Below are 55,476 nucleotides of genomic sequence, written 5' to 3' on the forward strand. Positions count from 1 at the left end.
AGGCGCGGCGGAGGATCTGACCGGAGCGTGCTCCGCCGCGTGGGCACGACAAGCGACAAGCGACAGGCGACAAGCGACAAGCGACAAGCGACTAGCGACAACGAAGCAGTACGTCTGTACGAGCCTCCAAACGCACACACGCGTGTGCCGGGTGATAGCGCTATTTCCCGTGGTCTCAGGAGTGCGGCACGATGGACGCATGGCACCCACTGACGACCACCCCGGTGAGCAGGCCGCCGACGAGCCCATCAAGCTCATCGGCATTCGTGAGACCCCGCTCTCCCTCGACGAGGTCTTCCGTGCGGTCGGAGACGACGCCGCCGGCGGGACCGCCCTGTTCGTGGGGACCGTGCGCAATCACGACGGCGGAGCCGACGTCGACAAGCTCGGCTACTCGTGCCACCCCAGTGCCGAGGCCGAGATGCGAAGGGTCGCCGAGAAGGTCGTCGCCGAGTACCCGGTGCGGGCCCTCGCCGCTGTGCACCGGGTCGGGGATCTCGCCGTCGGGGACCTCGCCGTCGTCGTCGCCGTTTCCTGTCCGCACCGGGGCGAGGCCTTCGAGGCCTGCCGGAAACTGATCGACGATCTAAAACACGAGGTGCCGATCTGGAAGCACCAGACGTTTTCTGACGGTACGGAGGAATGGGTCGGCGCCTGCTGAACCCTTCCTTCACCTCTCCGGTTGCGTAACCGCACCCCTGGCGTGAGCGTTGTCAGTGCGGATGGGTAATCTGCTGATCCGTCACTTTTCTGCGGTTGCTCAGTGCGGGATCGGGAGGTCGGCATGGGGGCGCTCGTCTGGTTGTTGATTCCGTTGTTGGCCGGCGTTGTCGCCGGGCTGTGGGGCAGTTGGGCCAACCGGACCCGCAAGGCGCGCAGCGACGGCCCCGAGCTCGACGGGTACGCCCGTTTCCGCGCCGCGATGGAGAAGTCGCACTCCGGCACCTGACGTCCACCTGACGGCGGCGCCCTGACGAAGGTCCGACAGGAGCGTCCCGTACTGTCGTGCCATGCCACGCCGCACCGCGACGATGCTCGCCTCCACCCTGATGCTGATCGCGCTCCTCTGCGCGGGAGTCTTCATCAATGTGCCCTACGCCGAGATGTCACCGGGCCCCACGGTGAACACCCTCGGGGACCACGGCGGCGAGCCGGTGCTGCAGATCTCGGGACGCAAGACGTATCCGACGAGCGGTCACCTGAACATGACCACTGTCCGGGTCACCAGCGCCGACTACAAGATGAACCTCGTCGAGGCCGTGTACGGCTGGCTCGCGCACGACAACAAGGTCGTACCGCACGACACCCTCTACCCGGACGGCAAGACCGAGGAGCAGTCGACCCAGGAGAACGCCGAGGAGTTCAGCCAGTCCCAGGAGAGCGCCAAGGTTGCCGCCCTGAAGGAACTGGACGTCCCGGTGAAGTCCTGGGTGATCGTCTCGACCGTCGTCAAGGACTCCCCGTCGGAGGGCCGGCTCCACGCCGGTGACGTGATCAAGGCCGTCGACGGTACGGCGGTGAAGGCGCCGGAGGACGTCGCCAAGCTGGTCACCAAGCACAAGCCCGGCGAGAAGGTCGTCTTCACGATCGTGCCCGTCAAGGAGCAGACCACCGCCGAGAGGGCCCACAGGACGGCGACGAAGACCGAGAAGGTCACCATCACGACCAGGGCCTCCGACGACGAGGGCGAGAAGCGCGCCATCGTCGGGATCGCCGCCGGGACCGACCACACCTTCCCGTTCACCATCGACATCAAGCTCGCCGACGTCGGCGGTCCGAGCGCCGGTCTGATGTTCGCGCTCGGCATCTACGACAAGCTCACCCCGGGCAGCCTGACCGGCGGCACGTTCGTCGCCGGCACCGGCACGATCGACGACAACGGCAAGGTCGGACCGATCGGCGGCATCGAGATGAAGACGGTCGGCGCGCGCGACAAGGGCGCCCGGTACTTCCTGACGCCCGCCGACAACTGCGCGGCCGCCGCCAAGGACACCCCGAGCGGACTCACCCTGGTCAAGGTGAACACCATCGAGGACGCCCTCGGCGCGCTCAAGGACATCCGCGAGAAGAAGACGTCCGACCTGCCGAAGTGCACCAAGGGATAGCCGCGAGGGCTACTCCTCGAAGGTCGCCGACAGCGCCTCCGCCAGGCCCGGCACCAGGTCGCCGCCCGTGAGGACCTCCGTGGGGGAGTCCTTCTCGCGCAGGCGCAGGGCGGAGTCGCGGGTTCCGTCGCGCAGGACCGCGACCGTCATGCGGACCTCCTGACGGTCCGGGTGCTCGGCGACCCACTTCGTCAGCCGGGCCTCGCTCAGCCCCTGCGGGACCGACGCCTCGGCGGACGGCGGCAGCATCAGGCGCTCCACGGTGAGCGCGCAGCCGACGACCGCGTCGGGCCAGGCGATGGTGCCGAGGAACTCGTCGAGCGGCTTGCCCGCGGGAATCTCGTCCTGCTCGATGGGGGTGAAGCCCGAGGGCGCCTGCGCCTCCGCCAGACCGAGCTGGCTCGCGAGAGCGGGTTCCTGGGCGCGCAGCCGGGCGGTGTCGACGAGGGCGAAGAGGCGGGCGGGCTGGTCCCAGCCGAGGCCGGAGGCGTACTCGTCGATCTCGAGTACGGCCCGGGTGAGCGGGCTCGCCGCCATGGGGGTGTTGGACATGGTCACAATCCTGCCTCGTTCGTCACCTGAATCGGGAACCGAGTAAACGGTGAGTAAGTTGCATAGGTGTGGGCCCGCGATCACGGGGGGCCACCCAGGGCCCGCGAACACGAGGGTCTGACGGATCGACAGCGAACTTCGAGGTGCGCACCTTGGCTTTCCAGATGCCGGACCGCGGCGGAGGCCCGACAGGGCCGCGGATGAGAGTGGGCCGCCCGTCCCGGCGTGCCAGGACCCTGCTCATGACGCTGGGCGTCCTTGCTGTCCTCGGCATGGCGTTCACCATGTTCGCGGGCTTCTGGACGGACTGGCTCTGGTACCGCTCGGTGAACTACTCGTCCGTGTTCACCACCACGCTGTGGACCAAGATCGGGCTGTTCTTCTTCTTCGGTCTGCTGATGGCCCTCGCCGTCGGTGTCAACATCTGGCTGGCCCACCGACTGCGCCCGCCGCTGAGCGCCATGTCGATGGAGCAGCAGAACCTCGACCGCTACCGGATGGGCATCGCGCCGTACAAGAGGTGGCTGCTGCTCGGGATCGTCTCCCTGGTGGGCCTGATCGCCGGGGCCTCCGCCTCCAGCCAGTGGCGGACCTGGCTGATGTGGGTCAACGGCGTCTCCTTCGGCCAGAAGGACCCGCAGTTCCACCTCGACATCTCCTTCTACACCTTCGACCTGCCCTGGTACCGGTTCCTGCTCGGCTTCGGCTTCGCCGCCGCGATCCTCTCGGTGATCGCCGCGGCGCTCACCCATTACCTGTACGGCGGTCTGCGGATCACCTCCCCGGGCGCGCGGGCCACGGCCGCCGCGACCGGGCACCTGTCGGTGCTGCTCGGCATCTTCGTCGCCCTGAAGGCGGTCGCGTACTGGCTCGACCGGTACGGCCTCGCGGTCAAGTCCAGCGACTTCAAGGCGACCGACAGCTGGACCGGCCTCAGGTACGTCGACGCGAACGCCTATCTGCCGGCCAAGACGATCCTGTTCTGCATCGCCGTGATCTGCGCGCTGCTGTTCTTCGCCACCCTGTGGCGGCGCACCTGGCAGCTGCCCGTGATCGGCTTCGGCCTGATGGTGCTCTCGGCGATCCTCATCGGCGGGCTCTACCCCGCGATCGTCCAGAAGTTCCAGGTCCAGCCGAACGAACAGGCCAAGGAAGCGCCGTACGTCGAGAAGAACCTCAAGGCGACGCGTGAGGCGTACGGCATCGACGACGCCTCGGTGAAGGAGTACGACGGCAAGTCCACCACCACGGACAAGACCGAGCTGCGCCGGGGCGTCGACGCCACGGCGAGCATCCGGGTCGTGGACCCCAACGTGGTCTCGCCGACGTTCCAGCAGCTCCAGCAGATGCGTAACTACTACGCGTTCCCGACCAACCTGGACGTCGACCGGTACAGCAAGGACGGCAAGGACCAGGACACGGTCATCGGGCTGCGCGAGCTGAACCTCGCCGGTATCCCGAAGAACAACTGGATCAACGACCACTTCCGCTACACCCACGGTTACGGTGTGGTCGCCGCGAAGGGCACCGAGGCCGACGCCGAGGGGCGCCCGGTCTTCACCGAGTCCAACCTGCCGTCCAAGGGCGACCTCGGGACGTACCAGCAGCGCGTCTACTACGGCGAGAAGACCACCGAGTACTCGATCGTCGGCGGTCCCCAGAAGGAGATCGACTACTCCGACGACAACGGTGAGAAGACCTACAGCTACAAGGCCAAGAGCGGGGTCAACCTCTCCAGCCCGGTCAACCGGGCCGCGTACGCGGTGGCGTTCAGCGAGCCGCAGATCCTCTACTCCGGAGCGATCGGCGAGGGCTCGCGGATCCTGTACAACCGCACACCCAAGCAGCGTGTCGAGGCGGTCGCCCCGTGGCTGACCATCGACGGCGACGCCTATCCGGCAGTGGTGAAGGGCAAGATCCAGTGGATCGTCGACGCGTACACGACGACCAACGGCTACCCGTACTCCTCCCGTACGACCCTCGGTGACACGACGGCCGACTCGCTGACCGCGACGAACAACCAGCGCGCGGTGGTCGCCCAGCAGAACCAGGTCAACTACATCCGCAACTCGGTGAAGGCGACCGTCGACGCGTACACCGGCGAGGTCAAGCTCTACCAGTGGGACACCAAGGACCCGGTCCTCAAGACCTGGATGAAGGCGTTCCCGGGCACGGTGGAGCCGAGGAAGGACATCTCCACCGACCTCATGGACCATCTGCGGTACCCGCAGGACCTGTTCAAGGTCCAGCGTGAGCTGCTGGCGCGCTACCACGTCGAGGACGCGGACACCTTCCTCAGCGGCAGCGAGGTGTGGCAGGTGCCGGACGACCCGACCAACAAGTCGGGCGACGCTGTGCCGCCGTACTACCTGAGCATGAAGATGCCCGACCAGTCGGCACAGGCGTTCTCGCTGACGACGACGTTCACGCCCAACGGCCGGGACAACCTCAGTGCGTTCATGTCGGTCGACGCCGAGGCGGGCACCACCGACTACGGCAAGATCAGAATCCTGAAACTGCCGACGAACACCACGGTCAACGGGCCCAAACAGGTGCAGAGCCAGTTCAACTCCGAACAGAACATCGCGGAGACGATCAGCCTCCTCAACAGAGGTGACTCCAATGTGGAGTACGGCAATCTCCTGACGGTGCCGCTCGACGGAGGACTGCTCTATGTGGAGCCGGTCTACGTACGCGGTGGTGGACTCAAGTACCCGCTGCTGCGGAAGGTGTTGGTGACCTACGGAGGCAACACCGCCTTCGAGGACACCCTCGACGCAGCGCTGAACAAGGTGTTCGGAGCGGACGGTTCGACCACTCAGCCACCGGGTGACGGCGGTGACACCACCAAGCCGCCGCCGACCTCCACCAACCCGACGGTTCAACAGGCGCTGAACGACGCCCAGAAGGCCTTCGACGCCGGCCAGGAAGCCCTGAAGAAGGGCGACTGGGAGGCGTACGGCCGGGCCCAGAAGGATCTGCAGGACGCGCTCAAGCGGGCCGAGGACGCGCAGGCCACTGCGGACAAGGGCAGCGGCAGCAGCGCGAAGCCCAGCGACAGCCCGAGCCCGAGCGGCAGCCCGAGCCCGAGTGGTAGTCCGAGCCCGAGAAGCAGTCCGAGCAGTAGTCCGAGCAGCTGATCAACCGCTGGTCAGATGCCCACCCCGCGCCGTGGTACGGTTGCAACACAACGGCGCGGGGTGGAGCAGCTCGGTAGCTCGCTGGGCTCATAACCCAGAGGTCGCAGGTTCAAATCCTGTCCCCGCTACTGGAATCGAAGGCCCGGATCCTTTCAGGATCCGGGCCTTCGTGATGTGCGAACGCATGTGCCGAGGAACCGACGGCCGCGCCGCCGGGGGCAGTTGGGGGGAACTGTGTTTCACTTGTCGTTCTGTGGGCATGTCGACAAAACGCTGAAGTGACCTCACTGGCTGCGGTATACCAGGTGTACCCAGTTTGCAGGTGGTGCGACGATGGACGTTATGGGGGACAAGGCAACTCTGTTCGAGACAGGGCGTTTTGTGCAATCTTCCGGGCGGGACGGGGTCGGGGAGGCGGCTGATGATGCCGCTGCCGAGGAGGTCCAGCAGCGGCTGGCCGCCGAAGCCGGCGACGTCGAGGCGATGAGCGTCCTCGGCGCCCTTCTGCTGCGCCGCGGTGATCTCGACGGAGCCGAGCCCCACCTGCGTGCCGCCACCGCCGCGGGTGACCGGGCCGCCGCCAACAATCTCGGAGTCCTGCTGCACCAGCGCGGATACGCCGACGACGCCGCCGGCTGGTGGCGGATCGCCGCCGTCGCCGGATCCGCCGCGGCCGCGCACGCCCTGGGCCGCCACCACCGTGAGCGGGGCGACGAGCCCGCCGCCGAGTACTGGCTGCGCCAGTCCGCCGAGCAGGGACACGCGCTGGGCGCCTACGCGCTCGCCGATCTGCTGGAGCACCGCGGGGACACGGGCGCCGAGCAGTGGATGCGGATCGCCGCCGAGCGGGGACACCGGGAGGCGGCCTACCGGCTGGCCCGCTCGCTCGACCGCCGCCTGGGCCCGGACGGGGACATAGGGGACGACCACGGTGCCGGGGCCGAGGCCGAGCAGTGGTACCGGCAGGCCGCCGCGCGTGGACACCGGCGGGCGGCGCTGCATCTCGGGGCGATCCTGGAGCGGCGCGGTGCCCTCAAGGAGGCCGGGCGCTGGTATCTGACCTCCGCCAAGGACGGCGAGGCGCGGGCCGCCTGCGCCCTGGGGTTCCTGCTGCGGGACGCGGGCGACACCGAGAGCGCCGCCGTGTGGTGGCTGCGCGCAGCCCAGGACGGGGACGGCAACGCGGCCAACGCGCTGGGCGCCCTGCACGCCGAGCGCGGCGAGCCGCAGACCGCCGAGCGGTGGTACCGGGCGGCGATGGACGCGGGCGACGACAACGGCGCGTACAACCTCGGGCTGCTCTGCGCCGAGCAGGGGCGGACCGCGCAGGCCGAGCAGTGGTACCGGCGGGCCGCGTACGCGGGGCACCGGGAGGCGGCCAACGCGCTCGCCATCCTGCTGCTCCAGGGCGGCGACACGGCCGGGGCCGAGCCGTGGTTCTCCAAGGCCGCGGAGGCCGGGAGCGTGGACGCCGCGTTCAACCTCGGGATCCTGTTCGCCGGGCGCGGCGAGGAGGCCGTCGCCCTGCGGTGGTACGAGCGCGCCGCCGCCGCCGGGCACACCGAGGCCGCGCTCCAGGTCGGCATCGCCCGGCTGCGGGAAGGGGACGAGGCCGGCGCCGAGCGGCACCTGCGGTGTGCGGCGGGGGGCGGCAGCGCGGAGGCCGCGTACCGGCTGGCGACCGTGCTGGACGCCCGGCGGCCGCCGGTGCCCGCGCACTCGCTCGGAGAGCCGGTGCACGAGGAGAAGAGCGAGTGCGAGGAGTGGTACGAGCGGGCGGCCTCCCAGGGACATCGCCGGGCTCAGGTGCGGGTGGGCATGCTCGCCGCCGCCCGGGGTGACGTCGTGGAGGCGGCTCGCTGGTACCGGGAGGCCGCGGAGGCGGGATCCCGAAACGGGGCGTTCAACCTGGGACTGCTGCTCGCCCGGGAGGGGAGTGAGCCGGAGGCCGCCGTGTGGTGGGCCCGGGCCGCCGACGCGGGGCACGGGCGGGCGGCGCTGCGGCTCGCCCTGGTCTACGCGCGTCGGGGCGAGCTGGCCGAGGGACAGCGGTGGGCCGACCGGGCGGTGGCCCTGGGGCCCGCGGAGGTCTCCGAGCGGGCGGCCCGGCTGCGGGACGCGCTGCGCGAGGAACTGTCGGCGTAGCGCCCCGCGCGCTGCCCCAGCCAAACGATTTGCCTCTGGCCTCCTCCTTCACGTAACGTTGCATTCATCGCCGCGGGGTGGAGCAGCTCGGTAGCTCGCTGGGCTCATAACCCAGAGGTCGCAGGTTCAAATCCTGTCCCCGCTACTGAAGGCCGAGGGCCGGAATCCGAAAGGGTTCCGGCCCTTGGTGTTTTCAGGGGCGGTGGCCCACCGCCTCCTCGTACAGGGTCCTGTTCACCGAGTCGACGCGGTCGTCCAGCCAGGCATGGGTGGCGGCCAGTTGCCACAGCAGGGCCAGCAGCAGGGGGACGGCCACCGCCAGGGACAGTTCCAGGGCGCGTCTGCGGCGATGGGTGCGTGGCGGGTGCAGCTCCTGCGGGCCCGGGCGGCGTACGAGTACGGAGACCTTCTCGGGGGCCACGGTCGTCATGCCGGTCTCGCCTCCTTGCGCAGCAGGTCCCACAACTCGCTCTTCAGGGACGTGAATGCGGGCGCCGAGCGGATGTCACCGGTGCGCGGCGGGCGGGGGAAGGGCGGGCGGTGTCCGGCGATCAGGCGGCCCGGGCGGGCGGACATCACCAGGACGCGGTCACCGAGGACGATTGCCTCCTCCAGGCTGTGGGTGATGAACAGGGTGGTGGTGCGCAGGGCCTGGGTGATCTCCAGCAGTTCGTCCTGGAGGATCATGCGGAGCTGGGCGTCCAGCGCGGGTGGGGGTACCTCCCACGCCCGTTCAGGGCAGTGGGGGAGGCTCGTCCATCAGCAGGAGTTCGGGTTCCACGGCGAGGGCGCGCGCTATCGCCGCGCGCTGGCGCATCCCGCCGGTCGCCGGGTACGCGTCGGCGAAGTCCGTGAGGCCCGTGCGGGCCGGCCACTCGTCGGCGCGGGCGTTCGCCTCGCGGCGCGGGACGCGCTGGATGTCCAGGCCGAAGCGGACGTTGGCGCGGACGGACTTCCAGTCGTAGATGCCGTAGTCCTGGAAGATCATGGCCGCCGGGCGGGCCGAGGTCGTGCGGATCTCCAGGGTGCCCGTGCTCGGCCGGAGCAGGCCCGCGGCGATGCGCAGCAGCGTCGACTTGCCGCAGCCCGAGGGGCCGACCAGGCAGACGAACTCTCCGGGGGCGACGCTGATGTCGAGGGGGCCGAGGGCGTCGACCGAGTGGGGCGGACGGCCGAAGGTGCGGGTCAGGCCGGTGGCGTGGAGTTTGGGGCGCGGAGGGTCCGGGGCGGGGTGAGGTGAGCGTTCTTCTGTGGTGGGTTCGGGGTGCGGATCTCCCACGGTTGCTCCTTGCGGAGTTCGGTACGGAGAGGGGTGGCCGCACGACGATATGACGGCCCGTCAGATTCAGGAACCCTGTGGGCAGCACAAAGCCCCGGTCGCCGCGAAGGGCGCCGGGGCTTCGGTGCAGGCTGTTACGCGGCCGCGCAGTTCGGGCACACGCCCCGGTACGTCACCTCGACGTCCGAGACGGTGAAGCCGAAGCGCTCCGAGTCGGGCAGCTCGGCCAACGGGTTGCCCGTGGGGTGCACGTCCCGGATGGCGCCGCACTGGGCGCAGACCAGGTGGTGGTGCGGCTGGTGGGCGTTCGGGTCGTACCTCTTGGCGCGCTTGTCGGTGGCGACTTCGAGCACCTCGCCGAGGGAGACCAGCTCGCCCAGTGTGTTGTAGACGGTCGCCCGGGAGATCTCGGGCAGCTTGGCCACGGCGCGCGCGTGGACCTCGTCGGCCGTCAGGTGGACGTGTTCGCCGTCGAGGACCTCGGCCACGACGCGCCGCTGCGCGGTCATCCGCCATCCGCGGCCGCGCAGTCGTTCCAGAAGGTCGCTCATGTGCACCAGCCTAACAGCTGGAGACCAGAACCCGAATGGGTGTGAGTTTGGAAGGCTGCTTGATTTGGATTGAGTCTAATGCGAGGAGCCGGTGGCGGCTGGTATGCGCTCCCGTGCCGGCGCCCAGCAGCGGATGATGTCGCGGACCGAGACGATGCCCGTGGGCTCGCCGCGGTCCAGCACGATGAGGTGCCGGAAGCCGCCGTGGGCCATCGCCTGTGCGGCCTCCTCCAGGGTCCAGGTCGGAGTGGCGAAGACGACGTCGGTGGTGGTGTGGGCGTGGGCGTACTCCGTGTCCGGGCTCTGGCCGAGGCCCACGGAGTTCAGGATGTCGCGCTCGGTCAGAATGCCGGTGCCGGTGCCGTCGGGATCGAGGACCACGGCCGCGCCCACCCGGCGGGCGGACATCAGGGCGGCGGCCTGGCGGAGAGTGTGGGCGGGGCCGATGGTGAGGACCACCGTGCTCATGGCGTCGCGGACGAGCATGGGTTCGCAGTCACCTCCTGGGAACCAATGAGTTCGTTCATTGGTTCACAAGTTCACAAATGAGGGTCCTCTCAGAGTCGCAGGTAAAGCGAGGGTCAACAAGAGGGCGCGCGTCGCCGATTGAGGGCGTGCGCGCTCAGATGTGATTCCCGCAAGCGCTCAACGAGCCCTAGTAGCGCTCGTTGAGATAACCCAGGAACTCGTCGTGGAGCAGGCCGTTGGAGGCGGCGGCGTTGCCGCTGTGCGGGCCCGGGCGGCCGTCGAGGCCGGTGAAGGTGCCGCCGGCCTCCGTGACGACGATCGCGTTCGCGGCCATGTCCCACAGGGACAGCTCCGGTTCCGCGCAGATGTCGATCGAGCCCTCGGCGACCATCATGTACGGCCAGAAGTCGCCGTACGCGCGCGTGCGCCACACCTCGCGGGTCAGGTCCAGGAAGCCGCCCAGGCGGCCCTGGTCCTCCCAGCCGGTGAGGGAGGAGTACGCGAAGGAGGCGTCGCTGAGCCTGCCGACCTTGGAGACGTGGAGACGAGTGGCGGAGGTGAGGCTGCGGCCGCTGAAGGCGCCGTTGCCCTTCGCGGCCCACCAGCGACGGCCGAGGGCCGGGGCGGAGACCACGCCGACGACGGGCTGGTAGCCGCCCTCCGCCGCCTCCATCAGGGAGATCAGGGTCGCCCAGACCGGCACGCCCCGGACGTAGTTCTTGGTGCCGTCGATGGGGTCGATGACCCAGCGGCGCGGGCCGGTGCCCTCGATGCCGTACTCCTCGCCGAGGATGGCGTCGCGGGGGCGGGCGCGCTTGAGGTGGCCGCGGATGAGTTCTTCCGCCGCCTTGTCCGCCTCGCTGACCGGGGTCATGTCCGGCTTTGTCTCGACCTTGAGGTCCAGTGCCTTGAAGCGGGCCATGGTGGTCGCGTCGGCCGCGTCCGCGAGGACATGGGCGAGGCTGAGGTCGTCGAGGTAGTCGGGCATGTGGCGAACGGTATCTGCCGGTGCAGGGATGCGGCCAGCGGGCCCGGGGTGTGGACAGTGCGGTCGGTTCGCGCCGCAGTGCCGGGTTTGGCTCGCCCGCGTCGGCGAGCCGCAGCCGCGTACGCCCCTTCGTGCCGTCGCGAACCCTTGACAGTGCCCCCGTGCGCGTCAAATCTGGGCGCAGAGCTGCTTGCTCCCTGGGAGGCGATGATGCCTGCTGCGCGGGAATCGCTGCTGGACGCCGCTTATGCGGCGTTGGCGCGTCGGCCGTGGTCCGCCGTGAGGATGGTGGATGTCGCGGCGACGGCCGGAGTGTCCCGGCAGACGCTGTACAACGAGTTCGGGAGCAAGGAAGGGTTGGCCCGCGCGCTGGTGAGACGAGAGGCCGACGGGTATCTCGTCGGCGTCGACCGGGCGCTCACCACGCACGGCGAGGCCCGGGAACGGCTGACCGCGACCGCCGAGTGGACCACCGCCTCCGCCCGGGAGAACGCGCTGGTGCGGGCCATGCTCACCGGCTGCTGGAGCGAGCGGCTGCCCTCGCCGACACTCTCGGGCGTGCCGTCCTCCTCCGCCGTACCGGCACAGCGCCGGGCCGACGGACCGCTGCCGTCACCCGGCGAGTTCGTGGCACTGGTGCGCGACCGCGCCGTCTCCGTCCTCGCCGGACCCGGCGTCCACAAGTCGGACGTCCCCGAACTCGCCCGCTCCTGCGAACTCGCCGTCCGGCTCGCCCTGTCCTGCGTGGCGGCCCCGCCGGGCGAGGGCGGGGTCGCGGACCTGGTGCGCAGCGCGCTGCACCGGCAGCCCGTGTGAAGCGGTGTATGAACCGGGCCCAGGGCCCTTCGAGTGGACCCTAGTGCGACGAGCCCGACAGCTGGAGGCCGATCACCCCTATGATCACCAGGCTGATCGAGACGATCTTCAGCGTCGACACCAGGTCGTCGAGGAAGATCATCCCGTAGATCGCGGTGCCCGCCGCGCCGATGCCGGTCCACACCGCGTACGCGGGGCCGACGTCCAGCTTCCTCAGGGACAGGGTCAGCAGGCCGAAGCTGCCGAGCGCGAAGATGCAGAACGCGACCGTCGGCCACAGTCGGGTGAATCCGTGGGAGAGCTTCAGACACACGGCGAAACCGGTCTCCAGCAACCCGGCCACCACCACCAGCAGCCACGCCATGTGCTGTCCTCCCGTATGTCCGGCTCGGTGCGAGTATGCACTTACCGAACTCGCGTACACCCAAACAACGCGGAGGTCAGTCCCCCGGCCCTCTCCCTCAGTCCCCCTCCGTCCGCTCCCGTGTCGAGAGCAGCCGCCGCAGGGAGTACAGCCGGGCCGGATCCGCGTGGCCCTCGGCCACCCACGCGTCCAGCGCGCAGTCCGGCTCATCATGACTGCACGCGCGCGGACAGCCCTCGGTTCCCGGTACCAGGTCGGGAAACGCCAGGATCACCCGGGAGGGGTCCACGTGGTGGAGGCCGAACGACCGTACGCCCGGGGTGTCGATCACCCAGCCGGCGTCGCCCGCCAGGGGAAGCGCCAGCGCCGAGGTTGTGGTGTGGCGGCCGCGGCCGGTCACCGCGTTCACATGGCCCGTCACACGGCGCTGCTCCACCGGGACCAGCGTGTTGACCAGTGTCGTCTTGCCCACGCCCGAGTGACCGACGAAGGCCGTGATCTTGCCGTCGAGGTGGTCGCGCACCACGTCCGCCGCGCTGCCGCTCTCCAACTCCTCGCGGCTGGTGACGACGTACGGGATGTCCAGATGGCCGTACAGCTCCAGCAGCTTGTCGGGCTGGGCCAGGTCCGACTTCGTCAGGACCAGCAGGGGGGTCAGGCCGCCGTCGAAGGCGGCCACCAGGCAGCGGTCGATCAGGCGCGGGCGGGGCTCGGGGTCGGCGAGAGCCGTGACGATGGCGAGCTGGTCGGCGTTGGCGACGACCACGCGCTCGTACGGATCGTCGTCGTCGGCCGTGCGGCGCAGGACCGAGGTGCGTGGCGAGATGCGGACGATGCGGGCCAGGGTGTCCTTCTCGCCGGAGAGGTCGCCGACGATGTCCACCCGGTCCCCGACGACCGCGGCCTTGCGGCCCAGTTCGCGGGCCTTCATCGCCATGATGACCCGGCCGTCGACGAGACAGGTCAGGCGACCGCGGTCGACGGTGAGGACCATGCCCTCGACCGCTTCCTCGTGCTTGGGGCGGATGTTCGTACGCGGCCGGTTGCCCTTGCGGTTGGGGCGGCTGCGGATGTCGTCCTCGTCGGTGTGCTTGCCGTAGCGGCGCATGGCGTGAGTCCCCTACGCCTTCTCGCTCCCGAGCATCCCGCTCCACATGTCCGGGAAGTCCGGCAGCGTCTTGGCCGTCGTCGCGACGTTCTCGATCTGTACGCCCTCGACCGCGAGGCCGATGATCGCGCCGGCCGTGGCCATGCGGTGGTCCTCGTAGGTGTGGAAGATCCCGCCGTGCAGCCGGCGCGGGCGGATGCGCAGGCCGTCGGCGGTCTCGGTGACGTCACCGCCGAGTTCGTTGATCTCCTTGGTGAGCGCGGCCAGCCGGTCCGTCTCGTGCAGGCGCAGGTGCGACACCCCGCGCAGGGTGGAGGGGGAGTCCGCGAGGGCTGCCACGGCCGCGATGCCGGGGGTCAGCTCACCGACCTCGCCCAGGTCGACATCGATGCCGTGGATCGCACCCGAACCGGTGAACACCAGGCCGTACTCGGTGAGTTCGCAGGAACCGCCCATTTCGGTGAAGATCTCGCGCAGCCGGTCACCGGGCTGGGTGGTGCGGGCCGGCCAGTCCGGGATCACGACCTTGCCGCCGGTCACCAGGGCCGCCGCGAGGAACGGCTGGGCGTTGGAGAGGTCGGGCTCGACGGTGAGGTCCCGGCCGAGCAGGGCGCCCGGCGTGACCCGCCAGACGTTCGGCTCGCCGCCCGACTCCGGGGTGTCCACCTGGGCGCCGACCGCGCGCAGCATGTCCACGGTCATCCGGATGTGCGGCATCGAGGGCAGGGTCGAACCCGCGTGCCGGACCTCGACGCCCTGGTTGAAGCGCGGGCCGGAGAGCAGGAGCGCCGACACGAACTGGGACGACGAGGACGCGTCGATCTCAACCGGGCCGCCGTCCAGGGCGCCCCCGCCGTGCACCGTGAGCGGCAGCGCCCCGCGGCCGTCGTCGTCGATCCGCGCTCCGAGGACGCGCAGGGCGTCGATCACGCCGGTCAGCGGGCGTTCGTACGACCTCGGGTCGCCGTCGAAGCGGATGGGGCCGTCGGCGAGCGCGGCGACCGGCGGCAGGAAGCGCATCACCGTGCCGGCGTTGCCGACGTCCACCGTGGCCGGGCCGCGGAGGCCTGCCGGCAGGACCCGCCAGGTCTCGCCGGTGCCGTCGGGGCCCACGCCCTCCTCGATGCCCACGCCCATCTCACGCAGGGCCGCGGCCATGAGGAGCGTGTCCCGGGAGCGGAGGGGGCGGCGCAGCCAGCCCGGCTCGGAGGCCAGGGCCGCCAGTACCAGTGCGCGGTTGGTGACCGACTTCGACCCCGGGACGTGGACCGTGGCGTCGACGGCTCCACTCGCGTGGGGGGCGGGCCAGAGGGCGGTGTCTGAGGGGTTCAGGGCCATAGGGTCACTTTAGTAGGGGGCCGCCTGTCGGGTGCGCCGCCGTCGTGGCCGGCCGCACCCCCGGTGACGTCGCTCCTTCGGGCCTGTCACACCTCCAGCAACCACCGGCCGCCGCCTATCAGCGAACACAGGCTCACCGCGTGGAACAGGAACAGCCACAGCCCCGCCGGCACGTGCGTCAGGCGGGACAACTGGTCCGCGTCCGAATCACCCGCGCCGCCCCTCGACCGCTTCGACTGTAGCTCGAAAGCGGGACGCACCCCGCCCAGCAGCAGGAACCACACCACCGCGTAGGCGAACGCCGCCTGCACCTGGGGTCCGGCGAGCCAGGACACCACCACGAAGGTGCCGCCGGTGAGCACCACCGTCAACGCCCCGTACGCGTTACGGATCATCACCAGCATCGCGACCAGCAGGGCCGTCGCCGCCCACAGCAGCAGGGTGATGCGGCCGGCGGCCAGCAGGGCGGCACCGCCGAGGCCGAGCAGCGGGGGAGCGGTGTAACCGGCCGCCGCGGTGAGGATCATGCCGATGCCGTGCGGCTTGCCCCGGCTGACCGTGAGCCCGCTGGTGTCGGAGTGCAGCCGTATGCCGGTGAGCTGACGCCCGGTGAGCAGGGCGACCAGGCCGTGGCCGCCCTCGTGGGCGATGGTGATGGCGTTGCGCGAGAGCCGCCACAGCGTATGGGGGACCACTATGGCGAGCGCCGCCGCCATGGTGCCGAGCACCACCCACAGGTCGGGGTCGGGCTGCAGGCCGACGAGGCGGTCCCAGAGGTCGGGCAGCGCGGTCGATGCGGTGCTGTCCATGTTTCCCGGTGGCTCCCTCTCCTCGTACGGAGTCTGGCAGTGTGGCACGTATGTGCGGACGGTATGCAGCCAGTCGTGGGCCCGAGGATCTCGCAGGAATCTTTGAGATCGAGATGGGGGTCCCCCCAGGGCGAGCGGAGTCGAGCCACTGGGGGAGGGAACCGGAGGAGACCCTGGAGCCCGACTACAACGTGGCCCCGACCAAGGAGGTCTACGCCGTCCTCGACCGTCCCCTGAAGGACGCCGAGGACCCGCGGCCGGTTCGGCAGCTGCGGAAGCTGAAGTGGGGGCTGGTCCCGAGCTGGTCGAAGACCCCGGAGGGCGCGGCCCGGATGATCAACGCGCGCGCGGAGACCGTGCACGAGAAGCCGTCGTACAAGAGGGCCTTCGCCACCCGCCGCTGCATCATCCCGGCCGACGGCTACTACGAGTGGGTCACCGGCTCCGGCGAGCGGGAGCTGGAGGTCGAGGGGAAGAAGAAGCGGCCGCGCAAGCAGCCCTACTTCGTGCTGCCCGCCGACGGTTCGGTGTTCGCGATGGCCGGGCTGTACGAGTTCTGGCGGGACAAGACCCTGCCCGACGACCATCCGCTGGCCTGGTGGGCGACCTGCTCCGTGATCACCACCGAGGCGGAGACGGGGCCGCTGGCCGTCTCCCCGGCCGACGGCCCGCGCTCCCTCGTCGACATCCACCCCCGGATGCCGCTGATGCTGACCCCGGACCGCTGGGACACCTGGCTCGACCCGTCCCGCACGGACCTGGCGGACCTGCGCTCGCTGCTCGCGCCGCCGCCCGAGGGGCTCATGCGGGCCTACCCGGTCTCCACCGCCGTCAGCAACGTCCGCAACAACGGGCCGGAGCTGCTGAAGGAGCTGGAGGGGCCGGAAGAGGGCACACTCTTCTGACGTGACCACCACGGAGATCATCAGCACCGAGGCCGGGGACGCCCGCGTCACCTGGCACCCGGCGCGCACGGCACGGCTCGTGCTCGCCGTCAGTCATGGCGCCGGCGGCGGCATCGAGGCGCGGGACCTCCAGGCGCTCGCCGACACGCTGCCGCGGCACCGAGTGACCGTCGCCCTCGTCGAGCAGCCCTGGCGGGTGGCCGGCAAGAAGGTCGCGCCCGCGCCGAAGACGCTGGACGTGGGATGGCGGGGCGTCTGGCCCGCTCTCGTGGCGCCCGGCCTGCCGGTGATCTCCGGCGGGCGCAGCGCCGGGGCCCGTGTCGCCTGCCGTACGGCCGTGGAGCTGGGCGCCGCCGCGGTCCTCGCCCTGAGCTTCCCGCTGCACCCGCCGGGCAGGCCCGAGAAGTCCCGCGCCGCGGAACTGCTCGGATCCGGGGTGCCCACCCTGGTCGTCCAGGGCGGCAACGACCCGTTCGGGAAGCCGGAGGAGTTCCCGGACGGGTCCTTCGAGCTGGTCGAGGTGCCCTGCGGCGATCACGGCTTCGCGGTGCCGAAGCGGGCGGAGATCACGCAGGAGGAAGCCGTGACGGTTGTCACCGACGCGGTCTTGAAGTGGGCCGGGTCACTGGGATAAAGGCCCGGGAATGTTGGGCCGCGGACCTCTGTTGAGGCGGACAGAAGCGCTGAAGACACAGCGCGGACCGTCGTAGAGAGGAAGTCCGCCGCATGGGTTCGACCTTCTGCCCGAGCCGCAGCAGCCGCGCTGACCTGGACTGGACAGTGCTGCATGCGGCCAAGACCACCTCTATTCGAGGGGCGGCAGGGACGGGTAGTCGTCTATCCTCCAATTCCGGTGGCATCGGTTTCGGTGCTGCCCGGAATCTTGAGGAGGTGGGTCCGGTCACTGGGATCGACGCAGGGACCGACAACGGCCAGGCGGAGCAGCCCGAGGGCCAGGGCGCGAGCACGGAGTCGACTGCGGAGCGCACCGCGCGCTTCGAGCGGGACGCGCTCGAATTCCTCGACCAGATGTACTCGGCCGCGCTGCGCATGACGCGCAACCCGGCCGACGCCGAAGACCTGGTGCAGGAGACGTACGCCAAGGCGTACGCGTCCTTCCACCAGTTCCGTGAGGGGACCAACCTCAAGGCGTGGCTGTACCGGATCCTCACGAACACGTTCATCAACTCGTACCGCAAGAAGCAGCGCGAACCCCAGCGCTCCGCGGCCGAGGAGATCGAGGACTGGCAGCTCGCCCGTGCCGAGTCGCACATGTCGACCGGTCTGCGCTCCGCCGAGTCGCAGGCGCTCGACCACCTGCCCGACTCGGACGTGAAGGAAGCGCTCCAGGCGATCCCCGAGGAATTCCGCATCGCCGTCTACCTCGCTGACGTAGAGGGCTTTGCGTACAAGGAGATCGCGGACATCATGGGGACACCCATCGGAACGGTGATGTCCCGACTGCACCGTGGCCGCCGTCAACTGCGCGGCATGCTCGAGGACTACGCCCGCGAGCGCGGGCTCGTCCCGGCCGGTGCCGGAGAGTCGAACGAAGCGAAAGGCTCGGGCTCATGAGCTGCGGAGAGCCGCACGAGACGGACTGCAGTGAGGTACTCGATCATCTCTACGAGTTCCTCGACAGTGAGATGCCGGACGTCGATCGCGTCAAGTTCAAGCAGCACTTCAACGAGTGCTCTCCGTGCCTGGAGAAGTACGGTCTCGAAGAGGCCGTGAAGAAGCTCGTCAAGCGGTGCTGCGGCCGGGACGACGTGCCGACCGACCTGCGCGCCAAGGTCCTGGGGCGGCTCGACCTGATCCGCTCCGGACAGACCGTGCCGGAGCACGACGTGACGGCCTCTTCCCAGGAATCCTGAACCCCCCTTCAGGACACGAGCTCTCGTCACCCGAACGTGCTAATCGGCAGGTGATCGGCCCACGCCGCCTCCCTTCGTCGTCCTAGGCTCCTCGCAGCTGTGCGGACTGGAGCTGGAGGGGCGACATGGAGGCGGTGCCGGCACGCGCGCGTGCGTACGTCGCCTGTGTCGCCGCGGCCGCACTGCTCTGTCTGCTGCCGCTGCCGTCCGTCCGCACTCCCTGGTGGGCGCTCGCCCTGCTCGCCGCGCTGTACGCCGGCGGCGAGCAGGCCGCCGCCCGCCGGCGGTTCACCGGCACCTTCTGTCCGGTCCTGCTCGCCGGCGCCTTTCTGCTGCCGCCCCCGGCCGCCGCCCTCGTGGTGCTGCCGGGGGCGCTGCTGTCCCCGGTCGAGCGGCGCCCCCGAGCGCTGCGCCGCATCTGGCGGGCCGCGCAGCTCGCGGTGAGCGTCTGGGCCGCCGCGCGGGTGCACGGGGCGACGGGCGGCCGGGACGCGGTCGCGGCCGCCGACTTCCCGTACGCGCTGTTCCCCGCCGGGGCCGCGGTGCTCGTCTTCTGCCTGGTGCTGAGCGTGCTGGACGGGGGGATCCTGGCGCTGGCCGAGCGGATTCCCGTACGGCGGGCCTGGCGCGGCCTGTTCCTCCGCTCCCTCGCCCCCGTCGCCGTCCACGGGCTGGCCGGGCTCATGATGGCCGTGCTGTGGCGCAGCCCCTACGGTCCCGTCGCCGCGTTGCTCGTCCTGCTGCCGATGTGCGTGTCGTGGTGGGTGTTCGCGCAGTACCACCGCGAGCGCGCCGCCCACCAGGCCACCATCCGGGCTCTGGTGCAGGCCGTCGACATCAAGGACGAGTACACCCGCGGGCACAGCGAGCGGGTCGGGCAGGCGTCGATGATGATCGCGCGGGAGCTCGGCATGGACGACGCCCGCACCGAGGTGCTGCGGTTCGCCGGGATCCTGCACGACGTGGGCAAGCTCGGCGTGCCGACGCGGCTGCTGAGGAAGGACGGACCGCTGACCCCCGAGGAGCGGCGGGTCATCGAGCTGCACCCCGAGTACGGGCACGAGATGGTGCGGGGCATCTCCTTCCTCGGGGAGGCCCGGGCCGCCGTGCTGCACCACCATGAGCGGCTGGACGGGAGCGGGTACCCCTACGGGCTGGTGGGCGCTCAGATCCCGGAGTCGGCACGGGTGGTGGCCGTGGCCGACGCCTTCGACGCGATGACCTCCACCCGCTCCTACCGGCGGGCCCGGCCCGTCGGCGCCGCGCTGGAGGAGCTGGAGCGGTGCGCGGGCAGTCAGTTCGACCCCCGGATGGTGACGGCCCTCGTCCGCGCCCTGTCCCGGCACGGCTGGCATCCGGCGGTCACGGCGGACGAGGCCGACGGAACCGGTGTGCCACGCCCCCGCCCGACGACCACAGGGCGGCCCGGGGTACGCCGGTGAACGCCCGGAAGGCGTCCCGCCGGCTGCCGCCGCTCCTCACCCTCGTCCACACCTGCGCCGCCCTGCTCGCCCTCGGCTCACTCGCCCTCGTCCTGTGGACCGGACTCGAGGAGCGCGGCACCGCCCTCGCCTTCGGGGTGCTGATCACCGTCGGTGAGCTCAACCGGCGCAGCGGCCCCCACGTCAGGGAGGCCGCGCCGCTGGGTGCCGCCGGGGCGTTGTCGTACGCCCTGCTCGGCGAGGACGCCGGCACGCCCACGCATCACGGCGTCACCCAGGCCGTCACCGTCGTCCTCGCCGCCTCGCTGGTCGGCAGCGTGCCGCACGTCGGACGCGGACAGGGCCCCACCGCCGACCAGCTCGCCCGCCGGGTGCTCAGCGTCGGGTTCGCCGCCGTGTGCTTCCAACCCCTCTACAACCAGGGGACCTTCACCCAGTGGGGCGGCCCCGCCTACGCCCTGCTCCTGCTCGCCCTGCTCTCGCTGACCGCACTGTGCGACGCCGTGCTCGCCGCCGCCCTCGCGCACTCCCGCACCCGCTGGCCCTTCGGCCCGCTGCTCAGGGACGAGCTGCGGGCCCTGCTGGGCATCGGCTCCGCCGTCGTGGCCACCGGGGCCGTGATGGCGCTCGCGGTCGCCGTCGCGGGACTGTGGGCGCTGCCCGTCTTCTCGGTGCCGCTGCTCCTCACCCAGCTCTCCGTCCGCCGGTACGCCGCCGTCCGCTGCACCTACCGGCAGACCATCGCCTCCCTCGCCCGCGCCACCGAGATCGCCGGGTACACGCCCGCCGGGCACGCCCGCAGGGTCGCCGCGCTCTGCCGGGAGGTCGGGCGCGACCTCGGGATGTCCCGGCCCGAACTCACCGTCCTGGAGTACGCCGCCCTCATGCACGACATCGGCCAGCTCAGCCTCGTCGACCCGGTGCCCGCGGGTGCCACCGCCGCCCTGCCCCTCGCCGAACAGCGCCGCATCGCGCTGCTCGGCGGGGCGGTCGTACGGCAGACGGGCGTCGACGCGGCCGTCGCCGTGGTCGTGGAGCGGCAGGCCGACCCCTGCCGGGAGCAGCCGCTGGCCGCCCGGATCGTGCGGGCGGTGAACGCCTACGAGGAGAAGGCGCGGGACGCCGGACCCGGTGGGCCGCTGACCGCGCTGGAGGAGCTGCGCCTGGGCACCGCGGGGGACTACGCTCCGGAGGTCGTGGAAGCGTTGGCCCGGGTGCTGTCGAGAGACTGTCTGACCTCGCCCGTGACGGGGTAACCCATGGGTAATGAGCGCCCTTCCAAGCACACGTGGTTGGATGCGGGAGAGAGGGTGTCCGGGGGCACAGCCAGCCCACTCGACGGAACCGGCAGGCGGGAATCGTGAGGATCTTCGGCAAGGGACGGCACCGGCCCTCCGCCTCCTGGCGGCAGGCCACCGACCGCGCGTTCACGCTGATCGGCGACGGTCGGTACGAGGACGCGGGCGCGCTGCTGACACGTGCCGCGGACCTGGAGCCCTGGCTGTCCGAGTCCTGGTTCAACCTCGCCCTCCTGCACAAGTTCCGGCACGACTGGGAGCAGGCGCGGGCCGCGGGCCTCAGGGCCGTCGCGCTGCTCGACCGGGAGACCGGGGCGCCCGACTGGTGGAACGTCGGCATCGCGGCGACCGCGCTCCAGGACTGGCCGCTGGCCCGGCGGGCCTGGCAGGCGTACGGGCTGCGGGTGCCTGGTGGGGCGACCGCGTCCGGCGAGCCCCTCGGCATGGACCTCGGCAGTGCGGCCGTACGGCTGTCTCCCGAGGGCGAGGCCGAAGTGGTGTGGGGGCGGCGGCTGGACCCGGCCCGCGTCGAGGTGCTGTCCATCCCGTTGCCGTCCTCCGGGCGCCGCTGGGGCGAGGTCGTGCTCCACGACGGGGTGCCGCACGGCGAGCGGACCACGGCGTCCGGGCACGCCTATCCCGTCTTCGACGAGATCGAGCTGTGGGCGCCCTCGCCCGTGCCGACCTGGGTGGTCCTGCTGGAGGCGGCGACCGAGGCGGACCGGGACGCGCTGGAGCAGCTCGCGGCGGACGCCGGGTTCGCGGCGGAGGACTGGTCGTCGTCGGTACGGCTGCTGTGCCGGATGTGCTCCGAGTCGCGGATGCCGTCCGACGAGGGCGACGGGGAGCACCTGGACCCGCACGACCACAGCGAGCCGGGACACCCCGGGCCGCTGGGGCACCGCACGGACGGGCAGCTGTGGGTGCCGGAGCGGGAGTGCGGGGTGGCTGCGCCGGCCTCGCTGGTACGGGGGCTGTTGGACGGTTGGGTGGCGGACAGTCCGGATTCTCGTGACTGGCGGGATTTGGAAGAGGTCTGCTAGGTCGTTGTTCGGCTGCGGGTCCGGTGGGGGCTTGTCGCGCCCACGCGGCGGAGCCGCACATCGACACAGCCCCGCGCCCCCATGGGGCACGGCCCCCGTACCCTGTATCCGCAGTCACTCCCTGTTCTGGTTTAAGGAAGGCACCGTCGGTCATGGCCCAGCAGGACACCGATCAGCAGCACGCGGGCGTGCTCCCCGTCGACGACGAGGGGTTCGTCATCGACACCGAGGACGCCGAGGAGCGGGAGAACGCCTGGCGTGAGCGCGGCACCTCGCGGCCCATCACCGTCGTCGGGAACCCCGTGCTGCACAAGGAGTGCAAGGACGTCACCGAGTTCGGTGAGGAGCTCGACCAGCTGGTCGCGGACATGTTCGCCAGCCAGCGCACCGCCGAGGGGGTCGGCCTCGCCGCCAACCAGATCGGCGTCGACCTGAAGGTCTTCGTGTACGACTGCCAGGACGACGAGGGCCGGCGGCACGTCGGTGTCGTCTGCAACCCGAAGCTCGTGGACCTGCCCGCCGACAAGCGCCGCCTCGACGACAGCAACGAGGGCTGTCTGTCGGTGCCCACCGCGTACGCGCCGCTCGCCCGCCCCGACTACGCCGAGGTCACCGGGCAGGACGAGAAGGGCAACCCGGTCAAGGTCCGCGGCACCGGCTACTTCGCCCGGTGTCTGCAGCACGAGACCGACCACCTGTACGGCTACCTCTACATCGACCGCCTCTCCAAGCGCGAACGCAAGGACGCGCTGCGGCAGATGGCCGAGAACGAGCCCCGCTACCCCGTGGTCGCCAACGACTGACGTCCCACTACCCCCGCGCACCCGGCGCCTGTTCAGGGATCACTCCCCGAACGGGCGCCGTTCGTCTGTGCGTCGCACGTTCGATCGGATGTGCTCACAAAGTGATCAACTTCAGGTCACATGAGGGGAGAATCCCGACACCGTGGGGTAGTGAATGAAGCAAATCCATTCCCAGAATGGTCAGTTGTGGTGCTGAATGGGAAGTGCGGGGATACGCAACGGCGCACGCCCGGTTCAGCGCAGGGGTGTGTGCCAACTGGCGGCTGGAAGGGGTTTGTTCGTGTCTGCTTTCCCACACAGCACCACATCGACGCCGACGGCGATCGCGGTTCCACCGTCGCTCTCTCTCCCGGTGATCGAGGCAGCGTTTCCCAGGCAACTGCATCCGTATTGGCCCAGCCTCCAGGAGAACACCCGTACCTGGCTTCTGGAAAAACGGCTCATGCCGGCGGACAAGGTGGCCGAATATGCCGACGGACTGTGCTACACGGACCTCATGGCGGGGTACTACCTCGGCGCCCCCGACGAGGTCCTCCAGGCGATAGCGGACTACAGCGCGTGGTTCTTCGTCTGGGACGACCGGCACGACCGCGACATCGTCCACCGCCGTTCGCGCGCGTGGCGGCGGCTGAGGTTCCGCTTGCACGCGGCGCTTGACTCGCCACGGGACCATCTGCACCACGAGGATCCGCTGGTCGCCGCCTTCGCCGACTGCATGGTGCGGCTGTACTCGTTCCTGCCCCGGACGTGGAACACCCGGTTCGCCGGTCACTTCCACGACGTGATCGAGGCCTACGACCGGGAATTCCGCAATCGCACCCGGGGGACCATTCCCACGGTCAAGGAATACCTGGCACTGCGCCGCCTCACCTTCGCGCACTGGATCTGGACGGATCTGCTGGAGCCGAGCGCGGGATGCGAACTCCCGGACGGGGTGCGGAAACATACGGCATACCGGCGGGCGGCCCTGCTCAGCCAGGAATTCGCCGCCTGGTACAACGACCTCTGTTCACTCCCCAAGGAAATCGCGGGAGACGAGGTACACAATCTCGGCATCAGTCTCATCAAACACCAGGGGCTGACCCTCGAAGAGGCGATCGGAGAAATGCGGCGGCTGATCGAGAAATGCGTGGACGCATTCCTCGTGGCCGAGGCCGACGCCCTCCTTCTCGCCGGCAGTCTCGACGACGGCACCGTGCGCGGAAAGGAACTGAGCGCCGCCGTCCGAGCCTGCGTCCGCAATATGCGCAACTGGTTCAGCACCGTCTACTGGTTTCACCACGAGTCCGGCCGTTACATGGTCGACAGCTGGGACGACCGGTCCACGCCCCCGTACGTCAACAACGAAGCGGCAGGTGAGAAATGACCGTCGAATCCGTGAAACCCGAAGCCACGGTGGCTCCCGAGTCGGGTGAGCCGCCGTTCGCGGGCGGGGGTGTCCCCGTCCTCGGCCACGGCTGGCGCCTGCTCCGTGATCCGCTGAGCTTCCTGTCCGGGCTGCGGCGGCACGGCGAGGTCGTACGCCTCCGGCTCGGCCCGAAGAAGGTGTACGCGCCCACCACCCCGGAGCTGACCGGAGCCGTGGCCCTCAACCCCGACTTCATCATCGCCGGGCCGCTGTGGGAGTCCCTGGAGGGGCTGGTCGGCAAGGAGGGTGTGGCCACCGCCAACGGCCCGCAGCACCGGCGGCAGCGGCGCATCATCCAGCCCGCGTTCCGGCTCGACGCCCTCCCGGCGTACGGGCCGATCATGGAGGAGGAGGCGCACGCGCTCGCCGAGCGCTGGCAGCCAGGAGAGACGGTCGACGCCACCCTGGAGTCCTTCCGGGTCGCCGTGCGCATCGCGGCCCGCTGTCTGCTGCGCGGCGACTACATGGACGAGCGCGCCGAGCGGCTGTGCGTCGCGCTCACGACCGTCTTCCGGGGCATGTACCGGCGGATGGTGATACCCGCCGGGCCGCTGTACAAGCTGCCCCTGCCGGCCAACCTCGCATTCAACCGCGCGTTGGCCGATCTGCATCTCGTGGTCGACGAGATCATCGCCGAACGCCGGGCATCCGGTCAAAAGCCGGACGATTTGCTGACGGCATTGCTGGCGGCGAAGGACGCGAATGGCGACCCCATCGGGGAACAGGAGATCCACGACCAGGTCGTCGCGATACTCACCCCCGGCGGCGAAACCGTCGCGTCCACGATCATGTGGCTGCTTCAGGTCCTCGCCGAACATCCCGAACACGCGGACAAGGTGTGCGCGGAAGTCGAATCGGTCACCGGTGGCCGTCCTGTGGCATTCGAGGACGTACGGTCGCTCAGGTACACGACCTATGTGGTGGTCGAGACCATGCGATTGTGGCCCGCGGTATGGATATTGACGCGGCGGGCGGTGCGCGACACCGAACTCGGTGGCTATCGCATTCCGGCCGGGTCCGACATCGTCTACAGCCCGTACGCGATCCAGCGCGACGCGAAGTCCTTCGACGACAGCGCGGAGTTCGACCCTCTGCGCTGGAGTCCCGAGCGCGCCAAGTCGGTTCCGAAACACGCCATGAGCCCGTTCAGCACCGGGAACCGGAAGTGCCCGAGCGACCACTTCTCGATGGCCCAGCTGACGCTGCTCACGGCGGCGCTGGCCCGGAAGTACCGCTTCGAGCAGGTGACCGGCTCCGACGACACCCCCCGGCCGGGCATCACCCTGCGGCCGAACCGGCTCCTGGTGCGGCCCGTGGCCAGGTGACGGGTCAGGCGGCCGCCTCCGGGCCCTGGAAGGTGCGCCGGTAGGCGTTCGGCGTGGTGCCCACCGTGCGCAGGAACTGGTGACGCAGCGCGGCCGCGGTGCCGAACCCGGCGCGGCCCGCGATCGCGTCCACCGTCTCGTCCGTCGCCTCCAGCAACCGCTGGGCCAGCAGCACTCGCTGGCGCAGGATCCAGCGGTAGGGAGTCGTACCCGTCTCCTGCTGGAAGCGGCGGGCGAAGGTGCGCGGGGACATGTGCGCGCGCTCGGCGAGCTGCTCGACGGTGACCTCCTCGTCGAGGTGCTGCTCCATCCACACGAGCACCTCGCCGACGGTGTCGCACTTCGACCGGGGCAGCGGCCGCTCGATGTACTGCGCCTGTCCGCCTTCCCGGTGCGGCGGCACGACCATCCGGCGGGCGATCTTGTTGGCGACCTCGGGGCCCTGCTCCTTGCGCACGATGTGCAGACAGGCGTCGATACCGGCGGCGGTGCCGGCGGAGGTGATCACCGGGTCCTCGTCGACGTACAGGACGTCCGGCTCGACCGTCAGCCGCGGGTACGCGAGCGCCAGCTCCTCCGCGTGGTGCCAGTGCACGGTGCAGCGCCGGCCGTCGAGCAGTCCGGCGGCGGCGAGCAGGAAGACGCCGGAGCACACGCTGAGCACCCGCGCCCCGCGGTCGACCCCGTCGCGCAGGGCCTGGAGCAGCTCGGGCGGAAACTCCCGCGTCTCGTAGCCGGCGCAGGCCGGCACGGCGATCAGATCGGCCGACTCCAGCCGCTCCAGGCCGTGCTCGACCTGCAGGGTGAAGCCCGAGCGCGAGGTCAGCCGGGTCCCCTCGCCCGAGGCGACCGCGAAGTCGTACACGGGCAGTCCGTCGTCGCTGCGGTCGGTCCCGAAGACCTCGCAGACCACACCGAGCTCGAAGGGATTCACGCCGTCCAGGACGACGGCCGCCACGTTCTTCAGCATGCTGCCAGTGTGCCTCAAGGGTGGCAGTAAATCGAGGGTGTGCGGCAGTCCTGCCACTGTTTGTCAGGAGTCTGCGGCGCGACAGTAGTGACATGACTACCGCAGAGACACAAGGACTGATCGGAATGCTGACCGTTCTCGGAATCCTCGTCCTCCTGGTCCTCCCGTCGGTGATCGGGATCATGCACGACCGCCGGATGGACCGTCAGATCAAGCGGGCCTACGAGTACCGGGCCGCACGCCGGACGACGCGCACCGTCTAATCTCTCCTGAACCAACAGGGGAGGAACATGAGACACAGACTGTGGGCCGTGGCAGGCGGGGCGGCAGCCCTGACCCTGCTCACGGCCACCGGCGCCCATGCCGAGGGCGAGGGTGACATCAGGGTCACCAAGACCGTCGTGAACAAGGGCGGCAACGTCATCGTCGGCACGGCGAAGACCATCACGTTCCCGATCGCGGTCACCGTCAAGGACGACTCGGGCGCGAAGAAGATCTCGCATCTCAGCACGTTCGACAAGACCACCCCCTACGGCTTCTTCAGCTGGAACCGCGACTCGTCCTGTGTGAGGAAGAGCTCGACGACGTCGGTGTGCACGGGCACGATGACGGTCGACCCAGCCTGGATCGCCGACAGCGACGACATCGACAGCAACAAGCTCGCCGGTGTCTGGGTGGTCGCCGCCACCGTCAACGCCAACGACGGTGACTACTGGATCTACGACGACATCGCCGAGTACAAGGTCAAGCGGGCCGCACAGCTCACCACCGACGCGACCCCCGAACCCGTCGCCAAGGGCGCCCAGCTCACCGTCAAGGGCAAGCTCTCCCGGGCCAACTGGGAGGACCTGAAGTATCACGGCTACCCCGGCCAGTCGGTCAGGCTCCAGTTCCGCGCGGCCGGCGCCGCCCACTACCGCACGGTCAAGACCGTGAAGACGGACAACGTGGGCCGGCTCAGCACCAAGGTGACCGCCACGTCGGCGGGCAGCTGGCGCTGGTACTTCCCCGGCACCACGACGACCTCGCTGAAGGTGTCGGCCGGGGACGCGGTCACGCTCAGGTGATCAGCACGGTGACCCGCCACTCCTGAATGCCCTTGCAGGAGATGCCGCCGGTCCCGGTGGCGCACAGGGGACGCTGTGAACTCAGCTGGACCCGGCCCGCCGAGACCGCCTTGTACGCGGAGCTCGCGTCACCGGGCAGCAGGACGATGCCGCTGTTGGTGGCCTCCAGACCGCTGCCGTCGACGGCGACCGGCTTCCAGGGCCGGTTCCTGGTCCCGTCCAGGCTGATCCGGATCGTGTCGCCCACCGTCAGGCACACGGTGTCGCCGCTGTCGGTGGCGCCGAGTTCCGCCCGGGTCGTGCACCCGGTGGCGGTGGGCGTGGGCGTGGGCGTGGGGGAGGACGGCGACACACTGTCGCCGCCTCCCCCCTTCCCGTTCCCGGCGTCGGTGCCGCAGCCCGCGAGGAGCAGCGTCAGTGTCGCGAGGGCGAGGGTCGTCTTGCGGATCGGGCGCATGAATGGCCTCCTTCCCTCTTGGACGTACTACCCACGTGCCCGGATCCACCGATTTTGAAGATGTCCTGTCAGAAGTCCTCGTCCAGGTCGACCGTGCCCTCCACGGCCACCTGGTACGCGGACGGGCGCCTCTCGAAGAAGTTGGTCAGCTCCTGGACACCCTGGAGCTCCATGAAGGAGAACGGGTTCTGCGAGCCGTACACCGGCGCGAAGCCGAGGCGCGTCAGGCGCTGGTCGGCGACGCACTCCAGGTACTGCCGCATCGACTCGGTGTTCATACCGGGCAGTCCCTCGCCGCACAGGTCGCGCGCGAACTGCAGCTCCGCCTCCACGGCCTCCGCCAGCATGGCGGTGACCTGCTGCTGGAGCCGGTCGTCGAACAGCTCCGGCTCCTCCTTTCGGACGGTGTCGACCACGTCGAAGGCGAAGGACATGTGCATGGTCTCGTCGCGGAACACCCAGTTGGTGCCGGTGGCGAGACCGTGCAGCAGGCCCCGGCTGCGGAACCAGTAGACGTAGGCGAAGGCGCCGTAGAAGAAGAGGCCCTCGATGCACGCGGCGAAGCAGATCAGGTTGAGCAGGAAGCGGCGGCGGTCGGCCTGGGACTCCAGCCGGTCCAGCTTCTCCACCTCGTTGATCCACCGGAAGCAGAACTCCGCCTTCTCGCGGATCGAGGGGATGCTCTCGACGGCGTCGAAGGCCGCCGCCCGGTCCTCCGGATCGGGGAGGTAGGTGTCCAGCAGCGTCAGGTAGAACTGGACGTGGACGGCCTCCTCGAAGAGCTGCCTGCTCAAGTACAGGCGTGCCTCGGGGGAGTTGATGTGCTTGTACAGCGTCAGCACCAGGTTGTTCGCGACGATCGAGTCACCGGTCGCGAAGAAGGCCACCAGGCGGCCGATGAGGTGCTGCTCGGCGGGGCTGAGCTTCGCCAGGTCGGAGACGTCCGAGTGGAGGTCGACCTCCTCGACGGTCCAGGTGTTCTTGATGGCGTCCCGGTAGCGCTCGTAGAAGTCCGGGTAGCGCATGGGGCGCAGGGTCAGCTCGAAGCCCGGGTCGAGCAGGTTTTTGGAGGGCACAGTCTTGGCTTCGCTGGTCATTACTGGCAGGCCTCGCAGGACTCGGGGTTCTCAAGGGAGCAGGCGACCGCGTCTTCCGGGGCCGGCTGCTGGACGGGGACCGTCGCCTGTGCGGCGCGGGCGATCCGGGTCGCCGGGCGCGAGCGCAGGTAGTACGTCGTCTTCAGCCCGGACTTCCAGGCGTACGCGTACATCGAGGAGAGCTTGCCGATGGTCGGCGTCTCCAGGAAGAGGTTCAGGGACTGCGACTGGTCGAGGAACGGGGTCCGCGCCGCCGCCATGTCGATCAGAGCGCGCTGCGGGATCTCCCACGCCGTCCGGTACAACGCCCGTACGTCCTCGGGGATCCACGCGAAGTCCTGCACCGAGCCGTTCGCGTCGCGCAGCGCCTCACGGGTGCGGGCGTCCCACACGCCGAGCTCCTTGAGTTCCTTCACCAGATACGAGTTGACCTGGAGGAACTCACCGGACAGCGTCTCGCGCTTGAACAGGTTGGAGACCTGCGGCTCGATGCACTCGTACACCCCGGCGATCGAGGCGATGGTGGCGGTGGGCGCGATGGCGAGCAGGAGGCTGTTGCGCAGACCCGTGGTGGCCATGCGCTCGCGCAGTGCCGCCCAGCGCTCGGGCCAGGTGAGGTCCGTCGCGTAGTGGTCGGGGTGCAGAACCCCTTGTGCCGTACGGGTCTTCTCCCAGGCCGGCAGCGGGCCGTTCCTCTCGGCGAGGTCGGCGGAGGCCTCGTAGGCGGCGAGCATGACGCGCTCGGCGATCCGGGTGGAGAGCCGCTTGGCCTCGGGGGAGTCGAAGGGCAGGCGCAGCTTGAAGAAGACGTCCTGCAGGCCCATCGCGCCGAGGCCGACGGGACGCCACTTGGCGTTGGAACGGCCCGCCTGCTCGGTCGGGTAGAAGTTGATGTCGACGACCCGGTCGAGGAAGGTCACGGCGGTGCGGACGGTGGCGTCCAGCCGCTCCCAGTCCATGTCGCCGGTCGTCGTGTCGGCGAACGCGCCGAGGTTCACCGACCCCAGGTTGCAGACCGCCGTCTCCCCGTCGTCGGTGACCTCCAGGATCTCCGTGCAGAGATTGGAGGAGTGGACGGTGTGGCCCGGCAGCGCCGTCTGGTTGGCCGTGCGGTTGGCGGCGTCCTTGAAGGTCATCCAGCCGTTGCCGGTCTGCGCGAGGGTGCGCATCATGCGGCCGTAGAGGTCACGCGCGGGAATCGTCTTCTTCGCGAGCCCCGCGGCCTCGGCCGTGCGGTACGCGGCGTCGAACTCCTCGCCCCACAGGTCGACCAGTTCGGGCACGTCGGCCGGCGAGAAGAGCGACCACTCGGCGTCCGCGTTCACCCGGCGCATGAACTCGTCCGGCACCCAGTGGGCGAGGTTCAGGTTGTGCGTACGACGGGCGTCCTCACCGGTGTTGTCCCTGAGCTCCAGGAACTCCTCGATGTCGGAGTGCCAGGTCTCCAGGTAGACCGCGGCCGCGCCCTTGCGCCGGCCGCCCTGGTTCACGGCGGCCACCGAGGCGTCGAGGGTCTTCAGGAACGGGACGATGCCGTTGGAGTGCCCGTTGGTGCCGCGGATCAGCGAACCGCGGGAGCGGATGCGGGAGTAGGCGATGCCGATGCCGCCGGCGTGCTTGGAGAGCCGGGCGACCTGGTGGTAGCGGTCGTAGATGGAGTCCAGCTCGTCCTTGGGGGAGTCGAGGAGGTAGCAGGACGACATCTGGGGGTGCCGGGTGCCGGAGTTGAAGAGGGTGGGGGAGGAGGGGAGGTAGTCGAGACGGCTCATGAGCCGGTAGAGGGCGGCGACTTCGTCCAGGGCGCGCAGGGTGTCGTCCTCGGCGAGCCCGGACGCCACCCGGAGCATGAAGTGCTGGGGGGTCTCGATGACCTTGCGGGTGATCGGGTGCCGCAGCAGGTAGCGGCTGTACAGGGTGCGCAGGCCGAAGTAGCCGAAGCGGTCGTCGGCCTCGGTGTCGACCAGCGCGTCGAGCCGCTCGGCGTGGATGCGCACGAACTCGGCGGTCCGGTCGGCGATGAGGCCCTCGCGGTGGCCGACGGCGACCGAGCCGGTGAACGAGGTCACGCCCTGCGAGGCGGCCTCGGCGGCGATGGAGACGGTCAGCAGCCGGGCCGCCAGCCTGCTGTACGCGGGGTCCTCGGAGATGAGGCCGGCCGCCGCCTCGGTGGCCAGCTCGCGCAACTCCACGAGCATTTCGGGGGAAGCCGTACGCGAGGAGCGGCCCCGCAGCGCGGCGGCGGCGACCCGGCCGGGGTCGGCGTCGGGGAGGTCGGCGGTCAGCGTGGTCAGGGTCCGCAGCAGGGCGGCACCGGGGCCGTCGTGGTCCTGCTGTGCGGTCCGCTCGGTCGCTGAGGCCGGATCGGCCGGCGCGATGGTCACGTGGGGCACTCCCTCGCTGGGCACGGGGGCCTTGCGGAGGGCAGGGGGCAGCACACGAGCGCGCACGGCGTCGCGTCCACCGGCCCATTCCACGAGGCCCGGACGTCATGACACCCGGGCCGGTGCGGCACGGGCGGCTGTCGGCAGGTCCTCGGACTGACGCTCATGTGCGCTTATGCACGCATGAGTACACCGTTGCGGGACAGTTCCGGATTCGCACCGGATTCCCCTGCGGCGACAGCGAGCATGAGCATACATCTTGTGCCGGGTGAGGAAAGCAGGCCCATATGTTGTGTCGCGGCGACTTCAGAGCGTCAACGTGTAGGCGAGAAGCGTGAACTCGTCGCCGGGGATCGGCTTCCAGTCGCGCTCGGGGGCGCGGGTGAAGCCGAGGCGTTCGTAGATGCGGTGGGCGGTGTGCATCGTGGGCTGGGTGCACAGGACGATGCCGGTGGCCGTGGCGCTCGCGCGCTCGACGCAGGCCTGGACGAGGGCTTGTCCCACGCCTCTGCCGCGGGCCGTGTGAGCCACCGCGAGCATGCGGATCTCCGCCTCGCCGGGGCGGGCGAGGTCGGCCAACGGCCCGCCGGAGGGGACGAAGGTGACGGTGCCGAGGACGGTGTCGTCCGCCACGGCCGTCAACACGTCCGCGGCGGCGGCCCGCTTGGGCACGTCCCTGAGCTCTTCGAGGTACCAGTCGCTCTCGCCGAACAGCAGCAGGCCGTCCTGGAGATAGGCCTGGGCGGTGATCTCACCGAGGGTCTCGTACTCGGCGGGTTCCGCGGCCCGGATCACGATGTCCATGCCGGTGAGTGTGCCCGACGGGTACGACAACGGGCCGCCGGACGACTTCTCCGACGGCCCGCCCGACTCCGTGACTAGTGGACCGAACCCGCTGTCGCCGGCGGGAGTTCCGTCTGGACCCCCGGGTCGCCCGCGTCCGCCGTGTAGTCCTCCGGGCTGGTCTCGTCCACGCCGTCGGGAGCCTTCAGCGCCTTCAGTACGAAGGTCAGGATCACCGTGACGACCAGGTTGAGCACGAACGCGGTCAGACCGATGTAGCCGATCTCGCCGATGCCCGGGATCTCCTTGGCCGAGCCGCCGAAGTGCTTCTGGGTCGGGGAGGCGACGCCGTACGCGGCGACCGTGCCGTAGACCATGCCGAGCGCCCAGCCGGCGAGCAGGGCCCAGCGGTGGAACCAGCGGGTGAACAGGCCGCCGACCAGGGCCGGGAAGGTCTGCAGGATCCAGATGCCGCCCAGCAGCTGGAAGTTGATGGCCACCGTCTTGTCCATGGTGAGGACGAAGACCAGCGCGCCGACCTTCACCAGGAGCGAGACCAGCTTGGAGATCTTGGTCTCCTGTGCGGGCGTGGCGTCCGGCTTGATGAAGTCCTTGTAGATGTTGCGGGTGAACAGGTTCGCGGCCGCGATGGACATGATGGCCGCCGGGACCAGCGCGCCGATGCCGATCGCCGCGAAGGCCACGCCCGCGAACCAGTCCGGGAACATGTCCTCGAACAGCTGCGGGATCGCCAGCTGCGGGTTGGTGACCTTGACCCCGGCCGCGATGGCCATGAAGCCGAGCAGCGCGAGCAGGCCCAGCATCAGGGAGTACAGCGGCAGGATCGTGGTGTTGCGGCGGATCACCTCACGGCTGCGCGAGGAGAGCGTCGCGGTGATCGAGTGCGGGTACATGAACAGCGCGAGCGCGGAGCCCAACGCCAGCGTGGCGTACGTCCATTGGCCCGCCTCCAGCGGGACGAGGCCGCCCGCCTTGGCCGCCGTGTACTTCTCGCTCGCCGCGCCGAAGACGTCGTCGAAGCCGCCCAGCTTGATCGGGATGTAGATGATCGCCACCGCGATGACGATGTAGATCAGCGTGTCCTTCACGAACGCGATCATCGCGGGGGCCCGGAGTCCGGAGGAGTACGTGTAGGCCGCGAGGACACCGAAGGCGATCAGCAGCGGCAGGTCCTTGACGAACCAGTTCGTGTTCTCGCCACCGCCGATGCCCATGACGTCCAGGACCGCCTGGATGCCGACCAGTTGGAGCGCGATGTACGGCATGGTCGCGAGGATGCCGGTGACCGCCACCGCCAGCGACAGCCCCTTCGAGCCGAAGCGACCGCGCACGAAGTCCGAGGTCGTCACGTATCCGTGCTTGTGGGAGACCGACCACAGGCGGGGCAGGAAGGTGAAGATCAGCGGGTACACCAGGATGGTGTACGGCACCGCGAAGAAGCCGGCCGCGCCCGCCGCGTATATCGCCGCGGGGACCGCGACGAAGGTGTACGCCGTGTAGAGGTCGCCGCCGAGCAGGAACCAGGTTATCCAGGTGCCGAACGAGCGGCCGCCCAGGCCCCATTCGTCGAGGCTGTGCTCGTTCTCGGCCTTGCGCCAGCGCGAGGCCAGGAAGCCCATGACCGTGACGGCCAGGAAGAAGAGGATGAAGACGGTGAGAGCCACACCGTTGACGCCGTCGTTCACTTGGTACCTCCACGGCGGGCACGCTGGTCACGCTGCCACAGCTGGTACGCGATCATCGTCAGCGCGGTGGAGATCAGCACCCACAGCATCTGGTACCAGTAGAAGAACGGGATGCCGATGAACGTGGGGTCGACCTTGGCGTACGAGCCGACCCACAGCATCGCCACGAACGGGGCCAACAGGCAGAGGGCGATGACCACCCGTACCGGCGTCACCACCGGTGGTCCGACTTCAGGTGCATCCGACATGTCGCGACTCCTGCCCCTCACTGATCAGCGCTGATCACCTGCAATGCGCAGGCAATCTAGGCGCTGGTGTCGTGAGAGCGGAAGACCTCGTCCGCATATCGGTATGTCGATTCTGTGAAGCACGCCTGTTGGGTACTCCTAGGGCACTAGTCGACCGGCCTCTTGAGGCGGGCCACGAACTTGTACCGGTCCCCGCGGTACACCGACCGCACCCACTCCACCGGTTCGCCCGTCTTGTCGATCGAGTGGCGGGACAGCATCAGCATCGGCAGGCCCACGTCGGTGCCGAGCAGGCCGGCCTCGCGCGGGGTGGCCAGGGAGGTCTCGATGGTCTCCTCGGCCTCGGCGAGGTGGACGTCGTAGACCTCGGCGAGCGCCGTGTAGAGCGAGGTGTACTTGACGAGCGACCTTCGCAGGGCCGGGAAGCGCTTGGCGGAGAGGTGGGTCGTCTCGATGGCCATCGGCTCGGCGTTGGCCATGCGCAGGCGCTCGATGCGCAGCACCCGGCCGCCGGCGGTGATGTCGAGGAGCTCGGCGAGCCGGTCGTCGGCGGTGATGTAGCCGATGTCCAGGAGCTGCGAGGTGGGTTCGAGACCCTGGGCGCGCATGTCCTCGGTGTAGGAGGTCAGTTGCAGCGCCTGGGAGACCTTGGGCTTGGCGACGAAGGTGCCCTTGCCCTGGATCCGCTCCAGGCGCCCCTCGACCACGAGTTCCTGCAGCGCCTGGCGCACCGTCGTGCGTGAGGTGTCAAACTCGGCGGCGAGCGTGCGCTCGGGCGGCACCGGCGTGCCGGGCGACTGCGTCTCCGTCATGTCGAGCAGGTGCTTCTTCAGGCGGTAGTACTTGGGCACGCGCGCGGTACGGACGCCTGCCCCGCCCTCGGTCTCCGCACTGCTGACGTCGCTGCTCATGGTCTGCCTTCCCGGCTCCGGATGCGGGTCACATCGTGATCCCTTCTGTATACCGTCGCCACCTCTTTTGGTCTAGTCCACAGAGGTAAGTGGTCTAGCGGACGACAGTACTCCGCCGCCGGTGTTTTCGCTGGCTTCTTTACTAATGGTTCCTGCATATGTAGCTCGCATAACGGCTGGTCAGGGCCTTTTCGGCACCTCTTGACAGGCCTTGTGGTCTGGTCCAAGCTCCCCCTACTGGTCTACACCATTGGTCCAGGTCCCGGCTTGTGAGCGGGAGGTGTGGGCATCCCTGAGGAGGGTGGCGTGAAGCGCAAGCTGGCAGCCGCGATCGGCATCGCGGGCATGATGGTCTCCGTCGCGGCATGTGGGAACAGCGACAGCGGAAGTTCGGACAACAGCGGCGCGGACGCCAAGGCGTTGACCGTGTGGCTCACCGTCGACGCCCAGAACAACTGGCCCGGGCTTGTGAAGGCCGCGGACGCCGCGGTCCAGAAGAAGCACCCCGGCATCAAGATCGACCACGAGTACTACGGCTGGCCGGACAAGAACACCAAGCTCGACGCGGTCCTCGCCACCGACAAGGCCCCCGACGTCGTCGAGATGGGCAACACCGAGATGCTCGGCTACATGGTCAAGGGCGCCTTCGCGCCCCTGGACACGTCGGCGTTCACCAACTCGTCGGCCTGGCTCGACGGCCTCAAGGCCTCGGTGACCTACGACGGCAAGACCTACGGCGTCCCGTACTACGCGGGCGGCCGGGTCGGCAACTGGCGCAAGGACGTCTTCGCCTCGGTCGGCGTCAAGTCCACCCCGAAGACCTACGCGGAGCTCACCGCCGCCCTGGACAAGGTCCAGAAGAAGGAGGGCGACAAGTTCTCCGCCTGGTACCAGCCCACCCGTGACTGGTACGCGGCCATGTCCTTCGTCTACGACGCCGGCGGCTCCATCGCGGTCGAGTCGGGCGGCCAGTGGAAGGCCAACCTCTCCTCGCCCGAGTCGGTCAAGGGCCTCACCGAGTTCAAGAACGTCGTCGACAAGTACATGCACGCCGACAAGACCAAGGACGAGTCCGACCGCTACATCGTCTACGGCCAGGGCAAGTCCGCCATGATCTTCGGCGCGGCCTGGGAGGGCGCGACCTCCGCCGACCCGAAGAACGACAAGACCGGCAAGCTCAAGGACAACCTCGAGAACTTCGTGATGCCCGGTCCGTCCGGCAAGAACATGCCCGTCTTCCTCGGCGGGTCCGACCTCGCCGTGCCGGTGAAGTCGAAGGCGCAGGCCGTCGCCGCCGAGTGGATCAACGCCTTCACCGGTGCCTCCGGCCAGAAGGGCCTGATGGCCAAGGGCAACCTGCCCAACAACAAGACCGACCTCGCCACCCTGAAGAAGGACCCGGCGACCGCGGTCCCGGCCACCGCGGCCGAGTCCAACTGGTTCGTGCCGATGGCACCCGGCTGGGGCCAGGTCGAGAAGGCGCAGATCCTGCAGACCATGCTCCAGAACATCGGCACCGGCAAGAAGTCGGTCGAGGTCGCCGCGAAGGACGCGGACACCGCGATCGACAAGGTCATCAACAGCAAGTGACCGGCAGCAGGGCCCCGTTGACACCGGCGGGGCCCTGCCTCCCGTACGACCGTGCGGGCTTCGCTTTCGTACGACCAGAGGGACCGCTGAGGAGCGCGCCATGAGTGCCGCAGACACGACCACCCCCACCGAGGTGCCGCCGCCGATGTCGGTACCCCCGCCGTCCAGGCCGGCCCCACCGGGCAGAAAGCGGACCTTCAGCGCGACGCCCTGGCTGCTGCTCGCCCCCTGCCTGCTGATCCTGGTGCTGGTCCTCGGTTATCCGATGGTCCGTCTGGTCGGTCTGTCCTTCCAGAAGTTCGGGCAGTCCCAGCTGTGGGGCTTCCAGCCGGCCGAGTGGGTCGGCTTCGACAACTTCACGGGCGTGCTGGGCGACAGCGAGTTCTGGGCGGTCGTCGTGCGGACCATCGTCTTCGCGGCCGGCTGCGTCGTCCTCACCATGGTCGCCGGCATGCTGATCGCGCTGCTGCTCCAGCGGGTCTCCGGCTGGGTGAAGACCCTGATCAACATCGCCCTGGTGGCCAGCTGGGGCATGCCGATCATCGTCGCCACCACCGTCTTCAAGTGGCTGTTCGACGCGGACTACGGCATCCTCAACGCGCTGCTCAGCAAGCTGCCCGGCGTGGAGATGATCGGCCACAACTGGTTCGCTAGCGGCCCCCAGGGCCTGGCCGTGATCATGCTGCTCGTGGTGTGGGGAGCGGTGCCCTTCGTCGTCATCACGCTCAGCGCCGGACTCACCCAGGTGCCGGCGGAGCTGGAGGAGGCGGCCCGGCTGGACGGCGCGAGCGCCTGGGGCGTGTTCCGGTACGTCACCGTGCCCGTCCTCAAGCCGATCATCGTGATGCTGACGACCCTGTCGGTGATCTGGGACATGGGCGTCTTCCCCCAGGTGTTCGTGATGCGCAACGGCCACCCGGAGGAGGAGTTCCAGATCCTGACCACCTACTCCTACGACCGTGCCTTCGTGGTCAACGACTACGCGCAGGGCTCGGCGATCGCCCTCATCACCGTGCTGCTGCTGCTCGGGGTCGTCGCCGTCTACATGCGTCAGATGCTGAAGATCGGAGAGGTCGAATGAGCGCACTCGCCACGGCCGGCGGCCGTCGCCGCGGGAAGTCCAGGCTCGGCTGGAACCTCGTCGGCCTCCTCGTCTTCGTGACGGCCGGCTTCCCGGTCTACTGGATGCTCAATACGGCGTTCAAGCCGGCGAAGGACGCGATCGACCCGGACCCGAGCCTGCTGCCGACCGGCATCACCTTCTCCAACTTCAGCCGCGCACTGGACATCGCCGACTTCTGGGGCCCGGTCGGCCGCAGCCTGATCGTCTCCCTGTCGGTCGTGGTGATCGGCATCGTCGTCGGCACACTGGCCGCGCTCGCCATCTCCCGGTTCGCCTTCCGCGGCCGGAAGGTCGTGATCGTGGGCATCCTGGCGGTGCAGATGGTCCCGCTGGTCGCGATGATCATCCCGGTCTTCCTGCTCCTGAACGACCTCGACCAGTACGACAAGCTGTCCGGCCTGATCATCACGTATCTGACCTTCATCCTCCCCTTCACGGTGTGGACCCTGCGCGGCTTCATCGTCAACATCCCGAAGGAGCTGGAGGAGGCGGCGATGGTCGACGGCTGTTCCCCCACCGGCGCCTTCCTGCGCGTGGTCTTCCCGCTGCTGGCCCCCGGCATGGTCGCCACCTCGGTCTACGCCTTCATCCAGGCCTGGAACGAATACCTGTACGCCCTCATGCTGCTCAGCCAGAAGAACCAGACCGCGACCGTCTGGCTCGGCAACTTCAGCACCAAGAACGGCACCGAATACGCCCCGATGATGGCCGGTTCGACCATGATGGCCGTGCCGATCGTGGTCCTCTTCCTCCTTGTCCAGCGCAAGATGGCCGCGGGTCTCACCGCGGGCGCCGTGAAGGGATAACGCCCCCCGATGACGACATTCGCCAGCGGCACAGACACCTTGACGCGGGACGCCCTCACCGTCCTCCAGCCCGGCTTCACCGGCACCACCGCCCCCGACTGGCTGCTGCGCCGCCTCGGCGAGGGCCTCGCCTCGGTCGGCCTGTTCGGCCGCAACATCGCCACGCCGGAACAACTGGCCTCCCTGACGGCCCAGTTGCGCGCCGAACGCGACGACGTCCTGGTCGCCATCGACGAGGAGGGCGGTGACGTGACCCGCCTGGAGGTGCGCACCGGCTCCTCCTTCCCCGGCAACCACGCCCTGGGCGCGGTGGACGATGTGGACCTGACGCGCGCGGTGGCCGCGGAGCTCGGCCGCCGCCTCGCGGCCTGCGGGGTCAACCTCAACTGGGCCCCGTCCGCCGACGTGAACTCCAACCCGTCCAACCCGGTGATCGGCGTCCGCTCCTTCGGCGCCGCCTCCGACCTGGCCGCCCGGCACACGGCGGCCTATGTCACGGGGCTGCAGTCGGCGGGCGTCGCCGCCTGCACGAAGCACTTCCCGGGCCACGGCGACACCGCGATCGACTCCCACCACGCCCTGCCGCGCATCGACGTGGACGAGGCCGTACTCCTGGAGCGGGAACTGCGGCCCTTCCGCGCCGCCATCGCCGCCGGCACCAGGGCGGTGATGACCGCCCACATCCTGGTCCCCGCCCTGGACCCAAACCGTCCGGCGACGCTGTCCCCCAAGGTGCTGACCGACCTGCTGCGCGGTGAACTCGGCTACACCGGCCTCATCGTCACCGACGGCATGGAGATGCAGGCCATCGCCGGCACCTACGGCATCGAGCGCGGCAGCGTCCTGGCCGTCGCCGCCGGCGCCGACGCGATCTGCGTGGGCGGCGGCCTCGCCGACGACGAGACGGTACGACGCCTGCGCGACGCCCTGGTCTCGGCCGTACGCTCGGCCGAACTCCCCGAACAGCGGCTCGCTGAAGCGGCGGAACGCGTGCGCACGCTGGCCCACTGGACGGCGGCGGGCGCGGCCGAGTCACAGCTGCCGGCCGACGAGGAGGTGGGGCTGCGCGCGGCCCGCAGGGCGCTGCGCATCACCGGCGCGGACGGCTTCACCCCACTCACCTCGGCGCCCTATGTAGCCGCCTTCACCCCGGTGGCCAACGTGGCCGTCGGCGACGAGACGCCCTGGGGCATCGCCGCCGAACTCGCCCGTCTGCTCCCGGGCACGGAGACGGGCAGCTTCGCCGGCGAGGACGCGGGCCTCGCCACCCTGGCCGCCGCCGGCCCCCGCCGCATCGTGGCCGTGGTCCGCGACGAACACCGCCACCCGTGGATGGGGGCGGCCCTGGACACCGTCCTCAGAACCCGCCCCGACACGATCGTGATCGAAATGGGCCTCCCCCAGGCCCCTCCCCGAGGAGCCCTGCACATCGCGACCCACGGCGCGGCAAGGGTGTGCGGAAGGGCGGCGGCGGAGATCATCGCGGGGGAGTAGGGGGTACGACAGACAGGTGCCGGTTCTTTCTGACGGAACCGGCACCTTGGCTTTCAGGGCCTTAAATTCCCTGCCAGTCAGGCTTGTTCGCAAACGTGTGCCGGAAGTAGTCCGCCAGCTTCAACTTGGAGGCGGCCCCCTCGTCGACCACGACCGTCGCATGCGGGTGCAGCTGCAGCGCCGACGCAGGACACACCGCGGCCACCGGTCCCTCCACCGTCGCCGCCACCGCGTCGGCCTTGCCCTCACCCGTGGCGAGCAGCACCAGATGCCGGGCCTCGAGGATCGTCCCGATCCCCTGGGTGATCACGTGGTGCGGCACCTGCGAGATGTCCCCCTCGAAGAACCGCGCGTTGTCCACGCGCGTCTGCTCGGTCAAGGTCTTGATCCGGGTCCGCGAGGCCAGCGAGGAACACGGCTCGTTGAACCCGATGTGCCCGTCCGTCCCGATCCCGAGCAGCTGGAGATCCACGCCCCCGGCACCGGTCAGCGCCGCGTCGTAGGCCGCACACGCAGCGGTGATGTCCTGAGCCGTCCCGTCCGGCCCCATGAAGGAGGCCATCGGTATGCCCAGCGGCTCCAGCACCTCGCGCCGCAGCACCGAACGGTACGACTCCGGATGCTCGGCCGGCAGGCCCACGTACTCGTCGAGCTGGGCTATCCGCGCCCGCGAGACGTCCACGGCACCGGACCGCACCTTCGCCGCCAGGGCCTCGTAGACGGGCAGCGGGGTGGAGCCGGTCGCCACACCGAGCAGGGCGTCGGGCTTGCGCCGAAGCAGCTGGGCCATGGCCTCGGCGATGAGCTCGCCACCCGCCTTGGCATCCGGAACGATGACAACTTCCACGCTGGGCCTGCCGATCTGAGGAAACGGTCTGATCTGTCGAAACGGTCTGAACGGAGAGGGCTCGACCGGACCCCGGTACGGCCCATGTGGTGTAGACCAATCTAACAGAATCGGCTTCCCCGGCCCAGGTCCCGGAAGGCCGTCCCCGCGTCACGCCAAGGACAGGCGGCGTTCCGTGCGGGGGAGCGGACGGGGAGTGGTATAGGGCCATGACGGCCATCACGACACCCGCCCTCGCATCCCCACCCCCCGCCTACTCCGGCGCCGACCTGCCGCTCGGCCCCCTCGCCATGGTCGACAACGTCTCGCCCGCCATCGCGGTCGTCACCGACGGCAAGGGCGGTGAGGTCCCCAGCTCGTCCTCGACCGACCGCCCGGGCGGGGTGCGGACCTGGTCGTTGTCGGCCCCCGGAGTCAGGTCGAGCATGCCTCGGTCGGCTTCGTCGTGCCGACCGTCGATGTGGCCGAGGACGTCCAGCCCGTCCCGGAAGTCCCCCCTGGCCCCCTCCACCTCCTGGCCCACGAGGTGACCGTCGCCCGCGGTCAGGACTCGGACGCGCCGCGCCCTGGCGAGGGTGACGGAGACGCAGCCGCACCCTGGCGAAGGCGACCGACCCGCACTGAGCCCCGCCGGGCGGTTCACGGCATCGAACCTCCCGTCGCGTCCACCCAGCTCCCGGTCACCCACCGCCCGTCGTCCGAGGCCAGGAACGCGACCACGTCCGCGACATCGGCCGGTGTTCCCACCCGTCCGAGTGCCGAATAGGCCTCCGCCTGTGCCCAGCCGCCCTCGGTGCCATGCAGGAACTCGGCGGTGTTGTCCGTGTCGACCAGGCCCGGCGCCACCGAGTTGACCCGGATGCCCCGGGCGCCCAGCACCTTGGACAGGTCCCGGGAGAACACGTCCAGTGCGCCCTTCGTCATGGCGTAGGCCATGTTGTGCGGCATGGCCGCGGTGCGGGCGAGTCCCGACGAGACGTTGATGACCCGGCCGCCGTCGCGCAGGCGTATCGCGCCCTGCTTGACCAGGAAGAACGGTGCCTTCACATTCACCGTGAAGAGACGGTCGTACTCCTCCTCGTCGATCTCCTCGATGGGACGCGAGCTGCCGATGCCCGCGTTGTTCACCAGGATGTCCAGCCCGTCCGCGTGCCGGTCGAACTGCTCCCAGAGGGCCTCGACCGCTCCCGATGTCTCCAGCTCGGCCCCGATCGTGAAGGCGGAGCCGCCGGCCGCCTCGATCGCGGCGACCGTCTCCTTCGCCGCCGCCTCGCTCCTGCCGTAGTGCACCGCGACCCGCGCGCCGTCCCGGCCCAGCCGCTCGGCGATCCCCCGCCCGATGCCCCTGCTCGCACCCGTGACCAGAGCTGTCCTGCCCGCCAGCACGCCCATGTCGGCGCCCCCTCACATTGTCTAATGGTCGCTACAGAAAAACCGTACAACAGGCGCCGGAAGTTTCTCTAGTACCCGCTATACAATTCACTCCATGGTGAGCAGCGAGGGCACCGAAGTGCAGGTCGGGCCCGCCCCCAAGGCGTCCAGGGCATCCAGGCCGCGTGGCCGTCCCCGCTCCTTCGACCGCGAAACCGCGCTGGAGAAGGCGATCCTGGCCTTCTGGGAGCACGGGTACGAAGCGACCTCCGTCTCCGACCTCACCCGCGTCATGGACATCGGGGCCCCCAGCCTCTATGCGGCCTTCGGTGACAAGCGGTCCCTGTTCGACGAAGTCGTCCGGGAGTACCGGGAGCGGTACGGCTCCTTCGGCGACCGGGCCCTCGCCGAGGAACCCACTGCCCGGGCCGCGGTGGAGCGGACGCTGCGCGAGGCCGCGGTCGAGTACACCGCCCCCGGCCGCCCGCACGGCTGCCTGGTGATCCATGCCGCCACCAACTGCTCCACCCCCGAGGTCGAGGAGTCGCTGCGGGCGCGGCGCAACGCCAACATCGCCGCCTTGGAGAGTCGTATAAGAGCCGGAATCGCCGCAGGTGAGCTCCCGGTTGGGACCGACGCCGCCGCGCTCGCCCGGCATGCCGGCGCGGTCATCCAGGGCATGTCCCAACAGGCGCGCGACGGCGCGAGCCGGGAGGAATTGGAGGCTGTCGCGGAAATTGCCATGGCCATCTGGCCCCGCACATGAACCCACACGCGTTAGGCTGCGTGGAGGGTGTTAGGACGTCCGACTAGGTGAGTCCGGCGGGGGAAAGCTCCAACAACAAACAGGCTCCAACGCATGGACACACCTAGTGGTCTAGTCCACAATTGAACCGTGGCTTCCGTCTTCCCCGCACAGGAAGGCGGACCGAGGAACCGGAGCTCTCTGCCCTGACTGCCCCGGCTCCTCATCCTTCGGCCGACCGGGACCGCACACCCCACGGCCGATATTGCTCCGGGCTGCGGTGCCGGGAAGGTTGAGGGTCCTTCCCAGGCGCCGCGGCCCGCGGGTGTTTTTCAGGACGGGTGTTAACCGGACGGGTTTTTTAGGTCACTCACATACCCCCAGGTACGCTCGCACCCGTGCCCTCCATGAACGAACTGGTCCGCCAGCACACCGCACTCGACGACTCCGACCTCGAGTGGCTGCATCTGCTGGTCTCGGAGTGGCAGCTGCTCTCCGACCTCTCCTTCGCCGACCTCGTGCTGTGGGTGCCCACTCGCGACGGCACCCGCTATGTCTCCGTCGCCCAGATGCGGCCCAACACCGGTCCCACCTCCTACCAGGACGACATGGTCGGCCACCTCGTCCCGCGCGGCCGCCGCCCCCTGCTGGACGCGGCGCACGACGAGGGCCGGATCGTGCGCGAGGGCGACCCGGAGTGGCGCGAGGAGGTCCCGGTCCGCGTCGAGTCGATTCCGGTACGACGGGAGGGGCGCGTCCTCGGTGTCATCGCGCGCAACACCAACCTGCTGACCGTCCGCACCCCGAGCCGGCTCGAACTGACCTATCTGCAGAGCGCGTCCGACCTGGCCCAGATGATCGCGGCCGGTTCCTTCCCGTTCCCCAACCAGCAGATGGACATGGACGCGGCCCCGCGCGTCGGCGACGGACTGATCCGCCTCGACGCGGACGGCATCGTCCAGTACGCCTCCCCGAACGCCCTGTCCGCCTACCACCGCATGGGCCTCGCCTCCGACCTCGTGGGCCAGCACCTCGGCCGGACCACCGCCGAACTCGCCCCGACCCGCGGCCCGGTGGACGAAGCACTCGCCAAGGTCGCCAGCGGCTGGGCGCCCCGTGAGTTCGAGATCGAGGCACACGACGGGGTCATCCAGTTCCGGGCGATCCCGCTCAAACCCAAGGGCATCCGCATCGGTTCACTGGTCCTGCTACGGGACGTGACCGAACTGCGCCGCCGCGAGCGCGAGTTGATCACCAAGGACGCGACCATCCGGGAGATCCACCACCGGGTGAAGAACAACCTCCAGACAGTGGCGGCCCTGCTGCGCCTGCAGGCCCGGCGCATCGAGTCAGACCGCGGCCGGGAGGCCCTCGAAGAGGCGGTACGGCGGGTCGGCTCGATCGCGATCGTGCACGAGACGCTGTCTCAGAACCTTGACGAGCGCGTGGAGTTCGACGAGATCGCCGACCGGGTGCTCGCCATGGTCGCCGAGATCTCCCCGGGCAAGGTCACCGGCCGGCGCAGCGGACGCTTCGGCATCCTGGACGCCGAGGTCGCCACCCCGCTGTCCATGGTCCTCACGGAAATCCTCCAGAACGCCCTGGAGCACGGCTTCCGCGAGGGCGAGACCGGCACGGTCGAGGTCTCGGCAGTCCGCGGCGGCACCACCAAGGAGGCCCGCCTCCTCGTCACCGTCCAGGACGACGGCGTCGGTCTGCCCGAGGGCTTCGACCCGCACACTGGGGGCAACCTGGGTCTGCAGATCGTACGGACGCTGGTGGAGGGCGAGTTGGGCGGTACGTTCGACATGGTCCGGGCACCGGAAGGTGGCACCCGGGTGATCCTGGACGTCCCGGTGCAGGCCCACAAGTAGGGCCGCACGAGGCAGTACACGGTCCGGGGCACAGCAAAAAGCCCCGGACCGTTCAGGGGTCCGGGGCTCACATGCTCGTTGCCAGCGTTTGCTGCGCATCGGGGGTACTGCGCGCTGCGGCTCGGGGGCGGGAGAAGCGTACGCGGTGTACGCGCCGCCAAGCTCAGGCTGTTTTAGGGGCGGGTGTCAGGCAGAAGCCTGACGGGCCCGGTTGCGGGCGGCACGGCGCTTCATGGCGCGACGCTCGTCCTCGCTGAGACCACCCCAGACGCCGGAGTCCTGGCCGGACTCGAGCGCCCACTGCAGACACTGATCCATAACGGGGCAGCGACGGCAGACGGCCTTGGCTTCCTCGATCTGCAGCAGCGCAGGACCGGTGTTGCCGATGGGGAAGAAGAGCTCGGGGTCTTCCTCGCGGCAAACGGCGTTGTGACGCCAGTCCATGGCTGCTACCTCTCCTTGGTATTACGTGCAAGTTGCTTGTGAATGTGAACGCTTTCACGAATCCCTCAACAAGTGAAGGGCCGTCCACCGAGTCTTCCCCGGCGTGGTCCTGTGGATTGAAGAGGGGTTCCGGTGGTCTGTGGACGCCGGTGTTGCGGGCTGTCCCGACCGCCACGTAGAGACTCGCAAACCTCAGCGGCGGATACAACCCCTTCTGGAAAGTTTTTTTTGATTCCTCGGTGTCGACTAGGTCACAGCCGTACTTCCATGGGGTGGACCCTGGCCTAAACGTTCGAGTGAAAGGAGTTTAGCCTCTTCTGCTCACACAATCACACGCAGTGCACGGCGTACGCCTGTGAACGTCACGCTCGTACGCAGCCCGAGGTGGTCGCCGTCCATCTGGAGGGGTAGGGGCACCTTCGAATGCAAGGTGAACCGGTCCAGGTCGTGCAGGGACACGGCGTGCCTGCCATGGGGGCCGCGTTCGGGGGACGAAGTGAGCAACTGGGTGCCATATCGGGCGATCGCGGTCGTCGTCATACGGCTGAGACCGAGTACGTCGAGGCCTTTATCGAACGAGGCCTTAGGTGACGCGTACATCGGGTGATTGCCCAGGAAGGTCCACGGAGAGGTGTTCGAGACTATGGAAAGGACCAGATCGGTCACCGGCTCCGCATCCGGACGTTCCAAGGTGATCGTGCCGTGCCGGCGGTGCGCCTCGCCGAAGAACTGGCGCAGTGCCTGGCGGACGTAAAGAGCGTGGGTGGATTTCCTGCCGCGCTCCCGCTGCTGCTCGACCCGGCCGACCACACCGGCGTCGAATCCGAGCCCCGCGTTGAAGGTGAACCAGCGTTCCGGCACGGCCTCGTCCTCGGTGCCGGGCGTCCCCGCGGTCAGCCCCAGGCCGACGGTCCGCTCGCTGCCCTCGCGCAGGGCGTCCAGGAGGGCGCCGGTGGCCTCGACGGCGTCGTTGGGCAGACCGAGGGCGCGGGCGAAGACGTTGGTGGAGCCGCCGGGGACCACGGCGAGGCCGGGGAGGCGCTCGGGGTCGGGGCCGGCGTGCAGGAGGCCGTTGACGACCTCGTTGACGGTGCCGTCGCCGCCGAGGGCCACGACCAGGTCGATGTCCTTGCTCTCCGCCGCCTGGCGGCCCAGGTCGCGCGCGTGGCCGCGGTACTCGGTGGTGACCGCTTCCAGTTTCATCTCGCTCGCGAGCGCGTGGATCAGTACATCGCGCGTACGTGCGCTTGTGGTGGTTGCCGCCGGATTGACCACGAGAAGTGCACGCATGGGTTGCAGCGTACCTACTGGGTGGTACCGGGCACAGGTCGAGGTAGGGATCACGTAAGACTTCGGAGCGTGAACCTCGCCACGGGGGCGTGGGGCAACCCGCGCGCGGCGGTGTGCGTTGCCCGCGCCTCACTCATGGGGGCTTCCGAGGTGAGGGCTACTCTTCAGGAGTGAGCAGCGAGCAGACCCCCGCCACCCCTTCGTCCTCCGGAACCGCCGGTCCGCGCCCGCGGCGCCTGACGTACGCCGCCGCCCTGGCCGGCCTGGAAGGGCTCGCGCTCGTCGCCGGAGGCGTCTGGATGCTCGTGGAGGGTCTGGCCGGTGACCCGGACGACCGGCAGTCGGCCGTCACCGGGGGCGTCACGCTGATCGTCCTCGCACTTCTGCCGCTCCTCGCCGCGCGCGGGCTGCTCGGCCGGCGCAGCTGGAGCCGGGGCCCGGCCGTCATCACCCAGATCATGGCGCTGCCCGTCGCCTACAACCTCCTCCAGGCCGACAGCGTGGCGATCCCGGCGGGCATCGTCCTCGCGGTCGTCGCGGTGGCCGCGCTGGTCCTGTTGATCAACCCGGCCACGACCCAGGCGCTCGGGATCAGGGGACCGGGCCGGGCGCAGGACGGCAAGCAGTAGCCGTAGGGCCGGCTTCGGCGAGCGGGGCTGTTCCGCCTGAGTGCCGGTGGACCGACGTTGCCGCTGGTCCCAGGTGTGGCGACCGCGGTTGCGGGTAAGCGGCCGTAGAGACGGCAGAACTGCGGTGACGGTCCGGGGCCGGACTGAACGGTGATCGGCCCCGGTCCTGGTTCGCAGGACCGGGCTGCGGCGACGAGCTTCCCCGCCCGGCCGGCCGTGCACCGGCACGAGCTGTCGGTCCCCCTGAGCGGGCCGGTGGCCTACTCCTCCACCAGCAGCTTCTCCCGGAGCTGGGCCAGGGTGCGGGCCAGCAGGCGGGAGACGTGCATCTGGGAGATGCCGACCTCCTGCGCGATCTGCGACTGGGTCATGTTGCCGAAGAAGCGCAGGAGAAGGATGCGCTTCTCGCGCGGGGGGAGATCCTCGAGCAGCGGCTTGAGCGACTCCCGGTACTCGACGCCCTCAAGCGCCTCGTCCTCCGCGCCGAGGGTGTCCGCCACCGCCGGCGACTCGTCGTCCGTGTCGGGAACGTCCAGGGACAGCGTGGAGTACGCGTTGGCGGACTCCAGGCCCTCCAGGACCTCCTCCTCCGAGATGGCCAGCTTCTCGGCCAGCTCGTGGACCGTGGGGGAGCGGCCGTGCTGCTGGGAGAGCTCCGCCGTGGCCGTCGTCAGGGCCAGGCGCAGTTCCTGCAGGCGCCGGGGCACCCGGACCGCCCAGCCCTTGTCCCGGAAGTGGCGCTTGATCTCGCCGACGACCGTGGGGGTCGCGTAGGTCGAGAACTCCACCCCGCGGTCCGGGTCGAAGCGGTCGACCGACTTGATCAGGCCGATGGTGGCGACCTGGGTCAGGTCGTCCAGCGGCTCGCCGCGGTTGCGGAAGCGGCGCGCGAGGTGCTCGACGAGCGGCAGGTGCATCCGGACCAGCTGGTTGCGCAGCTCCGCGTACTCCGGGCTGCCGTCCTTCAGCGCGCGCAGCTCGATGAACAGGGCTCGCGCCCCGCTGCGGTCCTGTGGGTCGTGGCGCGGGACCGGCGTGTTGTTCGCGCCCGCCGCGCCGTCCTCTGCGTTTCGCTCGTGCTCGCTCATCGTCCCGCCCGTCGCCCTTCCACGAGCCCTCGCCTCCGTCGGCACCGGGAGGACCCCGTCCCGCCCTGCCGGAGGCGCACCCTGCACGGCACCCTTCCGCTCTCGCTGCCCGTCGTCCAGGAGGCCGGTCGCCGTCGTGTCGACGACGTCTTCCTCCGGATGCGGCCGGGCCTGCTCGGGGATGCCGTCGATGCCGTCCGCCATGCGGCGGGCACCGCCGGGGCCGTCGTCGCCCAGGCTGTCGGCGCCGCTCGGGCAGGGAGGACGGTGTCCGTCCTCGGCCGGCAGCTCCCGTGTGCCGCGCTCTTCGTCCCGCACCGGCCCGTCCCCGTTCCTCACGCCGGCCCGGGTCCCGCGCCGCGCTGTTTGTAGAGGCTGATCGAAACGGTCTTGTCCTCGTCCACGGCCGACGAGACCTTGCCCGCGAGGGCCGAGAGGACGGTCCAGGCGAACGTGTCCCGTGACGGTGCGTGACCGTCCGTGGTCGGGGCGGAGACGGTGACCTCCAGCGAGTCGTCGACGAGTCGGAAGACACAGCTGAGCACCGAGCCGGGCACGGCCTGCTGGAGCAGGATCGCGCAGGCCTCGTCCACCGCGATGCGCAGGTCCTCGATCTCGTCGAGGGTGAAGTCCAAACGGGCTGCGAGGCCGGCCGTGGCCGTCCGCAGCACCGACAGGTAGGCACCCGCGGCCGGCAGCCGGACTTCCACGAAGTCCTGGGTCGCGGGCTCGCCTGCGATCTGGGACACCCTCACCTCCAAGGTGGTACAAGCTTTACGGGGGCCGAGGGTCGCCCCCCGGAGTAACGCGACGTGTGGTTCAGCGGTGACGCTACCGCGCTCTCGACTTTCCTGTCCCCGGGACCCCACCCCCTTGCCGTCACTCACAGTAAAACTGTGGACACGCTCCGTGTCTAGGGGTTTGCGGCTCCAATTGGGAAGAACGCGCGCCGGGTTGACGTACCCAGACGTCAGACGGTCGAACCGTCCTGGAACCCGAAGGTCCAGGGTCACACAAGCACGTGGTCCACGAAGCACCAACGCCAGTTCTCGCCGGGTTCGTAGGTCCGCATGACCGGGTGGTCGGAGTCCTTGTGGTGCTTCGTCGCGTGTTGTCCCGGCGAGGAGTCGCAGCAGCCGACGTGACCGCAGGACAGGCACAGGCGTAGTTGTACCGGGTGGGTACCGTCCCTCAGACACTCCGGGCACGTCTCGCTGAGCGGCTCGGGCTCGGGGTGCGGCAGCGCGTCGGCGTGCGTGCACTGTTTCATGATTGCCAGGTTACGACGGCCGCGAGGGCGGCCGCGCGGAAAAAGAGGGCGGGCGCACGACGATGAGCGAGGGCGGGCGAGGGCCATGGACGTGATGCCACTGCTGTTGCTGGTGGCGGGGAGCGCGGCGATCGCCGCGGCCGCCCGGCGCACCCCGATTCCCGCGCCGCTGCTGCTGGTCGCGGCCGGCCTGCTGATCTCGTACGTTCCCGGGGTCCCCGAGTACACGCTCGACCCGGACGTCGTCCTGCCCATCATCCTGCCGCCGCTGCTGCACTCCGCGGCCACCGACAGCTCCTACCTCGACCTCAGGGCACAGATGCGGCCCGTGGCGCTGCTGTCGGTGGGATACGTGCTCTTCGCGACCTTGTTCGTCGGCTGGGCGGCGTACCAGCTCGTGCCGGGCCTCTCGCTCACCGGGGCGCTCGTGCTGGGCGCGGTGGTGGCGCCGCCGGACGCGGTCGCGGCGACGGCGGTGGCACGCCGCGTGGGGCTGCCCTCCCGGATCACCACCATCCTCCAGGGCGAGTCCCTGGTGAACGACGCCACCGCGATCACCGCCTACCGGGTCGCGCTCGCGGCCGCGATCGGCGAGGGCGCCACCTGGGCCGGCGGTATCGGTGAGTTCCTGCTCGCGGCGGTCGGCGGGGTCGTGGTCGGACTGGTGCTGATGGTGCCGATCCACTGGCTGCGCACGCACCTCAAGGAGCCGCTGCTGCAGAACACGCTCTCCCTGCTGATCCCGTTCGTCGCCTACGCGGCGGCCGAGCAGTTCCACGCGTCCGGAGTGCTCGCGGTGGTCGTCGTGGCCCTCTTCCTCGGACACCGCGCGTGGGAGGTGGACTTCGCGACGCGCCTCCAGGAGGACGCCGTCTGGAAAATGGTCGCCTTCGTCCTGGAGTCGTCGGTGTTCGCCCTCATCGGGCTGCAACTGCCCGTCGTGCTCAGGGGCCTCGGGGAGTACGAGGGCGGCCCCGCCGCCTGGTACGCCATCGCCGTCTTCCTCGTGGTCGTGGCGTCGAGGTTCGTGTGGGTCTATCCGGCCACCTTCCTGCCGCGCATCGTGTCCGCGCGGATCCGCGCGCGTGAGGACAACCCCACCTGGAAGGCGCCCTTCGTCATCGCCTGGGCCGGGATGCGGGGCGTGGTCTCGCTGGCGATCGCCTTCTCGATCCCGGAGCACCTGCACGACGGCGAGCCGTTCGAGGGCCGCAACCTGATCCTCTTCCTGACCTTCACGACGGTCATCGGCACCCTCGTCGTCCAGGGCGTCACCCTGCCCCCGCTGATCCGCATGCTCAAGCTCCCCGGCCGCGACCAGCAGGCCGAGACGCTCGCCGAGGCCAACGCCCAGGCGCAGGCCTCACGGGCCGCCGAGCGCCGCCTGGACGAACTCCTCGCCGACGAGTACAACGCCCTCCCGCCGCCCCTCGCCGACCGCCTGCGCATGGTCCTGGAGCGCCGCCGCAACGCGGTCTGGGAACGCCTCGGCCAGTCCAACCCCCTCACCGGCGAGACCGTCGACGACACCTACCGTCGGCTGTCCCGCGAGATGATCGGCGCCGAGCGTGCGGTGTTCGTGACGCTGCGGGACCACCGCTACATCGACGACGAGATGCTGCGGACACTGCTGCGCAGGCTGGACCTGGAGGAGGCCGCGGCGTACCGGGAGGCCGCCGAGTAGAGCCGGCCGGGTGGGCGTCAGGGGAAGGGACGGCCGGTGACCACGGCTGCCAGCGTCGTCCCGCGCGGGAAGGCACCCTCTTCGGTGAGGGTGACAAGTCCGTAGAGCAACTTGGCGACATAGAGACGTTCCACGGGGACACCGTGACGGTGCTCGAAGTCCTCGGCGAAGGTGTCGAGTTCGGGGGGTGTACGCGCGTAGCCGCCGAAGTGGAAGCGGTCATCGAGCGTCCAGTCGCCGCGTCGGGCGCCGAAGGCACGGCGTTGCAGAGCCTCTATGTCGGCGGGCAGGAAGCCGCCCTTGAGGACCGGGACGCCCAGGCAGCGCTGACCCGGAGCCAGCCCGGCCGCCAGGCCCGCGAGGGTGCCGCCGGTGCCGCAGGCGATCGCGACGACATCGGCCCGCCCCGCCAGCTCCTCGCCCAGTGCCCGGCATTCTCGTACGGCGAGGGGGTTGCTGCCGCCCTCCGGAACGACGTACGCGTCCGCGGCGTCCGCCGCGCGCAGCACGCGCGCGAGGATGTCTGGTTCGGTCTTGCGGCGGTACGTCGCCCGGTCGACGAAGTGCAGTCGCATGCCGTCGGCCGCGCACCGGGCGAGGGAGGGGTTCAGGGGACGGTCGGCGAGTTCCTCACCGCGGACCACCCCGACCGTGGGCAGGGCCAGCAGGCGGCCCGCGGCGGCCGTGGCGCGCAGGTGGTTGGAGTACGCGCCGCCGAAGGTGAGGAGAGTACGGCCGGCCGCCGCGGTGAGGTTCGGCGCGAGCTTGCGCCACTTGTTGCCGATCAGCTCGGGGTGGATCAAGTCGTCGCGCTTGAGGAGAAGGCGCACGCCGCGCGGGGCGAAGCGGGGGTCCGACAGCTCCTGCAGGGGCGAGGGGAGGCGGGGGCGCAGGGTGTCGAGGCCGGTCACGCCCCCATTGTGACCTGCGCGGTCAGTTCAGGCGCTCCCGGATCCGGCTCCGCATCGAGGCCATAGTGAAGCCCCGCGGATCCACCTTGCCCGGCTGCCACTCCAGGTGGCCGATGACCGACCGTTCCGTCCAGCCGTGGTGGCGGCACACCGCCGCGGAGACCCGCTCGATGGCCGTCAGCTGGGCGGCCGGCCAGGGATCCTCGCCGTCGCCGAGGTTCTCGCACTCGAAGCCGTAGAAGTGGCGGTTGCCGTCGGTGTTGGCCTCGTTGTCGACGGGGAGAGCCGTCTCCGCGATCACCGCGCGCAGGACGTCGTCGTCGCCGAGACCGGCGTGGTTGGCGCGGCCGTAGCCGACGAGATGGACGGTGCCGTTCTTGGTGATGACGCCGTGGCACAGTGGCCCCGGCAGGTCGGTGTAGCCCTTGCGGCACAGTTCCACCGTCGCCGCGCTGCCCTTGGTCACCGTGTGGTGGATCATCACGCCGTGCACCGGTCCCCAGGCGCCGACGTGGTTGCGGTTGTGGTGCTCCCAGTCGCCGACCTCGACGACGGTGGCGCCCTCCGCCCGCAGGACGGCCAGGAATCTGCCCGCGGACATGGGTGAGGCCATGGCTGCCTCCTTCGCGCTGCGTGCCGGCCGCCGAGCGCGACCGGTCCTCCTGGTGCTTGTACCGAAAGCGGCGGCCTCCGACTCCTGGACCGCACAGCGTGCGAGCTGATTCGGACAGTCAAATTCCGCTCGCGAAAATGGAATTGACTGGACGTCAGGGGATAGGAACCGCGCATATGCCCAACCTCGCGGTGATCCATTCCCGCTCTTTCGGGTAATAGCACCGGCACGCTCCGTGAGGAAGGCTTGCTCCTGCACATCGATGCCCGGGCGTACATCGCGTCGGGGCATGTACCGGGAGGGCAATTCCTTATGTCGGTAGGCGAAGAGGTCCGCACCGAGCAGGACCGGCCGCAGCAGAGCCTCGGCACAGCGGCCGCGCGGAACCTGGCCACCACCACCAAGTCCGCACCCCAGATGCAGGAGATCAGCTCGCGCTGGCTGCTGCGCATGCTGCCCTGGGTGAACGTACAGGGCGGTACGTACCGGGTGAACCGACGCCTGAGCTACGCTGTGGGCGACGGCCGGGTGACCTTTGTGAAGACCGGGGACCGCGTCGAGGTGATCCCCGACGAGCTGCGCGAGCTGCCGGCGCTCAGGTCGTACGAGGACGACGAGGTGCTTTCCGAGCTCGCCCAGCGCTGCGAACAGCGGGAGTTCACCCAGGGCTCGGTGATCGCCTCGTTCGGCGCCCAGGCCGACGAGGTGTATCTGCTGGCCCACGGCAGGGTGGAGAAGGTCGGCACCGGCCCCTACGGCGACGACGCGGTGCTCGGAGTCCTCGCCGACGGCGCCTACTTCGGCGATCAGGCGCTCCTCGACCCGGACGCCATCTGGGAGTACACCGCCCGCGCGGCCACCGTCTGCACGGTCCTCGTACTGCGCCGCCACGACGTCGACCAGGTGGCGGAGCGCTCCGAAGCCCTGCGCGAGCACCTGCAGGAACAGCGCGCGATCCCCTCGCAGCGCACCAACAAGTACGGCGAGAAGGAGATCGACCTCGCGGCGGGCCACGAGGGCGAGCCCGACATCCCGCACACCTTCGTCGACTACGACGCCCGGCCCCGCGAGTACGAACTCAGCATCGCCCAGACCGTCCTGCGCATCCACACGCGCGTGGCCGACCTCTACAACCAGCCGATGAACCAGACGGAACAGCAGATCCGGCTGACCGTCGAGGCGCTCAAGGAGCGCCAGGAGCACGAGCTCGTCAACAACCGTGAGTTCGGGCTGCTGAACAACTGCGAGTACGACCAGCGGCTCCAGCCGCACGACGGCGTGCCCAGCCCCGACGACCTCGACGAACTGCTCAGCCGCCGCCGGGGCACCAAGCTGCTGCTCGCCCACCCGCGCGCGATCTCCGCGATCGGCCGTGAACTCAACAAGCGCGGACTGGTCCCCGAGACCATCGACGTGGGCGGCAACCGCATCCCCACCTGGCGCGGGGTGCCGATCTACCCGTGCAACAAGATCCCGGTCACTCCGGAGCGGACCACGTCGATCATCGCCATGCGTACCGGTGAGGCCGACCAGGGCGTCATCGGCCTCCAGCAGGCCGGGATCCCGGACGAGATCGAGCCGAGCCTGTCGGTGCGGTTCATGGGCATCAACGAACAGTCGATCATCAAGTACCTGGTGACGGCCTACTACTCGGCGGCCGTACTGGTGCCGGACGCGCTCGGGGTCCTGGAGAACGTCGAGATCGGCCGCTGGAGGTGACGTTCCTGCGCCCGGGAGCCGTGTCCCCGCCCACCTCGGCGGGTACACCCCGGTCGGTCACCGGGGTGGAGACACCTCGCAGGAGCGCGCCCGCCCACAGCGGAAGCACCACCGTCCGCGGCCTGACCGAGGGGGGTTCCATGGCCGAGTTCACGACGGGTACACAGGCGGTGGCGACGGAGGAGGCGGAGGGGCGGGCGCCGGGCAGCGGAAGGATGGAGGCTCGGACCGCCGGGGGGACGGAGGATCGGACCGTCGGGGGGACGGGGGCACGGGCCGTCGGGAGAGCGGAGGTGCGGGCGTCGGCCACCGGGGGGACGGCGGCGCCCGCCACCGGGTGGACCGGCGTGGGAGCACCGGCCGGGGAGACGCGCCCGCTCCACGGCCCCGGCGACCCACCCAAGCCGCATCCGCTCGATGGGCACGAGGCCGGGGTGATTCTGGAGCGGGCCCGGGCGTCGGTCGACCCCGCGTTGCGGTCCGCGCTGGAGTCGTTGCCCGGTTCCCTGCGCAGGGTCGGGCTCTACCACTTCGGCTGGGAGCACGCCGACGGCACTCCCGCGGCGGGCAACACGGGCAAGGCGATACGGCCCGCAC

General features: G+C 69.8%; 55 protein-coding genes, 2 tRNA genes, 2 pseudogenes and 1 riboswitch (2 of these 60 only partly in view). Of the genes and pseudogenes, 32 read left to right on the plus strand and 27 right to left on the minus strand.

Features of this window, described 5'->3' with window-relative positions; genetic code table 11:
- The 4 genes from ACIRP7_RS18535 to ACIRP7_RS18550 all read left to right on the plus strand — a co-directional run.
- Positions 1-20: the 3' end of an SDR family oxidoreductase gene (locus ACIRP7_RS18535; RefSeq protein WP_403660189.1), read on the plus strand. Its footprint begins 1,096 nt before the window's first position; only the last 20 of its 1,116 coding nucleotides appear in the window; its start codon lies off the left edge, out of view; the stop codon is at positions 18-20.
- Positions 21-199: 179 nt separating this feature from the next.
- Positions 200-661 (plus strand): molybdenum cofactor biosynthesis protein MoaE, encoded by a 462-nt coding sequence (locus ACIRP7_RS18540; protein ID WP_403660192.1) that lies wholly within the window; start codon positions 200-202, stop codon positions 659-661.
- A gap of 102 nt (positions 662-763) precedes the next feature.
- Positions 764-949, plus strand: coding sequence for a hypothetical protein (locus tag ACIRP7_RS18545; protein ID WP_403660715.1), 186 nt, complete (start codon positions 764-766; stop codon positions 947-949).
- A 61-nt stretch (positions 950-1,010) separates the two neighbouring features.
- Positions 1,011-2,105 (plus strand): PDZ domain-containing protein, encoded by a 1,095-nt coding sequence (locus ACIRP7_RS18550; protein ID WP_403660194.1) that lies wholly within the window; start codon positions 1,011-1,013, stop codon positions 2,103-2,105.
- Between the two features lie 9 nt (positions 2,106-2,114).
- Here the strand turns inward: ACIRP7_RS18550 and ACIRP7_RS18555 are convergent, their stop codons facing one another.
- Positions 2,115-2,657: a PPA1309 family protein gene (locus ACIRP7_RS18555; protein ID WP_403660197.1), complete on the minus strand. Its 543-nt coding sequence runs from the start codon at positions 2,655-2,657 to the stop codon at positions 2,115-2,117.
- A 164-nt stretch (positions 2,658-2,821) separates the two neighbouring features.
- On the opposite strand from ACIRP7_RS18555, the gene ACIRP7_RS18560 reads away from it, so the two are divergent.
- The 4 genes from ACIRP7_RS18560 to ACIRP7_RS18575 all read left to right on the plus strand — a co-directional run bounded on the left by ACIRP7_RS18560 (position 2,822) and on the right by ACIRP7_RS18575 (position 8,087).
- Positions 2,822-5,797, plus strand: coding sequence for a UPF0182 family protein (locus ACIRP7_RS18560; RefSeq protein ID WP_403660689.1), 2,976 nt, complete (start codon positions 2,822-2,824; stop codon positions 5,795-5,797).
- Between the two features lie 54 nt (positions 5,798-5,851).
- Positions 5,852-5,925, plus strand: a tRNA-Met gene (locus ACIRP7_RS18565).
- 205 nt (positions 5,926-6,130) lie between these two features.
- The gene (locus ACIRP7_RS18570; protein ID WP_403660200.1) at positions 6,131-7,942 is read left to right on the plus strand and encodes a tetratricopeptide repeat protein; all 1,812 of its coding nucleotides are present in this window, start codon (positions 6,131-6,133) and stop codon (positions 7,940-7,942) included.
- 71 nt (positions 7,943-8,013) lie between these two features.
- Positions 8,014-8,087, plus strand: a tRNA-Met gene (locus ACIRP7_RS18575).
- A 48-nt stretch (positions 8,088-8,135) separates the two neighbouring features.
- Here the strand turns inward: ACIRP7_RS18575 and ACIRP7_RS18580 are convergent.
- From ACIRP7_RS18580 to hisN, 5 genes and pseudogenes are all read right to left on the minus strand, one after another.
- Positions 8,136-8,372 (minus strand): hypothetical protein, encoded by a 237-nt coding sequence (locus tag ACIRP7_RS18580; RefSeq protein WP_403660203.1) that lies wholly within the window; start codon positions 8,370-8,372, stop codon positions 8,136-8,138.
- Positions 8,369-9,221: pseudogene (locus ACIRP7_RS18585) on the minus strand (ABC transporter ATP-binding protein). Before ACIRP7_RS18585 ends, ACIRP7_RS18580 begins: the two are co-directional and overlap by 4 nt.
- Before the next feature lie 134 nt (positions 9,222-9,355).
- On the minus strand, positions 9,356-9,772 hold the full coding sequence (locus ACIRP7_RS18590; RefSeq protein ID WP_352390265.1) for a Fur family transcriptional regulator: 417 nt from the start codon (positions 9,770-9,772) through the stop codon (positions 9,356-9,358).
- A gap of 75 nt (positions 9,773-9,847) precedes the next feature.
- Entirely contained in the window at positions 9,848-10,258 is a 411-nt protein-coding gene (locus ACIRP7_RS18595; RefSeq protein ID WP_403660206.1) for a cyclic nucleotide-binding/CBS domain-containing protein, read from the minus strand.
- A gap of 169 nt (positions 10,259-10,427) precedes the next feature.
- Complete coding sequence (gene hisN / locus ACIRP7_RS18600) at positions 10,428-11,228, minus strand: histidinol-phosphatase (RefSeq protein WP_403660209.1); 801 nt, start codon at positions 11,226-11,228, stop codon at positions 10,428-10,430.
- A gap of 207 nt (positions 11,229-11,435) precedes the next feature.
- Here hisN and ACIRP7_RS18605 point away from each other — a divergent pair, with 207 nt between their 5' ends.
- Positions 11,436-12,044, plus strand: a complete 609-nt coding sequence (locus tag ACIRP7_RS18605; protein WP_403660212.1) for a TetR/AcrR family transcriptional regulator — start codon at positions 11,436-11,438, stop codon at positions 12,042-12,044.
- Between the two features lie 40 nt (positions 12,045-12,084).
- Here the strand turns inward: ACIRP7_RS18605 and ACIRP7_RS18610 are convergent, their stop codons facing one another.
- The 4 genes from ACIRP7_RS18610 to ACIRP7_RS18625 form a co-directional block, all read right to left on the minus strand.
- Positions 12,085-12,408, minus strand: a complete 324-nt coding sequence (locus ACIRP7_RS18610) for a DMT family transporter (protein ID WP_393600587.1) — start codon at positions 12,406-12,408, stop codon at positions 12,085-12,087.
- Positions 12,409-12,505: 97 nt separating this feature from the next.
- A complete protein-coding gene (gene rsgA, locus ACIRP7_RS18615) occupies positions 12,506-13,516 on the minus strand; it encodes a ribosome small subunit-dependent GTPase A (protein ID WP_403660216.1) in 1,011 nt (336 codons plus the stop codon).
- A 12-nt stretch (positions 13,517-13,528) separates the two neighbouring features.
- Positions 13,529-14,854, minus strand: coding sequence for a 3-phosphoshikimate 1-carboxyvinyltransferase (gene aroA, locus ACIRP7_RS18620; protein WP_403660219.1), 1,326 nt, complete (start codon positions 14,852-14,854; stop codon positions 13,529-13,531).
- Between the two features lie 86 nt (positions 14,855-14,940).
- Complete coding sequence (locus ACIRP7_RS18625) at positions 14,941-15,663, minus strand: M50 family metallopeptidase (protein WP_403660222.1); 723 nt, start codon at positions 15,661-15,663, stop codon at positions 14,941-14,943.
- Between the two features lie 50 nt (positions 15,664-15,713).
- Between ACIRP7_RS18625 and ACIRP7_RS18630 the strand changes: the two genes are divergently transcribed.
- The 10 genes from ACIRP7_RS18630 (at position 15,714) to ACIRP7_RS18675 (ending at position 25,761) form a co-directional block, all read left to right on the plus strand.
- Entirely contained in the window at positions 15,714-16,568 is an 855-nt protein-coding gene (locus ACIRP7_RS18630) for an SOS response-associated peptidase (RefSeq protein ID WP_403660225.1), read from the plus strand.
- A gap of 1 nt (position 16,569) precedes the next feature.
- Positions 16,570-17,202, plus strand: coding sequence for an alpha/beta family hydrolase (locus ACIRP7_RS18635; RefSeq protein WP_403660227.1), 633 nt, complete (start codon positions 16,570-16,572; stop codon positions 17,200-17,202).
- A 257-nt stretch (positions 17,203-17,459) separates the two neighbouring features.
- Positions 17,460-18,143 carry an RNA polymerase sigma factor SigR gene (gene sigR, locus ACIRP7_RS18640; protein WP_007384596.1) on the plus strand — a complete coding sequence of 228 codons (684 nt, stop codon included), beginning with the start codon at positions 17,460-17,462 and terminating at the stop codon, positions 18,141-18,143.
- Positions 18,140-18,442, plus strand: coding sequence for a mycothiol system anti-sigma-R factor (rsrA, locus tag ACIRP7_RS18645; protein ID WP_403660231.1), 303 nt, complete (start codon positions 18,140-18,142; stop codon positions 18,440-18,442). Before sigR ends, rsrA begins: the two co-directional genes overlap by 4 nt.
- Before the next feature lie 125 nt (positions 18,443-18,567).
- Complete coding sequence (locus ACIRP7_RS18650; RefSeq protein ID WP_403660234.1) at positions 18,568-19,884, plus strand: HD-GYP domain-containing protein; 1,317 nt, start codon at positions 18,568-18,570, stop codon at positions 19,882-19,884.
- Positions 19,881-21,140, plus strand: a complete 1,260-nt coding sequence (locus ACIRP7_RS18655) for an HD-GYP domain-containing protein (protein WP_403660237.1) — start codon at positions 19,881-19,883, stop codon at positions 21,138-21,140. The genes ACIRP7_RS18650 and ACIRP7_RS18655 overlap by 4 nt, the downstream gene beginning before the upstream one ends.
- A 104-nt stretch (positions 21,141-21,244) precedes the next feature.
- Positions 21,245-22,225 (plus strand): tetratricopeptide repeat protein, encoded by a 981-nt coding sequence (locus ACIRP7_RS18660; protein WP_403660240.1) that lies wholly within the window; start codon positions 21,245-21,247, stop codon positions 22,223-22,225.
- Between the two features lie 152 nt (positions 22,226-22,377).
- Positions 22,378-23,028 carry a peptide deformylase gene (gene def, locus ACIRP7_RS18665; RefSeq protein ID WP_329247728.1) on the plus strand — a complete coding sequence of 217 codons (651 nt, stop codon included), beginning with the start codon at positions 22,378-22,380 and terminating at the stop codon, positions 23,026-23,028.
- 280 nt (positions 23,029-23,308) lie between these two features.
- Entirely contained in the window at positions 23,309-24,394 is a 1,086-nt protein-coding gene (gene cyc1 / locus ACIRP7_RS18670) for an epi-isozizaene synthase (protein ID WP_403660243.1), read from the plus strand.
- A complete protein-coding gene (locus ACIRP7_RS18675; protein WP_403660246.1) occupies positions 24,391-25,761 on the plus strand; it encodes a cytochrome P450 in 1,371 nt (456 codons plus the stop codon). The genes cyc1 and ACIRP7_RS18675 overlap by 4 nt, the downstream gene beginning before the upstream one ends.
- A gap of 4 nt (positions 25,762-25,765) precedes the next feature.
- Here ACIRP7_RS18675 and ACIRP7_RS18680 read toward each other — a convergent pair whose 3' ends face one another.
- Complete coding sequence (locus ACIRP7_RS18680; RefSeq protein ID WP_403660249.1) at positions 25,766-26,731, minus strand: GlxA family transcriptional regulator; 966 nt, start codon at positions 26,729-26,731, stop codon at positions 25,766-25,768.
- 92 nt (positions 26,732-26,823) lie between these two features.
- On the opposite strand from ACIRP7_RS18680, the gene ACIRP7_RS18685 reads away from it, so the two are divergent.
- Together ACIRP7_RS18685 and ACIRP7_RS18690 are read left to right on the plus strand one after the other, a co-directional pair.
- Positions 26,824-26,994, plus strand: a complete 171-nt coding sequence (locus tag ACIRP7_RS18685; protein WP_403660252.1) for a hypothetical protein — start codon at positions 26,824-26,826, stop codon at positions 26,992-26,994.
- A gap of 27 nt (positions 26,995-27,021) precedes the next feature.
- Positions 27,022-27,798: a hypothetical protein gene (locus ACIRP7_RS18690; protein WP_403660255.1), complete on the plus strand. Its 777-nt coding sequence runs from the start codon at positions 27,022-27,024 to the stop codon at positions 27,796-27,798.
- Here ACIRP7_RS18690 and ACIRP7_RS18695 read toward each other — a convergent pair.
- From ACIRP7_RS18695 to ACIRP7_RS18725, 7 genes are all read right to left on the minus strand, one after another.
- A complete protein-coding gene (locus tag ACIRP7_RS18695; RefSeq protein WP_403660258.1) occupies positions 27,791-28,255 on the minus strand; it encodes a hypothetical protein in 465 nt (154 codons plus the stop codon). The two genes, ACIRP7_RS18690 and ACIRP7_RS18695, sit on opposite strands and share 8 nt — an antisense overlap.
- A gap of 68 nt (positions 28,256-28,323) precedes the next feature.
- Positions 28,324-29,352, minus strand: coding sequence for a ribonucleotide-diphosphate reductase subunit beta (locus ACIRP7_RS18700; protein WP_403660261.1), 1,029 nt, complete (start codon positions 29,350-29,352; stop codon positions 28,324-28,326).
- Positions 29,352-31,733, minus strand: a complete 2,382-nt coding sequence (locus ACIRP7_RS18705; RefSeq protein ID WP_403660264.1) for a ribonucleoside-diphosphate reductase subunit alpha — start codon at positions 31,731-31,733, stop codon at positions 29,352-29,354. Before ACIRP7_RS18705 ends, ACIRP7_RS18700 begins: the two co-directional genes overlap by 1 nt.
- 124 nt (positions 31,734-31,857) lie before the next feature.
- A riboswitch (cobalamin riboswitch) is annotated at positions 31,858-31,994 on the minus strand.
- A gap of 45 nt (positions 31,995-32,039) precedes the next feature.
- Positions 32,040-32,537, minus strand: a complete 498-nt coding sequence (locus ACIRP7_RS18710) for a GNAT family N-acetyltransferase (RefSeq protein WP_403660267.1) — start codon at positions 32,535-32,537, stop codon at positions 32,040-32,042.
- A gap of 74 nt (positions 32,538-32,611) precedes the next feature.
- Positions 32,612-34,222 carry a monocarboxylate uptake permease MctP gene (gene mctP / locus ACIRP7_RS18715; protein ID WP_403660270.1) on the minus strand — a complete coding sequence of 537 codons (1,611 nt, stop codon included), beginning with the start codon at positions 34,220-34,222 and terminating at the stop codon, positions 32,612-32,614.
- A complete protein-coding gene (locus tag ACIRP7_RS18720) occupies positions 34,219-34,470 on the minus strand; it encodes a DUF3311 domain-containing protein (RefSeq protein WP_352390240.1) in 252 nt (83 codons plus the stop codon). The genes mctP and ACIRP7_RS18720 overlap by 4 nt, the downstream gene beginning before the upstream one ends.
- Positions 34,471-34,616: 146 nt before the next feature.
- Entirely contained in the window at positions 34,617-35,381 is a 765-nt protein-coding gene (locus ACIRP7_RS18725) for a GntR family transcriptional regulator (RefSeq protein ID WP_037712060.1), read from the minus strand.
- A gap of 306 nt (positions 35,382-35,687) precedes the next feature.
- Here ACIRP7_RS18725 and ACIRP7_RS18730 point away from each other — a divergent pair, with 306 nt between their 5' ends.
- From ACIRP7_RS18730 to ACIRP7_RS18745, 4 genes are all read left to right on the plus strand, one after another.
- On the plus strand, positions 35,688-36,971 hold the full coding sequence (locus ACIRP7_RS18730; protein ID WP_403660274.1) for an extracellular solute-binding protein: 1,284 nt from the start codon (positions 35,688-35,690) through the stop codon (positions 36,969-36,971).
- 100 nt (positions 36,972-37,071) lie between these two features.
- Positions 37,072-38,052 (plus strand): carbohydrate ABC transporter permease, encoded by a 981-nt coding sequence (locus ACIRP7_RS18735; RefSeq protein ID WP_403660277.1) that lies wholly within the window; start codon positions 37,072-37,074, stop codon positions 38,050-38,052.
- On the plus strand, positions 38,049-38,900 hold the full coding sequence (locus ACIRP7_RS18740; RefSeq protein WP_403660280.1) for a carbohydrate ABC transporter permease: 852 nt from the start codon (positions 38,049-38,051) through the stop codon (positions 38,898-38,900). The genes ACIRP7_RS18735 and ACIRP7_RS18740 overlap by 4 nt, the downstream gene beginning before the upstream one ends.
- A 9-nt stretch (positions 38,901-38,909) precedes the next feature.
- Positions 38,910-40,394 (plus strand): glycoside hydrolase family 3 protein, encoded by a 1,485-nt coding sequence (locus ACIRP7_RS18745; RefSeq protein ID WP_403660283.1) that lies wholly within the window; start codon positions 38,910-38,912, stop codon positions 40,392-40,394.
- A 61-nt stretch (positions 40,395-40,455) separates the two neighbouring features.
- Here the strand turns inward: ACIRP7_RS18745 and nagB are convergent, their stop codons facing one another.
- Positions 40,456-41,241, minus strand: coding sequence for a glucosamine-6-phosphate deaminase (nagB, locus tag ACIRP7_RS18750; RefSeq protein ID WP_403660286.1), 786 nt, complete (start codon positions 41,239-41,241; stop codon positions 40,456-40,458).
- 242 nt (positions 41,242-41,483) lie between these two features.
- Between nagB and ACIRP7_RS18755 the strand changes: the two are divergent.
- Positions 41,484-41,831, plus strand: a pseudogene (locus ACIRP7_RS18755) (glucosamine-6-phosphate deaminase); the annotation flags it as partial.
- 49 nt (positions 41,832-41,880) lie between these two features.
- On the opposite strand, the gene ACIRP7_RS18760 reads toward ACIRP7_RS18755, so the two are convergent.
- The gene (locus ACIRP7_RS18760; RefSeq protein WP_403660289.1) at positions 41,881-42,633 is read right to left on the minus strand and encodes an SDR family oxidoreductase; all 753 of its coding nucleotides are present in this window, start codon (positions 42,631-42,633) and stop codon (positions 41,881-41,883) included.
- Between the two features lie 94 nt (positions 42,634-42,727).
- On the opposite strand from ACIRP7_RS18760, the gene ACIRP7_RS18765 reads away from it, so the two are divergent.
- Both ACIRP7_RS18765 and ACIRP7_RS18770 read left to right on the plus strand, forming a co-directional pair.
- Entirely contained in the window at positions 42,728-43,378 is a 651-nt protein-coding gene (locus ACIRP7_RS18765; protein WP_403660292.1) for a TetR/AcrR family transcriptional regulator, read from the plus strand.
- Positions 43,379-43,755: 377 nt separating this feature from the next.
- Positions 43,756-45,231 carry a PAS domain-containing sensor histidine kinase gene (locus ACIRP7_RS18770; protein WP_352390231.1) on the plus strand — a complete coding sequence of 492 codons (1,476 nt, stop codon included), beginning with the start codon at positions 43,756-43,758 and terminating at the stop codon, positions 45,229-45,231.
- 186 nt (positions 45,232-45,417) lie between these two features.
- Here the strand turns inward: ACIRP7_RS18770 and ACIRP7_RS18775 are convergent, their stop codons facing one another.
- Entirely contained in the window at positions 45,418-45,675 is a 258-nt protein-coding gene (locus ACIRP7_RS18775; protein ID WP_006142322.1) for a WhiB family transcriptional regulator, read from the minus strand.
- 321 nt (positions 45,676-45,996) lie between these two features.
- The gene (locus tag ACIRP7_RS18780) at positions 45,997-46,965 is read right to left on the minus strand and encodes a diacylglycerol/lipid kinase family protein (protein WP_403660295.1); all 969 of its coding nucleotides are present in this window, start codon (positions 46,963-46,965) and stop codon (positions 45,997-45,999) included.
- A gap of 170 nt (positions 46,966-47,135) precedes the next feature.
- Between ACIRP7_RS18780 and ACIRP7_RS18785 the strand changes: the two genes are divergently transcribed.
- Entirely contained in the window at positions 47,136-47,594 is a 459-nt protein-coding gene (locus tag ACIRP7_RS18785) for a hypothetical protein (protein ID WP_403660298.1), read from the plus strand.
- 260 nt (positions 47,595-47,854) lie between these two features.
- Here ACIRP7_RS18785 and ACIRP7_RS18790 read toward each other — a convergent pair whose 3' ends face one another.
- The 3 genes from ACIRP7_RS18790 to ACIRP7_RS18800 all read right to left on the minus strand — a co-directional run bounded on the left by ACIRP7_RS18790 (position 47,855) and on the right by ACIRP7_RS18800 (position 49,952).
- Positions 47,855-49,000, minus strand: coding sequence for an RNA polymerase sigma factor SigF (locus tag ACIRP7_RS18790; RefSeq protein ID WP_403660300.1), 1,146 nt, complete (start codon positions 48,998-49,000; stop codon positions 47,855-47,857).
- Positions 49,001-49,017: 17 nt separating this feature from the next.
- Positions 49,018-49,431 carry an anti-sigma regulatory factor gene (locus ACIRP7_RS18795; protein ID WP_004925829.1) on the minus strand — a complete coding sequence of 138 codons (414 nt, stop codon included), beginning with the start codon at positions 49,429-49,431 and terminating at the stop codon, positions 49,018-49,020.
- 260 nt (positions 49,432-49,691) lie between these two features.
- On the minus strand, positions 49,692-49,952 hold the full coding sequence (locus tag ACIRP7_RS18800; protein WP_352390227.1) for a UBP-type zinc finger domain-containing protein: 261 nt from the start codon (positions 49,950-49,952) through the stop codon (positions 49,692-49,694).
- 85 nt (positions 49,953-50,037) lie between these two features.
- Here ACIRP7_RS18800 and ACIRP7_RS18805 point away from each other — a divergent pair, with 85 nt between their 5' ends.
- Positions 50,038-51,636, plus strand: a complete 1,599-nt coding sequence (locus ACIRP7_RS18805; protein WP_403660305.1) for a Na+/H+ antiporter — start codon at positions 50,038-50,040, stop codon at positions 51,634-51,636.
- A 17-nt stretch (positions 51,637-51,653) separates the two neighbouring features.
- On the opposite strand, the gene ACIRP7_RS18810 is transcribed toward ACIRP7_RS18805, so the two are convergent.
- Complete coding sequence (locus ACIRP7_RS18810; RefSeq protein ID WP_403660308.1) at positions 51,654-52,547, minus strand: 1-aminocyclopropane-1-carboxylate deaminase/D-cysteine desulfhydrase; 894 nt, start codon at positions 52,545-52,547, stop codon at positions 51,654-51,656.
- 22 nt (positions 52,548-52,569) lie between these two features.
- Positions 52,570-53,160, minus strand: a complete 591-nt coding sequence (locus tag ACIRP7_RS18815; protein ID WP_403660311.1) for an N-acetylmuramoyl-L-alanine amidase — start codon at positions 53,158-53,160, stop codon at positions 52,570-52,572.
- Positions 53,161-53,472: 312 nt separating this feature from the next.
- Here ACIRP7_RS18815 and ACIRP7_RS18820 point away from each other — a divergent pair, with 312 nt between their 5' ends.
- Together ACIRP7_RS18820 and ACIRP7_RS18825 are read left to right on the plus strand one after the other, a co-directional pair.
- Positions 53,473-54,879 carry a family 2B encapsulin nanocompartment shell protein gene (locus ACIRP7_RS18820; RefSeq protein WP_403660314.1) on the plus strand — a complete coding sequence of 469 codons (1,407 nt, stop codon included), beginning with the start codon at positions 53,473-53,475 and terminating at the stop codon, positions 54,877-54,879.
- Positions 54,880-55,019: 140 nt separating this feature from the next.
- Positions 55,020-55,476 carry the beginning of a family 2 encapsulin nanocompartment cargo protein polyprenyl transferase gene (locus tag ACIRP7_RS18825; RefSeq protein ID WP_403660317.1) on the plus strand. Its footprint extends 842 nt past the window's final position, so only the first 457 of its 1,299 coding nucleotides appear in the window; its start codon is at positions 55,020-55,022; its stop codon lies off the right edge, out of view.

The organism is Streptomyces sp. NPDC102270 (genome assembly GCF_044766405.1).
Lineage (GTDB): Bacteria > Actinomycetota > Actinomycetes > Streptomycetales > Streptomycetaceae > Streptomyces.

Bases quoted from the DNA above. Each gene is read 5' to 3' on its own strand.
- ACIRP7_RS18820 (WP_403660314.1), top strand. From the start codon at position 53,473: ATGTCGGTAGGCGAAGAGGTCCGCACCGAGCAGGACCGGCCGCAGCAG.
- ACIRP7_RS18650 (WP_403660234.1), top strand. From the start codon at position 18,568: ATGGAGGCGGTGCCGGCACGCGCGCGTGCGTACGTCGCCTGTGTCGCC.
- ACIRP7_RS18580 (WP_403660203.1), bottom strand. From the start codon at position 8,372: ATGACGACCGTGGCCCCCGAGAAGGTCTCCGTACTCGTACGCCGCCCG.
- ACIRP7_RS18775 (WP_006142322.1), bottom strand. From the start codon at position 45,675: ATGGACTGGCGTCACAACGCCGTTTGCCGCGAGGAAGACCCCGAGCTC.
- ACIRP7_RS18625 (WP_403660222.1), bottom strand. From the start codon at position 15,663: ATGGACAGCACCGCATCGACCGCGCTGCCCGACCTCTGGGACCGCCTC.
- ACIRP7_RS18710 (WP_403660267.1), bottom strand. From the start codon at position 32,537: ATGGACATCGTGATCCGGGCCGCGGAACCCGCCGAGTACGAGACCCTC.
- ACIRP7_RS18725 (WP_037712060.1), bottom strand. From the start codon at position 35,381: ATGAGCAGCGACGTCAGCAGTGCGGAGACCGAGGGCGGGGCAGGCGTC.
- ACIRP7_RS18800 (WP_352390227.1), bottom strand. From the start codon at position 49,952: ATGAAACAGTGCACGCACGCCGACGCGCTGCCGCACCCCGAGCCCGAG.
- ACIRP7_RS18695 (WP_403660258.1), bottom strand. From the start codon at position 28,255: ATGCGCCCGATCCGCAAGACGACCCTCGCCCTCGCGACACTGACGCTG.
- ACIRP7_RS18780 (WP_403660295.1), bottom strand. From the start codon at position 46,965: ATGCGTGCACTTCTCGTGGTCAATCCGGCGGCAACCACCACAAGCGCA.
- ACIRP7_RS18590 (WP_352390265.1), bottom strand. From the start codon at position 9,772: ATGAGCGACCTTCTGGAACGACTGCGCGGCCGCGGATGGCGGATGACC.
- ACIRP7_RS18740 (WP_403660280.1), top strand. From the start codon at position 38,049: ATGAGCGCACTCGCCACGGCCGGCGGCCGTCGCCGCGGGAAGTCCAGG.
- ACIRP7_RS18760 (WP_403660289.1), bottom strand. From the start codon at position 42,633: ATGGGCGTGCTGGCGGGCAGGACAGCTCTGGTCACGGGTGCGAGCAGG.
- def (WP_329247728.1), top strand. From the start codon at position 22,378: ATGGCCCAGCAGGACACCGATCAGCAGCACGCGGGCGTGCTCCCCGTC.
- rsrA (WP_403660231.1), top strand. From the start codon at position 18,140: ATGAGCTGCGGAGAGCCGCACGAGACGGACTGCAGTGAGGTACTCGAT.
- ACIRP7_RS18605 (WP_403660212.1), top strand. From the start codon at position 11,436: ATGATGCCTGCTGCGCGGGAATCGCTGCTGGACGCCGCTTATGCGGCG.
- ACIRP7_RS18555 (WP_403660197.1), bottom strand. From the start codon at position 2,657: ATGTCCAACACCCCCATGGCGGCGAGCCCGCTCACCCGGGCCGTACTC.
- ACIRP7_RS18680 (WP_403660249.1), bottom strand. From the start codon at position 26,731: ATGCTGAAGAACGTGGCGGCCGTCGTCCTGGACGGCGTGAATCCCTTC.
- ACIRP7_RS18550 (WP_403660194.1), top strand. From the start codon at position 1,011: ATGCCACGCCGCACCGCGACGATGCTCGCCTCCACCCTGATGCTGATC.
- hisN (WP_403660209.1), bottom strand. From the start codon at position 11,228: ATGCCCGACTACCTCGACGACCTCAGCCTCGCCCATGTCCTCGCGGAC.
- ACIRP7_RS18630 (WP_403660225.1), top strand. From the start codon at position 15,714: ATGTGCGGACGGTATGCAGCCAGTCGTGGGCCCGAGGATCTCGCAGGA.
- aroA (WP_403660219.1), bottom strand. From the start codon at position 14,854: ATGGCCCTGAACCCCTCAGACACCGCCCTCTGGCCCGCCCCCCACGCG.
- ACIRP7_RS18690 (WP_403660255.1), top strand. From the start codon at position 27,022: ATGAGACACAGACTGTGGGCCGTGGCAGGCGGGGCGGCAGCCCTGACC.
- ACIRP7_RS18700 (WP_403660261.1), bottom strand. From the start codon at position 29,352: ATGACCAGCGAAGCCAAGACTGTGCCCTCCAAAAACCTGCTCGACCCG.
- ACIRP7_RS18560 (WP_403660689.1), top strand. From the start codon at position 2,822: ATGCCGGACCGCGGCGGAGGCCCGACAGGGCCGCGGATGAGAGTGGGC.
- ACIRP7_RS18805 (WP_403660305.1), top strand. From the start codon at position 50,038: ATGGACGTGATGCCACTGCTGTTGCTGGTGGCGGGGAGCGCGGCGATC.
- ACIRP7_RS18540 (WP_403660192.1), top strand. From the start codon at position 200: ATGGCACCCACTGACGACCACCCCGGTGAGCAGGCCGCCGACGAGCCC.
- ACIRP7_RS18570 (WP_403660200.1), top strand. From the start codon at position 6,131: ATGGACGTTATGGGGGACAAGGCAACTCTGTTCGAGACAGGGCGTTTT.
- ACIRP7_RS18610 (WP_393600587.1), bottom strand. From the start codon at position 12,408: ATGGCGTGGCTGCTGGTGGTGGTGGCCGGGTTGCTGGAGACCGGTTTC.
- ACIRP7_RS18735 (WP_403660277.1), top strand. From the start codon at position 37,072: ATGAGTGCCGCAGACACGACCACCCCCACCGAGGTGCCGCCGCCGATG.
- ACIRP7_RS18595 (WP_403660206.1), bottom strand. From the start codon at position 10,258: ATGCTCGTCCGCGACGCCATGAGCACGGTGGTCCTCACCATCGGCCCC.
- ACIRP7_RS18685 (WP_403660252.1), top strand. From the start codon at position 26,824: ATGACTACCGCAGAGACACAAGGACTGATCGGAATGCTGACCGTTCTC.
- rsgA (WP_403660216.1), bottom strand. From the start codon at position 13,516: ATGCGCCGCTACGGCAAGCACACCGACGAGGACGACATCCGCAGCCGC.
- ACIRP7_RS18815 (WP_403660311.1), bottom strand. From the start codon at position 53,160: ATGGCCTCACCCATGTCCGCGGGCAGATTCCTGGCCGTCCTGCGGGCG.
- ACIRP7_RS18675 (WP_403660246.1), top strand. From the start codon at position 24,391: ATGACCGTCGAATCCGTGAAACCCGAAGCCACGGTGGCTCCCGAGTCG.
- ACIRP7_RS18720 (WP_352390240.1), bottom strand. From the start codon at position 34,470: ATGTCGGATGCACCTGAAGTCGGACCACCGGTGGTGACGCCGGTACGG.
- ACIRP7_RS18765 (WP_403660292.1), top strand. From the start codon at position 42,728: ATGGTGAGCAGCGAGGGCACCGAAGTGCAGGTCGGGCCCGCCCCCAAG.
- ACIRP7_RS18745 (WP_403660283.1), top strand. From the start codon at position 38,910: ATGACGACATTCGCCAGCGGCACAGACACCTTGACGCGGGACGCCCTC.